At 34.0% G+C, this 57,671-nt stretch carries 44 protein-coding genes (1 of these 44 running past the window's edge); 2 read left to right on the top strand and 42 right to left on the bottom strand.

Translation table 11 applies throughout. From position 1 onward, the window contains the following. From BMZ74_RS02650 to BMZ74_RS02505, 30 genes are all read right to left on the bottom strand, one after another. On the bottom strand, positions 1 to 1,846 hold the 5' portion of the coding sequence (locus tag BMZ74_RS02650; protein ID WP_089859270.1) for an anti-phage-associated DUF1156 domain-containing protein. The gene continues 1,076 nt to the left of window position 1, outside the view; 1,846 of the gene's 2,922 nt are visible here — the first part of the coding sequence; the start codon lies at positions 1,844 to 1,846; the stop codon falls past the left edge of the window. A gap of 33 nt (positions 1,847 to 1,879) precedes the next feature. Beyond that, positions 1,880 to 2,416 carry a DUF3780 domain-containing protein gene (locus tag BMZ74_RS02645; protein ID WP_089859267.1) on the bottom strand — a complete coding sequence of 179 codons (537 nt, stop codon included), beginning with the start codon at positions 2,414 to 2,416 and terminating at the stop codon, positions 1,880 to 1,882. Positions 2,417 to 2,428: 12 nt separating this feature from the next. Beyond that, positions 2,429 to 5,521 (bottom strand): DUF499 domain-containing protein, encoded by a 3,093-nt coding sequence (locus BMZ74_RS02640; protein WP_089859264.1) that lies wholly within the window; start codon positions 5,519 to 5,521, stop codon positions 2,429 to 2,431. 260 nt (positions 5,522 to 5,781) lie between these two features. Further along, on the bottom strand, positions 5,782 to 6,084 hold the full coding sequence (locus BMZ74_RS02635) for a hypothetical protein (RefSeq protein WP_089859261.1): 303 nt from the start codon (positions 6,082 to 6,084) through the stop codon (positions 5,782 to 5,784). 127 nt (positions 6,085 to 6,211) lie between these two features. Next, a complete protein-coding gene (locus BMZ74_RS02630; RefSeq protein WP_089859258.1) occupies positions 6,212 to 6,490 on the bottom strand; it encodes a hypothetical protein in 279 nt (92 codons plus the stop codon). A 29-nt stretch (positions 6,491 to 6,519) separates the two neighbouring features. Next, the gene (locus BMZ74_RS02625; protein WP_089859255.1) at positions 6,520 to 7,305 is read right to left on the bottom strand and encodes a ParA family protein; all 786 of its coding nucleotides are present in this window, start codon (positions 7,303 to 7,305) and stop codon (positions 6,520 to 6,522) included. 340 nt (positions 7,306 to 7,645) lie between these two features. Beyond that, the gene (locus BMZ74_RS02620; protein ID WP_089859253.1) at positions 7,646 to 7,912 is read right to left on the bottom strand and encodes a hypothetical protein; all 267 of its coding nucleotides are present in this window, start codon (positions 7,910 to 7,912) and stop codon (positions 7,646 to 7,648) included. 42 nt (positions 7,913 to 7,954) lie between these two features. Further along, complete coding sequence (locus BMZ74_RS02615) at positions 7,955 to 8,380, bottom strand: hypothetical protein (RefSeq protein WP_089859250.1); 426 nt, start codon at positions 8,378 to 8,380, stop codon at positions 7,955 to 7,957. Between the two features lie 15 nt (positions 8,381 to 8,395). Further along, complete coding sequence (locus BMZ74_RS02610) at positions 8,396 to 8,971, bottom strand: DUF8042 domain-containing protein (protein ID WP_143070136.1); 576 nt, start codon at positions 8,969 to 8,971, stop codon at positions 8,396 to 8,398. Positions 8,972 to 9,059: 88 nt separating this feature from the next. Continuing rightward, positions 9,060 to 10,499, bottom strand: coding sequence for a flagellar filament capping protein FliD (fliD, locus tag BMZ74_RS02605; protein ID WP_089859244.1), 1,440 nt, complete (start codon positions 10,497 to 10,499; stop codon positions 9,060 to 9,062). A 16-nt stretch (positions 10,500 to 10,515) separates the two neighbouring features. Beyond that, the gene (locus tag BMZ74_RS02600) at positions 10,516 to 10,887 is read right to left on the bottom strand and encodes a flagellar protein FlaG (RefSeq protein ID WP_089859241.1); all 372 of its coding nucleotides are present in this window, start codon (positions 10,885 to 10,887) and stop codon (positions 10,516 to 10,518) included. A gap of 90 nt (positions 10,888 to 10,977) precedes the next feature. Next, positions 10,978 to 12,339, bottom strand: coding sequence for a flagellin N-terminal helical domain-containing protein (locus BMZ74_RS14745; protein WP_089859238.1), 1,362 nt, complete (start codon positions 12,337 to 12,339; stop codon positions 10,978 to 10,980). Positions 12,340 to 12,529: 190 nt separating this feature from the next. Continuing rightward, the gene (gene flgL / locus BMZ74_RS02590) at positions 12,530 to 13,423 is read right to left on the bottom strand and encodes a flagellar hook-associated protein FlgL (protein WP_089859235.1); all 894 of its coding nucleotides are present in this window, start codon (positions 13,421 to 13,423) and stop codon (positions 12,530 to 12,532) included. Between the two features lie 19 nt (positions 13,424 to 13,442). Next, complete coding sequence (gene flgK, locus BMZ74_RS02585; RefSeq protein WP_089859232.1) at positions 13,443 to 15,125, bottom strand: flagellar hook-associated protein FlgK; 1,683 nt, start codon at positions 15,123 to 15,125, stop codon at positions 13,443 to 13,445. A 13-nt stretch (positions 15,126 to 15,138) separates the two neighbouring features. Then, a complete protein-coding gene (locus tag BMZ74_RS02580) occupies positions 15,139 to 15,639 on the bottom strand; it encodes a flagellar protein FlgN (protein ID WP_089859230.1) in 501 nt (166 codons plus the stop codon). Positions 15,640 to 15,650: 11 nt separating this feature from the next. Further along, the gene (gene flgM, locus BMZ74_RS02575) at positions 15,651 to 15,920 is read right to left on the bottom strand and encodes a flagellar biosynthesis anti-sigma factor FlgM (protein ID WP_089859226.1); all 270 of its coding nucleotides are present in this window, start codon (positions 15,918 to 15,920) and stop codon (positions 15,651 to 15,653) included. A 173-nt stretch (positions 15,921 to 16,093) separates the two neighbouring features. Next, complete coding sequence (locus tag BMZ74_RS02570; RefSeq protein WP_245750794.1) at positions 16,094 to 17,806, bottom strand: methyl-accepting chemotaxis protein; 1,713 nt, start codon at positions 17,804 to 17,806, stop codon at positions 16,094 to 16,096. 363 nt (positions 17,807 to 18,169) lie between these two features. Next, positions 18,170 to 19,879 carry a methyl-accepting chemotaxis protein gene (locus BMZ74_RS02565; RefSeq protein ID WP_089859223.1) on the bottom strand — a complete coding sequence of 570 codons (1,710 nt, stop codon included), beginning with the start codon at positions 19,877 to 19,879 and terminating at the stop codon, positions 18,170 to 18,172. Between the two features lie 360 nt (positions 19,880 to 20,239). After that, positions 20,240 to 21,382, bottom strand: a complete 1,143-nt coding sequence (locus BMZ74_RS02560) for an iron-containing alcohol dehydrogenase (protein ID WP_089859220.1) — start codon at positions 21,380 to 21,382, stop codon at positions 20,240 to 20,242. A 252-nt stretch (positions 21,383 to 21,634) separates the two neighbouring features. Further along, entirely contained in the window at positions 21,635 to 22,579 is a 945-nt protein-coding gene (locus tag BMZ74_RS02555) for a chemotaxis protein (protein ID WP_089859216.1), read from the bottom strand. Positions 22,580 to 22,772: 193 nt separating this feature from the next. Continuing rightward, on the bottom strand, positions 22,773 to 23,144 hold the full coding sequence (locus tag BMZ74_RS02550) for a coiled-coil domain-containing protein (protein ID WP_089859212.1): 372 nt from the start codon (positions 23,142 to 23,144) through the stop codon (positions 22,773 to 22,775). Positions 23,145 to 23,316: 172 nt separating this feature from the next. Continuing rightward, the gene (locus tag BMZ74_RS02545; RefSeq protein ID WP_089859209.1) at positions 23,317 to 24,807 is read right to left on the bottom strand and encodes a glutamate synthase subunit beta; all 1,491 of its coding nucleotides are present in this window, start codon (positions 24,805 to 24,807) and stop codon (positions 23,317 to 23,319) included. A 19-nt stretch (positions 24,808 to 24,826) separates the two neighbouring features. Beyond that, entirely contained in the window at positions 24,827 to 29,440 is a 4,614-nt protein-coding gene (gene gltB / locus BMZ74_RS02540; RefSeq protein WP_089859206.1) for a glutamate synthase large subunit, read from the bottom strand. Positions 29,441 to 29,714: 274 nt separating this feature from the next. Next, positions 29,715 to 30,401 (bottom strand): GntR family transcriptional regulator, encoded by a 687-nt coding sequence (locus tag BMZ74_RS02535; RefSeq protein ID WP_089859202.1) that lies wholly within the window; start codon positions 30,399 to 30,401, stop codon positions 29,715 to 29,717. 67 nt (positions 30,402 to 30,468) lie between these two features. Next, complete coding sequence (locus BMZ74_RS02530; protein WP_089859472.1) at positions 30,469 to 32,025, bottom strand: UDP-glucose--hexose-1-phosphate uridylyltransferase; 1,557 nt, start codon at positions 32,023 to 32,025, stop codon at positions 30,469 to 30,471. Positions 32,026 to 32,156: 131 nt separating this feature from the next. Next, a complete protein-coding gene (locus BMZ74_RS02525; RefSeq protein WP_089859199.1) occupies positions 32,157 to 33,149 on the bottom strand; it encodes a Gfo/Idh/MocA family protein in 993 nt (330 codons plus the stop codon). 240 nt (positions 33,150 to 33,389) lie between these two features. Further along, positions 33,390 to 34,217, bottom strand: coding sequence for a carbohydrate ABC transporter permease (locus BMZ74_RS02520; protein ID WP_089859196.1), 828 nt, complete (start codon positions 34,215 to 34,217; stop codon positions 33,390 to 33,392). A gap of 3 nt (positions 34,218 to 34,220) precedes the next feature. Continuing rightward, positions 34,221 to 35,141 (bottom strand): carbohydrate ABC transporter permease, encoded by a 921-nt coding sequence (locus BMZ74_RS02515; RefSeq protein ID WP_089859189.1) that lies wholly within the window; start codon positions 35,139 to 35,141, stop codon positions 34,221 to 34,223. A 94-nt stretch (positions 35,142 to 35,235) separates the two neighbouring features. After that, entirely contained in the window at positions 35,236 to 36,492 is a 1,257-nt protein-coding gene (locus BMZ74_RS02510) for an ABC transporter substrate-binding protein (RefSeq protein ID WP_089859186.1), read from the bottom strand. 303 nt (positions 36,493 to 36,795) lie between these two features. Further along, positions 36,796 to 37,200 carry a flagellar protein gene (locus tag BMZ74_RS02505; protein ID WP_089859183.1) on the bottom strand — a complete coding sequence of 135 codons (405 nt, stop codon included), beginning with the start codon at positions 37,198 to 37,200 and terminating at the stop codon, positions 36,796 to 36,798. Positions 37,201 to 37,557: 357 nt separating this feature from the next. Between BMZ74_RS02505 and BMZ74_RS02500 the strand changes: the two genes are divergently transcribed. Beyond that, positions 37,558 to 38,580 (top strand): protein-glutamate methylesterase/protein-glutamine glutaminase, encoded by a 1,023-nt coding sequence (locus BMZ74_RS02500; RefSeq protein ID WP_089859180.1) that lies wholly within the window; start codon positions 37,558 to 37,560, stop codon positions 38,578 to 38,580. Between the two features lie 5 nt (positions 38,581 to 38,585). Beyond that, positions 38,586 to 39,371, top strand: a complete 786-nt coding sequence (locus tag BMZ74_RS02495; RefSeq protein ID WP_089859177.1) for a CheR family methyltransferase — start codon at positions 38,586 to 38,588, stop codon at positions 39,369 to 39,371. 149 nt (positions 39,372 to 39,520) lie between these two features. On the opposite strand, the gene BMZ74_RS02490 is transcribed toward BMZ74_RS02495, so the two are convergent. The 12 genes from BMZ74_RS02490 to BMZ74_RS02435 all read right to left on the bottom strand — a co-directional run bounded on the left by BMZ74_RS02490 (position 39,521) and on the right by BMZ74_RS02435 (position 57,311). Then, on the bottom strand, positions 39,521 to 42,013 hold the full coding sequence (locus BMZ74_RS02490) for a glycosyl hydrolase 2 galactose-binding domain-containing protein (protein ID WP_089859468.1): 2,493 nt from the start codon (positions 42,011 to 42,013) through the stop codon (positions 39,521 to 39,523). A 26-nt stretch (positions 42,014 to 42,039) separates the two neighbouring features. After that, complete coding sequence (locus BMZ74_RS02485) at positions 42,040 to 44,352, bottom strand: glycoside hydrolase family 3 C-terminal domain-containing protein (protein WP_089859174.1); 2,313 nt, start codon at positions 44,350 to 44,352, stop codon at positions 42,040 to 42,042. 41 nt (positions 44,353 to 44,393) lie between these two features. Then, complete coding sequence (locus BMZ74_RS02480; protein WP_089859170.1) at positions 44,394 to 45,233, bottom strand: carbohydrate ABC transporter permease; 840 nt, start codon at positions 45,231 to 45,233, stop codon at positions 44,394 to 44,396. A gap of 22 nt (positions 45,234 to 45,255) precedes the next feature. Then, positions 45,256 to 46,134 (bottom strand): carbohydrate ABC transporter permease, encoded by an 879-nt coding sequence (locus BMZ74_RS02475; RefSeq protein WP_218142040.1) that lies wholly within the window; start codon positions 46,132 to 46,134, stop codon positions 45,256 to 45,258. Between the two features lie 66 nt (positions 46,135 to 46,200). After that, complete coding sequence (locus BMZ74_RS02470) at positions 46,201 to 47,466, bottom strand: extracellular solute-binding protein (RefSeq protein ID WP_089859164.1); 1,266 nt, start codon at positions 47,464 to 47,466, stop codon at positions 46,201 to 46,203. Positions 47,467 to 47,611: 145 nt separating this feature from the next. Next, positions 47,612 to 48,655, bottom strand: a complete 1,044-nt coding sequence (locus BMZ74_RS02465) for a LacI family DNA-binding transcriptional regulator (RefSeq protein WP_177181344.1) — start codon at positions 48,653 to 48,655, stop codon at positions 47,612 to 47,614. A gap of 330 nt (positions 48,656 to 48,985) precedes the next feature. Next, a complete protein-coding gene (ilvD, locus tag BMZ74_RS02460) occupies positions 48,986 to 50,710 on the bottom strand; it encodes a dihydroxy-acid dehydratase (RefSeq protein WP_089859158.1) in 1,725 nt (574 codons plus the stop codon). Positions 50,711 to 50,728: 18 nt separating this feature from the next. Continuing rightward, positions 50,729 to 52,375, bottom strand: a complete 1,647-nt coding sequence (locus BMZ74_RS02455; protein ID WP_089859155.1) for an alpha-glucosidase — start codon at positions 52,373 to 52,375, stop codon at positions 50,729 to 50,731. Between the two features lie 10 nt (positions 52,376 to 52,385). Continuing rightward, positions 52,386 to 53,252 (bottom strand): carbohydrate ABC transporter permease, encoded by an 867-nt coding sequence (locus BMZ74_RS02450; protein ID WP_089859152.1) that lies wholly within the window; start codon positions 53,250 to 53,252, stop codon positions 52,386 to 52,388. Next, on the bottom strand, positions 53,249 to 54,259 hold the full coding sequence (locus tag BMZ74_RS02445) for a carbohydrate ABC transporter permease (protein ID WP_089859149.1): 1,011 nt from the start codon (positions 54,257 to 54,259) through the stop codon (positions 53,249 to 53,251). The genes BMZ74_RS02450 and BMZ74_RS02445 overlap by 4 nt, the downstream gene beginning before the upstream one ends. A gap of 67 nt (positions 54,260 to 54,326) precedes the next feature. Beyond that, positions 54,327 to 55,607 (bottom strand): ABC transporter substrate-binding protein, encoded by a 1,281-nt coding sequence (locus BMZ74_RS02440; protein ID WP_089859147.1) that lies wholly within the window; start codon positions 55,605 to 55,607, stop codon positions 54,327 to 54,329. A 78-nt stretch (positions 55,608 to 55,685) separates the two neighbouring features. Then, positions 55,686 to 57,311 carry an alpha-glucosidase gene (locus BMZ74_RS02435; protein WP_177181343.1) on the bottom strand — a complete coding sequence of 542 codons (1,626 nt, stop codon included), beginning with the start codon at positions 57,309 to 57,311 and terminating at the stop codon, positions 55,686 to 55,688. Between the last annotated feature and the right edge of the window lie 360 nt (positions 57,312 to 57,671).

The following is a 57,671-nucleotide window of genomic DNA, read 5'->3' as shown; positions in this document are numbered from 1 at the left end:
CAGGAAAAGTTTCTTCTAATAATGGTTTGTCCCAGGCAAGAAAAAACTCAGATAATTCGTGATAATTAACTGCATCCGCATAAGGTGGATCAGTAATCCAAATATCATTATTAACTTTTATGTTGCGTGCATCTTCTAAATCCACATTTATATTAGTTTGGATTAAATCATTATTAATATCAAAAAACCAAATATTTTCTAACTTTTTTAATCCTCGAGTTCCATAATTAAAAAAAGTATTTAAAGCTTGGTTATAAAACGTATGTTTAACATTTCTAGAGCCCGATAACCATTGACTTAATTTAGAGTTAAAATGTATAATTTTATTTAAACTAATAATACCAAAAGCTAATTCTTTTTTATTTTTAGATAGTTTTCTTATATTCATAGAAATTAAACCACTTATTAATAATTGCCTTGAATTAAATATATGATGCCAATAACTCCAACCGCGTTCATATGTTAATTGATTAGTATTCCAGCCTTTTTTTATTTTTTGGTTTGGAATAATGCCTTTTTCTTGCCATTTGCTAATCTTCTCGTTTAATAAGTTATTTACCTTTTTTTCATTATTAATATCTTTCTCAAAAGGCTCTCTATAATATCTATTTCCTTTATCATCTAAATATCTAATAGCATAAATTCTTTCATTATAAATGTCATCTTCTCTATTAACGAAATCAGTTTTATTCCATTTTCTTAAATCATTAGGTATATTATATCTATAGTCTCTTTTAACACCATCATCATTATCACCTCTAATTGCTGGTATTGGGGTCTTCATATTACAATTAGGACATACCAATTTATAATTTTCTATAGTTGCATCGTTATTAATAGAATTAAACTCTTTTTTAGAATAATTATTTATAATTTTGAAATTATATTTATTGCCATTTTTAATTAAATTTACACCAACCCTATTTTTCTTATCAATTTTTAAAGATGGTAATAATGGAACATGTTGACCACATTCTGGACAAACAACTTCATTACAATATAAATAGGCATCTGCCCTATGTCCTTTTTCATTATGTTCAATTCCCCATTCTTTAATTTGTTCATCAACTTTCTCATAAACTTTTTGTTGAAATTCTTTTAATTCATCAATTTTTTCATTAGTTGCTCCTGCTATATTTACTGAAGCCCATGTTAATAAAGCAGCAATTGGATTTAAATCAGATCCATAAGCTTCTGCTCCCATTCTAGCTGCTTCAAAAGGTATAGAACCGCCACCAGAAAAACAATCACCAACTTTAGGAATATGGCCAAATCTTTTTTTCCCTAATTCTTGTATTAATTCCTGCAGACTAGAAGCATTAGTTTCTAAATGATCATTAATAATTCCCCATTCACTTTCACTAGTCAATTCTACCTCTTCCGGTCTTCTGCAGTAGCTTAATTTATCATCATAAGACAATCTATCAAAAGCTATTCTCTGAAGTTCTTCTTTCATAGATTTCTTATTTTCCCTAGACATACCTTTAGGATATTTAGGCTTTTTTGCAGTTGAACCCTCTCGAAAATATTTTTCTCTTTCTTCTTCAGTAGTTAACTGCCATAATTTCTTTTTAGAAATATTTTTATGTTTTCTTAACCAAAGACCTTCTTCATCCATAGTCATAATTTTAAGGAATATTTTTCTATCTTTACTGTAATCATCAGAAACAGGCATTAATGTTCCTAATAAGGCTGCCCTAACCATAACCAGTGGCTTTCTGCCCCACCATTTTCCTAATCCAGTAAGTGTTTGACTTGCACCAGCTTTCCTTTCTTTGTAACTTTCTTTTGATATTCTTGATACAGGAAATTGTACTTCAATAAATGATTTATTGTAATCTAACAAAATAATCCTCCTCTGACATTTCTCAAATTTATCTTAAAATAATCGCTGTACAAAACTGCCTGCTAATTTATTATCTACAGGATTTTCTGTAAGTGCATATCTTAAAGCTATTCTCCAGCCGCGGTTGTCGCTGTAGTGACCTGTTGAAGCATTAGTCATGGTAAAAAGCCACCATCTTTCTTCAGGTGATAAACCTAACCAGTTTTTGATGGCTAAATCAATAACTCCAACCTCAGCATTTTCTATAGCCCACAGCAGCAGCATTAATTCTTTACCGTATAAACGTTCTAAAGGTACATAATAGCTGTCAAAATCTCCTGCTGAAAGACCTTCACCTTTTAAACGCCTATTAAATTCTTTTTTGATTACATTTTTAACTTTATTCCATTTGGTTTTACTTAAAATTACCTTTTTATCTTTATCATTTAAATCACTAACCTGCTCATCTTGATCCCAATTAAATCTCTCATATACTGTTATTTTCGCATTTCCAGTTGGTATTTCTATGAGGAAATGATGATTGGTTTCTTTCGGATTAAAACCAAATCCATAGGTTTTTACTTGACTCAAAAGATCATCTCCTTAATGTTGACTAAATCTATTTTTATACATTTCTAGGTTAAATTCATTTTTCTCAAGCCATCTTAAAAAATCTCTGCCGCTTTTAAATTTAATACCAGTTATGTTAGCAGTTAAATCATGTGGCTTTTCTCCAACAAAATTATCTTTAATATTTTTTAGTTGATCTTCTAACATATTCATATCATCTATTTCTACTTTATCTATCATGAAAGTCAAAGAAAAGTCAGCTTTACCTCGGCCGGTGATAATAAACTGTGCCTGCTTAAAGCTGGCATTGGTTTCATTTAAAAATTCAAGTTCCTCATATGTCGCTTTTGTTCCTTTTGGAGTTTGAGCTTCTGTTAATTTGACAGGCTTATCTTTATCAACTGTAACTTTTTTATTTGAAACTTTATACTGCAGCACCTCAGATGTTATATCATGTTCTTCATTTACTGCAACTGCCTGAATATATTTTGCATCTTCAGGTATAATAATTGGTTCTTGATAAACGCCTCCATTTTCTTTTGGAGAAGCACCATCTGTAGTATATCGGATTTCACAATTACTTGGTGTTGCCTGCAGTTTTAGGGCATCTTTCCCTTTAATTGTTAGCTCTTTATACTGCAGATTTATATCATTCTCCCATCTTACAGGATCCCCAGTTTCATTAACACCATCTGAATCAACTGCTAAAAAGTAATATACTAAATCAGTTGCTTCAAATGAGTTATAGTTTTCTACTTTTTTAGAAGCTTTAGTCGGCTCTTGACCTATCTCATAATAAACTTCATCTGCATTAACTGGAGTAATGCGCAGTGTAGAAATACCATTTTCACTTACAGTGCTCATTTTAGTAACATTAACATTAGTTTCTTTTTTGGGAGGAGTTTTATCAATATAGTTGCCGTCTTTAAACCAGATTTCTTTCTGCAGAGAATCTTCCTTTAGTTCCTCAAGAGCATCGGGTTTATGCCACAGCCACCTTGTTTCAGTAGCAGTTCTTTCAATTAATTCATTCCAGGTCATTCTATCTCTAGTGAAGATAATTTTATCAAATCTTTTCCGCAATTTCTTTGGCTCAATATCTTTAGTAAACTTCATTTCACTGATTAAAGTGTTTTTAATTTCTTTTTCAGCATTAAAGTTGTTTTGAGAGAACTTCATAATTAAATTAGTATTTTTTAATACATTATTTCTGGGATAATATAAAGTAGTAAAGGTTTCTCTTAAACTGGAATTAAGCCTGTTTCCGGTTTTATCTTTTAAATCCATAGCCTGCTGCATTTCACTGTCTCTGTCGCTGACATTATCGGCCTGCATTCTGTCAATTATATTATTTATTGCTCTAACTTTTTTCGCGGTTTCTAAAAGCTTATTCATAACATTTTTTTGACCAGTTAAAAACATAACTCTATTTTTATATTCAACTTCTTCAAAAAACTGCTTTAATTCACTTTTTAGACCATCACTACCCTCACTAGGTTCAGAAATTATTAAAGAAACTTTTTCTTTAGATAACTCAATCTCCTCAATTGAAGGGAAGACCATTAAGTTTTGATAGCAGTCATTATCATTAGGTTCAAACTCCTCTTCGAGTAAATCTTTAATATATAATTTAGCCTGACTTCGGCTTAGATTTTTTATTTCATCCTGCATTTCTGCAACTACATTTTTCGTCTGTCTAAAAAACAGTTTGTTATGGTGTTTATATAAATACCAGGCTTTTTCCTGTAATTCCTCAATACCGCTTCTGATTTTTGTGATATCTCTATTTGGAGCGACAAGATAAGTAAAGATCTCACTCACTGATAGACCCACTATTGCTTCAGTAGCTTTTGATAAGGAGGACATTAAGATCAGTTTTGAAACATCCTGAACATCTTGAGAATCAGTAGATTTGTCGATCCTCTCTGCAACAGAGTGGCCGTTATTGGCAATATCATGGCTTATGGCATTTGTAAACTCTGGTTTAATTGATTTAATTTCATTAGCCATTTCAGAATTGTTCAGATCAATATCATAAGGATTAATTAAATATAGATTATCAGCTTTGTCTGACTCTCTAAAAATACCTTTAAGCATCTTCTTAGTCAACCTGATAACACCACGAGTTTTTTGGAAACCCTGGTTTTCCTTAAATCTTTCGACTAAATCTTTAAAAGAAGGGTGGAAGGGATATGTATCTCTAACTGCTGAAGCAATTTCACTCGGAACTTCATCTGTATATCCCATTTCTACAGCTTCTTTAACGCTGTTCTTAAAACCATTAGCTACTTTGTTAATTTCAGCTTCTTCTGGTAAGCCTTCAAACATTCTAGTTTTTAAAATATCGTAAAGGTCATTGCTGTTGCTCGATACAGGTTCTAGATTTAAAGAAAAACGATTTATTTCTCCATCGAGTTCTTTAAACATACCCTGAATTATTTCTGATTCTTCCTCATATGTAGCTTCAAGATCAGATATAACTAAGCAGACATTAGATAATTCTTTTTTATTTATAGCATTTAATAAATTTGCTATTGCAGTTGTTTCAATATCTAATAGTGTACCCTGCCCATAAGTTCTAGTCTTAGCATTATTTAAATATGGCGGCAGCTCATCTAATAATATAAGAGTAGGTGTAGAACTTTCCAGGAGGTTAATCCAAGCAGTTTGTCCCGGCGCCTGAAGTGGAGAATAGTATTCACTAAACTGCTCTTTTTTGCCCAGCTGTTTTGCAATTTCTCCCCAGGTACCATAATTCATATCAGATTCTCTACCTGTAACAGATATTGTTCTAATCTCACCTTCTACATCATTATATTTACCGTCAAGAGTCTTTTTCCTTAAATCAGGATATTTAGCTAATAATCCCAAAGCAATCATGTTGTGGGTTTTACCGCCACCCATAGCCTGGGTTAGTTTAATAATACTGTTACCTGATCTGTTTCTAAATTTATTCATTGCAGTATCAAAAACTGTTTCCATGTTGTCGGTGATAAATGTTTCTTTAAAAAATCTTTCAGGATCAATGTTACCATTTTTTAAGTCTGAAAGATCCAAGACCTCATCTTTCATTGTTCTATCGAAGACACTTTCTCTAACTCTGACCGCTTCATTAAGTGTTCTCATTCTAAATTTGCTCCTCCTTTAAAAATCATCCTAAGATAATATTATAATTGCTCGTCTTCTTCATTGGTTATTTTTAACTATTTATTTCATTACCTACTCTAATAATCAAAAAGTTCTCTCAATAAATTTAAGTTTTACTTTTTAGATAAAAAATATATTCAATAATAAAATATCATACTGTTGCGACACCATAGTGTCAGAGGCTACTAAATTAATTTCTCCAATAATTCAAGTTTACTTTCATAATATTTTTATTAGTATCACTCAAAAACTTCCACTACAACTGACTCAGGCACCCACATATACTCAATTCCTTCATCATTAATTGGAAACTCAAAATAGTACCAGTTACCCCTTAAATCAGTTTTATATTGATCACTACCTTCTAGACCTTCCAACCACTGTTCTTCTGCTATAACTAGCTCATCTTCATCATTAACATTATCTTCTGGGAACCCTTCTCTTATAATTTTTAATTTATATTCTCCCTCTGGAAAATTGAATCCACTTTCCAGATAATTTTTAGCTTTATAATAATTACCCACTCTATAATTTAAACTCATAAATAACATCGTCCTTAGATCTTTTATTTTTAGTCTACCAATAATATAATTCTTGAAATATCTACTAAACCCTTTTTATTACTAAAAAAGACCTATGCCCTCATCAAAAAGGCATAGGTCATTAGTCTTATTCTAGATGTTTTGCAATGTAGTGCTTTATGGCTAGATTCACTAGCTGAGTGTAGCTCTCGATCACATTTTTATCTTTCAGCAGCTCCATCTTCTCTCGGAGTGATTTCTCAAGGTAAGTAGTTACTCTCACGTGTTTTTCCTCAAAACTTTTCTTTTCCCTTCGCTTTTTCAGTTTCTCCTTCAAATCTAGCTCTTTTTCCTCTTCTTTATCATTGTTTTTTAATTTCGACTTCTTTTTCAACTTTAGTTTATTTACCTTCACTTTTTTAGGCATCAGAACTCCCCCTAGAATTTTAGTCTTTTCTACTGCAGCCGCTGGATCATCTCTTCAATCACTCTTTCAAATTGACTCAATGTTCTGGCTCTCCAGGGCAACCCTCTCATTGTTTCTTGGTTGAATTGAGCATTGGGAATTGCTGTATCTACTCCGATGTATTCCTTAAAGAAGAGATCCGGGTAGGTTCTTTCGTACTCTGCAAGCATCCTTTCAGTCAGATTTCTTCTCAGATCCACTTTGTTAGCCACTATTCCCAGAACTTCTAGCTTAGTTTCTGGCTCCAGCTGCAGTTGTTTTATCTCCACCAGGAAACTGATCAGGTTCTTTAGTGAAAGCTGCTGAGCTTCTGCAATGATTAGCAACTCATCGCTGACAATGTAGCCAGCTCTAGAAAGTTCAGTCAGACTCGGTGGATGGTCCAAGAGAACAAAATCATAGGTCTCCTTCAGCTTCTTTACTATTTCTGCCAGAGTGTTGCTGACACCGGTCTGTATTTCATCTACTCTAGCTGACCCAGGTATGATTTTCTTGTCTCCTTTGCCGGGCAGCTCAGTTACTACATCTTCCAATGCTTTCTGACCGGTTAGCAGATCGAAAAGATTACTATCCTCATTCTGGCTCAGGTTGATGTCTGTCAGGTCAGTCTGTGAATCAAGGTCCAGCATTACTATTGAATATCCTGCATTGGCCAGTTCCTCAGCCATGACTGTGGTTAGAGTAGTTTTTCCAACTCCACCCTTCCTGTTAGAAATACTTATTACTTTTGGACCGAGCTTACTTTCAGTTTTATTTGTTATTATTTTTTTAGGCACTGCTTTTCCTCCTCTCCCTACGTAGACCGTCTACGTATACTGTTTACGTCTACGTTTACTTTATTATTTTGTTAGGAGAGAGAATTAGGTTGGTGGAGCGGATTGGAAAGTTAGGTGTTTGAACTGGAGAGTGATGTTTGGGTTGGATTTCTTAGGTGAATTGAGGATTGATCAAGAAAAGAATTTCAGAAGTAGGATTTTGTAGATAGGTGAGATTTTTTGTCCCCTAACGCTAACATTCAAGGCTTTCATGACATAGAAAACCCCATTCTCTCAGCAATTATACTGAAAAAATGGGGTTATCTTTATCTATCAAATATTATAAAATTTTATAATTAGCTTAACCTAAAACTTCACATTTCTTTACCTTAGTTTTAAGATAGTTAAAATACTCCTGCAGTTCTTTTTCCTCTTCAGCTGTTAGTTCTTCATCTCTTATTTTTACTGCTGTAGCTCTCATATTTCTCAGCTTCCACTCTATTTCAGTGAGTTTGCTCTTCCTTCTTTTCACTTCTGTTCTTTTATTTTTAGAAATTTTTAGTTTAGACTTTACTTCATCTTTCAATTTCTTTATTATCTTCAACAGCTCATGAGCTTTTATTTGCATTTTTATCATTCCTAATTATTCATACTTTAACTTCTAGTATGTCTAACCCTGCTCATCCAAAACATGTTCCTCTTTTTTATCTTCAGCATAGATAAAGCGATCTGAACCGGAGGCAGTCATCTTGACACTAACCTTACCGATCCCAAATTCTTCGTTAACCTGCTGCTGAATAGCAGCCTGAATCTCTGTTAAATTATATTCTCCCGGATCAATTTTTACAGCTCTATTGCGGTTATTATGGTTAATAAAAAAGATATTATTGCTGTTGTTGATTTTAATTGGTCTTTTAATCGAATCAGAAGCTGCAAAGTCTTCTAAGTCATAGGTGACTTTGGCTGGCTGCTGTGATTTGGTAAATCTGTCACCTTTTTCTGGTTGAGCTTCATTTTTTTCAGGATGGTTTAATTTCTGTACAAGGAGATTTTTGATTTGGGTTAGGACAGAGTTTGTTTTTTCTACAGCAGACATTTTTGGTCACCTCTTTTAGTATTCTTCTAATAATTCCTGATTAAAATCACTTAACTTATCAATATATTCTACCATTTCTACTTCTAATAGATCTCCCAGGTAATCATAGTTCTCATTCTGTAGAGATACCATAGCTCTATTTAGTGCCTGAGTAAAATCAGATAGTATCTTATTACTTTTATCCTTCAGTTCTTCATTATCTATCAAGGACATTATACCATTGATTACTTCCAGATACCACTGGATGCCCTCTAAAGTCTTATCCAGCAGATCAGAAGCATCTGCTTCTTTGCCATTTTTGAAAAGCTCAGCTGAGTTATTCAAAGCATTTTTTAATTTAGGTAGATAGTCTTCTGCTTCTTTAAGGGTTTCAGTTATTAGCTGTTCAACTTTTTTGCTTTCAAACTTTATCTTATCTATTCTTTCTAGATCAAGCTCATTTTCCTGAAAATATTCTAAAGAAACCTCAACTTCATCCAGATGGATTGTATCTACTATTTCATTTTCTAGCTTTGATTCTACCAATTTTAAAATATCGTTTTTATCTGTTACAGCTTCTGCTATTACATTTTCATTTATATAAATTTCCATAATATATTTTCCTTCCCGAAACAATTAGAGGAGATCAGTATCTATTTAGCTAACCAACCCCCTCAAAATTTACTAATTACTATCATATTTACATCATACTAGTTGCAGTAGATCCTCCCATACTCTGAAGTTGACTCATCATCCAGCTCTGCTGACTCTGCATTTCTGAAATAGCTTCTTCCATTGCAGAAAACTGATCAACATATCGCTGACGAGTCATTTCTACCTTTCGCTGTACATCTTCTATATCATCATTTAATCCATCTATCCGGGTATCATAGAAGTCAAGTCTTCTTGGTATCAAACCAGTATTGGACTGCATCAATTGATCAAGGTAGCTATCCATTCTAACAGCCATTCCTTCATAGCCATCAGAATCACTTTCGGCATTAAAGATAGACATTACCTCTTCTGGAGAATTTTCAAGAACTTCAGTAAACTTAGAACTATCAAAGCTCATTACTCCATCTCTATCGATTTCTATACCAACAGAAGTTAAAGTATTATAGTCTCCACTATCTTTTACTTTGGAAGTTACAAGTTCTCTTAAACGCATCTGTAAGCGCATAGCAGTACTATCACCTTGTAAAACAGCACTTTTTTCTGTTTCTTCATCATAGTCTGTCTTACCATCAAGAAAGCTCATTGCACTGTTATACTGATCTACAAATGCCTGAACTGCTTTGGTAGCTTTACCCGTATCTTTAGCTACAGAAACACTGGAAAAAGCAGTATCTGTTCCATCATTAGCAACAGCATCTGGATTGATATTAAAGGTAACACCTTCTACTGCTTCAGAAAAAGTATTATTAGAACTAGTTATACCTGTAATCCCATTAATATCTATTTCTGCATTAGAAGCTGTCTGAACTTCATTAGCTAATACTTCATTTGAGTCAACATCTAATTCAATAATACCTAAACCTTTTAAAACACCATTAGAATCAACAATACTATCATTTACAACCAATTCATTTTCGGTACCAGTATCATTAGTTTCTAATACCAGATGGTTATCGACTATAGAAGCTTTAACACCTGCATCAGCATCATTAATATTATTACTGATATCTCTCAGAGTATCATTTTCACTAATGGTAATTTCAGTTCCATTAATCTGAATATTATTTTCAGCAGCAATCCCAGTAAAACCTGTAAGATCTTTAATAGCAGTCTCAGAATCATCTAGTTTGCTTCCTGCAAGACGCTGAGCTTTAGCAGTACTTTTAACTGTAACAGAGTAAGTAGCCTCATCAGAACTATTACTTGCAGTTGCTGTAACTACATCTTCATTACTGCTATTAGCAGTTCTAGAATTGTAAGTTGCAGAAAGTTTTAAGTCAGTAATCCTATTCTCTAACTTATCAAGTCTGCTATTAACGTCTCTCCAGGCACCTTTAGTCTGCTCCAGTTCTGATATTTCTTGCTGGTAATTATATATTGGACGCTGCTCTAACTGAACCAACTGCTTTATTATTGAATCCGTATCCATACCGGTGGCTAAACCACCAAGACTTAAATCACTCATTTATAACACCTTCTTTCTAAACCGTCTCATTTATCAGGATTCCTACCATTTCATGAATTCTTGCTTGTAAATCAAGCATCTCTTCTGGTGGCAGTTCTTTAATTACTTCATCTGTATTTAAATCAACTACCTTAACCATCATCTTTTCTGTATCTTCATGAATCTGAAAGGAAAGCCCTTCTTTAACTTTATCTACTATTTCGTTTACATCTTTAACTGATTCTCTGACTTCATCTTCAAGGTCTTGTTCTGAATATTGCTGTTTTTCTCGAAGAGATTCAGGCTTGCGATCACTATTATTATTTCTATTAACTCTAGTGTTTTGATTATTGCTGTTGTTATTATGAATCTGACGGTTGGAAAGAGATTCAACACTATCTACTTTCATAATAGCTTCCACCCTTTCTTTAAAAAAAGCCAGCCGGAAAACCGGCCGGCTTAATTGTTAGTTTATATCTATATTATTCTCTTCAAGAAATTAACCGAGTAACTGTAGTACTCCCTGTGGTAACTGATTAGCCTGAGCCATCATAGCAGTACCAGCCTGACTTAAGATCTGAGATTTAGTAAAGCTCATCATCTCTTTAGCCATATCAACATCAGATATTCTGGATTCAGCAGCTGTTAAATTCTCTTCAGCAGTATTCAGATTATTGATTGTGTGATCTAATCTATTTTGTGCTGCACCTAGTTTAGAACGCTCTGCAGAAACATATTTTATTGCATCATCAAGTGTGTTTATTGCAGAAGATGCTCCACTTTGATCTGTAAGGTCTAAATTATCAATTTGAAGAGCTGAAGCAGACATATCGGAAACTGACATTTTAGTAGCCTGACCTGAATTAGCACCTATTTGAAATCTCGCAGCCTTTTCATCATCAAAATCAATTGTTGCATCTGCAGCTGCAGCTAATTCGGCATCAAATGAAAGTTTAAATCCACCAACATTTACTTCACCACTTGTATCATCTGTTACAGTTACAGTATTACCAACAGTGTCACCAGCTTGATCAGTAACTTCAAATGTTGCTGTCATTTGAGCATCAAATGTTACTTCATCTCCCTGAGCATAATTTGTTCCATCACCAGTATTATCAATTGTAACACCACCAACAGTCGCTGTGGCACCTGCTGATTGATTAATATTTCTAGCAAGTTCATTACCTTCTGCATCATAAAGAACCGCATCAAAAGCTGATGTGCCATCGGTAGCAGATTCAAGCTTAACTGTATTTTCGCCTAATTCAGCACTATTTGTTGCAGCAATACTAACTCCATCACTTGCTTTTCCAGTTACATTAGCAGTAGTCCTACTTACAGAAGTTGTTTCTATACCATAAGTTTGTGTGGTTAAGGAATTATCTACAGCTTCTGCTTCTGAAATATTAGTTGAACCTGCAGTAAGTGTAGACTCAAAAGATAAATCACCGTTTAATAAAGACTTTGTGTTAAATTCAGTAGTATTTGAAATACGATCAATTTCACTAGTTAATTGAGAAATTTCTTTTTGAATTTCAGCACGATCATCAGATGTATTAGTATCATTAGCAGCCTGAACTGATAATTCTCTCATTCGCTGTAGAATTGAATGAGTTTCTTTAAGAGCACCCTCAGCAGTCTGAATCATTGAGATACCATCCTGAGCGTTTCTCTGTGCCTGAGCAAGACCTCTTGTCTGTGCATTCATCTTTTCGCTAATTGCAAGACCAGCAGCATCGTCAGCAGCACCATTAATTCTTTTACCTGAGGACAATCTTTGTAAAGACTTTTGTAAGTTACCCTGTGTGTTTTTTAGCTGGTTGTATGAATTCAACGCAGCTACATTTGTGTTAATTCTCATTTTTTATTCCTCCTTGAAATTTTGTGTTGTTCCTGGCATCCTTGCCAGTTGTTCTAATTTGTTTTGGTTATATGAGCACCTCCGCAGCAACACTTCGGCCGATAGTGTTGCCAGCAACGGTGTTTTAGTAACCATTACAACTATGGTCATCTTTAAACCATAGTTATAAAAGCCACTAAAATTATGACTTTTATCTAATAAAGTCTACTAAAGACTGCTGCATAATTCTTGAGCCAGAGGCTAAGGAAGCCCTATAAACTGTTTCTTCCATTTTTAAATTAGTAATTACTTCTGCTAGATCAGCATCTTCATTTTTAGACTTTAAGCTTTTTATATGAATTTCATTCGCTTCTAATCTATCAATAACATTTCCAGTCCGCTGAAGTTTTCCACCAACTTCTGCTCTTAACTCAGCATATTTATTAATTGAATCATCCATTTCAGATAAGTTATTACCTATATCCTCACCTGAAATACTCTCATCTTCTAGTTGAGTATATATTTTATTAATGCTCTCTATTTCATCTTTAAAAACCTCATGCCCATTAAGATTAATATCCATCTCTACATTTTCATTTAATCTTCTGGCTACCTTACTTGTATCTCCATTATACTTCACATAATTATCAATGCCATTATCAACAACTTCAAAAGGTTTTGCATCTGTTTTTTGACCTGAAAAAATATAACTATCACCAAGTTTAGCATTAGAAATATCTATTAACTCATCTCTTAATTCTTTCATTTCTTTTGCCACCATTTTTCGATCACCAGAAGTCAAAGAATCATTAGCAGTTTTAATTGTTAATTCTCTTGCTCTTTGAATTACTTCAGTTCCACTTTTCAGAGCGCTCTCTGTAGTATTTAACCAGTTTTCAGTCTGACCAACATTGCGCTGAAACTGCTCGTTCCGGTTTAACTGTGATTTGTAATTCATGCTATCTGAAACTTTAATTGGAGCATCAGATGGCATCTGGAAAACTTTGCCTGAACTGAGCTGTTCATTTAAATCGTTAAGATCTCCCATATTAGTTTCGAGATGATCCAGCATATTTCTGATCATCATTGAATTAGTAACTCGCATTGCATTCACTCCTATCGGCTTAGACTATAGTCATTAGTGTTTCTAATAATTGATCTGTTTTAGTAATATATTTAGCTGCTGCTGCATAAGACTGCTGATACTTAATCAAGTTAGCCATTTCTTCGTCCAGCGAAACACCAGAAACACTGCGGTCGAGAGTTTCTAACTGTTTTAAAACAACGTCTTGATTGTCCTGCATCTTTTGGGCCCGACTTGACTCTGCTCCAACTGAGGTAACAATTGTCCGGAAATAACTTTCAATTGATGTTCCTTCTATTATTTCACCTTTGTCAAAAAGATTAGCCAGCTGATTAGCATTAGCTCCACTACCATTATTGTACTCCAGGCTTACTTCAGAATCTCCTTCACCTTGAGCTGTAAGTTCAAACTCGGGACTGCTGTTATTAACTGTCAGGTCACCGTTAGCTCCAATAGTAAAGCCAACTTTATCGCCCAGTGCTACTGTAGCTGTAGTTGTATTACCAGTTTCAGGATTAGTAACTATTAAGTCATATTGACTGCCATTTGGCACAACATCGACTTCATAATTGCCATTTAGAGAATTACCGAGTGTATTTACTTTAACTACTGAGTCGGATTCACTACCATTTCCAGCCGCAATCTTATCGAGACCGGTTGCTACATCAGCAATTTCGTCAGTTAAAGCAAGTTGAGCAACTGCACTTTTAGTACTATTGGGATTAATATCTTTAAAGAACTTTGCCCCCTGATCACCGTTTAAATCATAACCTGCCTGATGCTGTTGATTAAATTCTTCCACCATTGTTGCAGCCATCTTATTAAGGCGTCCTTTATAAAAATCTAATTTTTCATCTCTCATTTCTAACCAGGCTGCCATTTTACCATTAGTAGGTTCAATTTCAGTTTTAGTTCGACTGTGAATAATACTGGCATTGAATTTACCAGGTTCACCCGGTACAACTTCAAGATCATAAGCATCTGAGCCATTAACCAGCTGTAAACCATTAGTCGAGACAATCAGATTACCCTGAGCATCTTCTCTCCCCTGGACATTAATTAATTGGTTCATTTCTTTATAAAGGGCATCGCGTTCATCCATTAAATCATTAGGATTTTGTCCACTTCCCTTAACCGATACTATCTGTTTATTTAAATTAGCTATTTTAGCTGATAGTTCATTAACATCTGTAACCGCATTAGTTAAATTATCATTAATACTTTCTTTATAATCAAGCAGTTGATTTTCCACACTCTGCATTGAATCTATTAAATTATAGGCATTTTCTCTGACCATGTTGCGGGCTGCACTATCAGAAGGATTATTACTTAAATCTTGCAGTGAATTCCAGAATTCATTAATTGCTGTATCTACTCCTGATTCAGAAGGTTCATTGAAGATATACTCAACTTTTTCCAAACCTCTCTGTAGTTCTTCCCAATAACCTGCCCCCTGATTTTCTTTAAAAATCTGAGCATTAATAAATTGATCTTTAACTCGCTCTATTTGAGAAATTTCAACACCAGTTCCCATCTGACCTGCTGAGTTACTATTGGTCAGAGCCGGGCTGGTATAGGGAGTAGAAGCTTTGTGAATCGCACGCTGTTTGTTATAACTTGTATTATTAGCATTGGCAATATTATGGCCTGTTACATCTAAGGATTTACGCTGTGTTTCCAGTGCCCGCAGGCCAATATTTAAACCACTAAAGATATTACTCATCTGATTCCCACCTTTATCCTTGTCTATTGATAATTCTTGGCTGTTCTTTTTTGTTTTTATCCTGCTGTGAATAGGTCGAATCTTGATCTTTAATTTTCTGCATAATAGTTTCAAAAGATAGTTTATTTAATTCTAATGCCTGTTTTAAAAGCAGTTCATTTTGATGATTCAGCTGCTGAAATTGATCTGTTAGTTCAACTAAATCTGCTCTTAAAGGCTCTAAGTCATTTTTCCAGTCAGCTGGCAGATGAGCAATTAACTCACTGTAGGAATCTTTACTCAGTTCCAGCTCAAACTCAGTTTTAATCAGTTCTATTTTAGCCTTGCGCTCTGCTTCGGCTGCTTCAATTTCTTTAATTACTTCTCGATCAGATTCAACTGTTTTCACTATCTGATTTAAGTCATTATCAATTAAAGCCTGTTTTTTAGTTTCAGCTATTGAAAACAATCTCTGATAAAGTTCTTTTTCCCGGGCCAGGATATTTAGTAAATCTTTTTTTAAAGCTCCATTCATTTACTTAACACCTACTTAAATTTTTTTAAAATCTTAGCTGAAATCTGCTGACTATCAACCTGATAACTACCATTTTTAAGTTCAGCTTTTAAATTAGCTATTTTTTCACTACCAGGCTCAGCAATATTTTTAAGTTCAGCTCTAGCAGTCATGATTATTTTTGCCCTGGCAGAGATTTTAGTACTATCATCTTTACTTTCACTCTGCTGTGCTGCCTGATGCTGCTGCATTTTTTTATAATATTGATCTATTTTTCCTGTTGGAATTCCATTAATCTTCATGGCTGCTCCCTCCTTAAAAAACTCACTTACTTTTACTTTCTGCTATTAATATCGGGAGAGCAGCCATTTTATTAAATCTTATTTAGAGTCATTTTGAGCTTTTAAGAACAGTTAGATCAAATTAAATCTATTTTTCTCTGCTTTTTAGCCTTTTTTGGCTTTTTTAATTTTATTTAAGAAACTTTAAACTGTTTAATTAAATCAGCCAGATCATTGGCAGTTCTAACTAGATCTTCAGCTGATTCTGCAATCATTTTAGTTGAACTAGACTGTTCTTCAGTTGCCGCTGCTACCCCTTCTGCATTCTGAGCAGCTTCCTGACTAACTAATGCTATCTCTTGTACTGCTTCCCCGGCTGTTTTGCTGCTCTCATCCATTCTCATACCCTGTTCCCCAATTTCGGTTGCAATCCGTTCTAATTCTTCGGAAGCAATCATTATCTGGGCAAAAATAGCAGCTGTTTGATTAATTTCTTCTACACTTGCAGCAACTTTTTCTTTATTAATATCCATTTTTTGAACTGTATTTTTAACATCTCGTTGAATAGAAACAATTAATTTTGCAATATCTTCAGTAGCACTGCTGGACTGTTCAGCTAATTCTCTAATTTCATCTGCTACTACACTAAATCCCCGTCCTGCTTCACCAGCTCGAGCTGCTTCGATAGCAGCATTTAAAGCTAATAGGTTAGTTTGAGCAGCAATATTATTAATCAAATTGATGATTTCTCCGATTTTTTCAGAAGATTGTCCTAATGAATCAATTACTTCTACAGTTAACTCTGTATTTTTACTTACTTCTTTAAAACTTTGTTCAGAATCAACCAGCGATTGATTACCGTTCATAATATTATCTAACACATTCTTAGACTGTGCGGTCATTTGATCAGTATTCTGACTTAAATGACTAATCTCTGCTGTCAGATTTTCCATTGTTGAAGCAGCTTCTTCTACCTGAGCTGACTGTTCTTCAGCCCCTGAAGCAATATGTTGAACTGCATTACCAACTTCATCAGCAGAAGCTGCTAATTCTTCTCCAGTAGCAGTTAAATCCTGACTGGAATTGCTTAATTCTTGCACACTTGCTTCAATATTAGTAATTATATTTTTTAGACTTGCTATCATATCTGCAAAAGCCTGGGCCAGCACACCAATCTCGTCTTCACGTTTTAAATATTTGGGGTTAACTTCAATCATTAAATTACCAGCAGCAATCTCACCTGCATAATCACTGAGAACATTAAGTGGCTGGGTCAATTTAAAAACAGTAATAAAAACAATTAACGCAAAAACTAAAGCTGCTAAAAGTGCAAAAATAGTTGTCATACCGGTAACACCTTTAACCATACTATCTACAAAAGCAAGTGAAGTCCCAACATACCAAATGCCAACTATATCTCCATCTGAATTGTGAAGCGGCATATAAGCTGTTTGGTATTGATTGCCAACTACATTTGCTTCTCCATAAAAGTTTTGGCCCTGATTTAAAACCTGCTCAGCTACCTGAGCAGAAACTTTAGTTCCGACTGCCCGTTGACCATCTTGCTGGACATTGGTAGCAACTCTGGTGTCTTCAGCAAAAATAGTTACTGTATTTCCCTGAGTCAGCTCACCAATTTGATCGGTAATTTCATAATTACCATTAATTAGAGTATTACCTTTATATAGTTTTTCCCCCTCCAGATGCCAGGCCCCGGGATATTCCAGATCAAGAATTCGATAACCTGTATTTAAATCAGATTCTGCTTTAATTAAAGCTGCTGATTTAGCTTCTTTAATAGCCGCATTTCTAATCTGAAATAAAATTAGCCCAATCATCAGTATCAGTCCAATTACTACAATAAGCAATATTCTGTATTTTATTGCCAGTTTGTTTAGTTTTAACATTTAGCTTCCTCCCCTAATTTTTTAGTTTATTACTAGATTAAATCTCCCCCATATTAAAACAAACAATTTCCCTCTACCTAATATAATTATCGTAATTTTTTTAATTAAATTAACTCTACTTGCCGGTCAAAATCATGTTTAACTTATCTTTAACTGTAAAATACTCTTTTTTACTACTATTTATAACTGAACTACATTTTTTGACAAAATATTGATAATTATCTTGCTAAAAAAACTGATTCCAATTGCAATTGGAATCAGTTAAATATAGTATCTATTAAAATTTTCAGGAAACACAGTTGGAGAATTTTTTAAACAGGTAAAGTTTAATTTATTTTAATTAAAAACTGTGTTTCCCAAAACTTAATTTAATTTAAACTGCCTGACTAAATCAGCTAAATTACCAGCAGTTTCAACAAGTGCTTCTGCAGATTCAGCAATTATTCTTGTGGAATGAGATTGTTCAATACTGGCTGCTGCTACACCTTCTGCATTATGAGCTGCTTCTTCACTTACAACTGCAATTTCTCCGACAGCAGAACGAGCAGTTTCACTATTTTGATTCATACTAATACTTTCTCTTTCAATCGCTGAAATCAGTTGGCTTAAACTATCAGCTGCTCTGGTAACATCAACAAAAACATCAGCAGTTCGATTTATTTCTGCCACACTATTGTCAACTTCAACTTCATTTTGATTCATTTTACTAACTGTATTCTTAACATCTTTTTGAATAGAAATAATTAAACGAGAGATATCTTCCGTTGCCTTAGCTGCCTGTTCAGCTAACGTTCTAATCTCATCAGCTACTACACTAAATCCCCGCCCAGCCTCCCCAGCCCGGGCTGCTTCTATTGCTGCATTTAAAGCCAGCAGATTAGTCTGAGAAGCAATGTCATTGATCAAATTTACTATCTGACCAATCTTTTCCGAAGACTGCCCAAGTGAATCTATCACTGCTGAGGTGGCACGGGTATTTTCACTTACCTGTTGAAAACTCTGCTTTGAATTTGTCAAGGCTTGATTACCGCTTTTGATGTTTTCCACTACATTCTGTGACTGTTTTCCCATCTCCTGCGAATTGGCAGATATTTTATCAATATCTTCAGCTAGAGTATCAATTAAAGAAGTAACCTCTTGCACTTGAGCTGACTGTTCTTCTGCCCCAGATGCAATATGCTGAATTGAATTACCTACCTCATCAGCCGAGGCTGATAATTCTTCACCAGTTGCTGTGAGATCCTGGCTGGAATTGCCAAGTTCTTCTACTGTAGTCGTTATTTCAGTAATTACAGTTCTTAATTTGATTAACATTTTCTGAAAAGCAGCTGCTAAAGTTCCAATTTCATCTTCTTTTTTTAGATAAGCTTCTGCAATCGTCAGATTTAAATTACCAGCTGCTATTTCTTCAGCATATTGACTCAAATCATTAAGTGGTCTGATTAGTCTAACTACAAAAAAGAGGAGGATAATGATTAAAATTATAGTTGCAATAAGAGAAAAAATTGCTGTATTAATTGTAATACCACTGATTAGTTGCTGAACAAAACCGAGCGAAGTAGCTACCGACCAAATACCAATTATTTCGCCATTAGAATTTCTAATTGGCTGATAAGCTGTCTGATAAAGCGCTCCTAGAATATCTGCCTCACCATTAAAAATCTCACCTGTTTTTAAAACTACCTCAGCTACATTCTGATCAACATTGGTACCTACAGCTCTTCTGCCATTTTCAATTACAGTTGTAGCTACTCTTTTTCGATCAGCAAAAATAGTTACAATATCACCTTTCGCAAGCTGCGAAATATTATCAACCAATTGGTTATTATCATTAATTAAAGTTTCTCCTTTATAGAGCTGACCATTTTCCAGATGCCATGCTCCTGGATATTTAAGATCAACTACCTGATAGCCAAAAGCTAAGTCAGCTGCTGCTTTGACTGCTGCTGTATTTTTAGCTTCTTCAACCGCAACTTCTCTAATTCTAAAAATAGTACCGGCAGTTAACAAAGTTATTCCCAATACTACAATCAATAAAATTTTGTACTTAATAGATAATCTACTTAATCTCATCTAAATTTCCCCCTTTATTTTAGGTAATTCTTAAATTCATCTCATCTAAAATGATCATCCCCAATTAACTCAGCTCAGCAATTTTAATCTTGACTATTTTACTTAAGTTTATATTTAATAATAACTATTATCGTTTATTATTAGCAAAAAGTAAATCAGCTGTTTTTAACAAATTTGACCTGCAGTCAGTTTTAAGCTGATTATCCTCTTTTTTCCTGCTCTTTTCGGCTATTTAAAATTATTTTACTAAAACTAATAATTTAATAAATAAAAAAACAGGACCCCTGCGGGATCCTGTTTATAATTATCTAGAATATTAATTATTTTATTATATCTATATTGGTAGTTAATTATAATTTTTTATAAACCATAATATGACTGTTGATATATTTTTTCTAAATCAGTAGCTTCTGGCTGCCGTGGGTTAGTTAAAGTACAGGGATCTGCCAGAGCATTTTTAGCCATTCTAACCAAAATAGCTTCAAAATCAGCATCTGTATAATCCAGCCAGTCAATTGCTTGAAAACTAGGCTTAATAGCTAATTTTTTATTTAATTCTCGAATAGCATCTGCTAAGTTGTCTATCCCTAAGAATTCTTCTATTTCTCGATATCTTTCTGGAGCAGTTGCAGCATTATATTCAATAACATAAGGTAATAGGATAGCATTTGCCAGCCCGTGGGTTACATGAAGTTCTCCACCAATTTTATGAGCTAAACTATGAATTATTCCCAGAGAAGCATTAGAAAATGCCATTCCTGCTAGAGTAGATGCATTATGCATTTCTTCTCTTGCTGTTAAATCTTTACCATCTGCATAAGCTTTGGGCAAATATTCAAATACAAGCTTAATTGCTTTTAAAGCTAAAGGATCTGTGTAGTCTGTTGCAGCAGTTGAAACATAGGCTTCTACAGCATGAGCTAAAACATCCATTCCGGTGTTAGCTGTAATATGAGCAGGCATTGTAGCCGGTATTTTAGGATCTACAATTGCAATATCAGGAATAATTTCAGGAGAAACTATTGGATATTTTATTTTTTTCTCTGTATCGGTAACTACTGAAAAAGCAGTAATTTCAGAAGCAGTACCGCTGGTAGAAGGGATAGCAACGAATTTAGCTTTTCGTCTTAATTTAGGCATTGAGCCAACTGCAATTATTTCATCAAATTTTAATTCTGGATATTCATAAAAAGCCCACATTATTTTAGCAGCATCTAATGCAGAGCCACCACCAATAGCAATAACCCAATCAGGTTTAAAATCTAACATAACTTTTTTGCCTCTTTCAATAGTCTTGACAGATGGATTAGGTTCAACACCATCAACTATCATTGTTTCAAGCTTAGCCTCTGCTAACAAAGCTTCTGCTTCTGCTAAAAAACCAAATTTTTTCATCGAACTACCACCAGTGACCAAAACAGCTCTTTCACCAGTCAAATTTTTTAATTCTTCCAGAGCACCTTCTCCATGATGAATTGTAGGGGGGACCATAAATGAATTCATTTTATTCAGCTCCTTTGTTTGCTTGATTTGCTTGTTTATTTATTTTTGTTAATTATTTCACAATTATCCTGAAGTAATTATACCACTTATTTAAATTTCCTACAATAGCAGTGCTTAAAGTTTAAATCTTAAAATTAGTCTGTAAATTGTGAACCTATTCACTATAAACTGTGTGGATAATATTTTAAGTTATTTAATAAATAACAATAAAAAAGCCCACTCAATGTGGGCTAAAAGTAAGAAAAATTTAGTTTAATAGTCGGCCAGTGGTGGTACTGCTTTAACAAGCTGATCAACCACTCCAACTAATTTATCAATTTCTGGTTTGGTTATTTGAGCATCTGCCCCAACGTCCTTACCCTTATGCAGTAGATCCTCGGTAATTAATGAGGAAAAGATAACTGTGGGCAGCTTGCGCAGATAACGATCTTCATGAATTTTTCTGATTAGTGTATGACCATCCATCATGGGCATTTCTATATCGGTTATTATTCCCTGAACATGATCTAAAATATCATCATCAGGATATTCGGCTTTAATTTCCTGTAAATGGTCAAATAATTTTTGACCATCACTAAAAATCATAAAATCTTGATAACCTGCTGCAACTAAAGTATCTTTAATCATATTTCTAGTAGTAGGAGAATCATCAGCTAAAGCAAGAGTTTTATCCAGTCGCCTAGCTTTTAAATCAGCTGAATCTTCTGGCTTAACATCTACTTTATTACCTAATTCTGGTTTTAAATCTTTTAGTATTTTTTCAAAGTTAAGAAAATTAATTAAATCTTTATCTTCAGCTTTGATAACACCATTAACCAGATCACCCATCATGTCATCAGGAGCTTGAATATCATCCCAGCCAATTCTACTAATTCCAACCACATTGTCAACTGCAAATAAAATTTTAGTATTATTAAATTCAGCTAAAATAGCCATAATAATTCCGTCATTTTCAATTAACTCAGCTTTTAAATAAGAGCTTAAGTTAACAATCATAATTACATCGCCTCTGATGTTGGTCATGCCTAAAATCACATCTGATTTATCAGGCATTTTCTTAATGTCTTCTTTTTTAATTCTTAGTATCTCTCTTACTTTTAAGACATTAATTGCATAGGAAGTATCATCAACAATAAATTTTAATATTTCTAACTCACCAGTCCCGCTTTCAAGTAAGATATTTTGTTTACCTCTCATGGTTAGCCCCCTTTTAACCCGCTGTTTAGTTATTATTTGTAATTATATAACATTTTAACTATTTTTAACAGCCCTTAAGCAAAAAAGATAATTAAAACAAGTATAAATATATTATATCATAGAATAAGCAAAAAACCACTACCCAACTTTTGACAATAGGTAGTGGCTTGTACTACTTGATAAAATAATTTCATCAACCAGCTTTAGACTCAGGTTTTTCTGTTTCAATAATAATCCGATGACGATGATGATAAAATTCATCAGCAAGCTTATCTTGTCTCTGTTTGCTACCTTCCAGCCTGGCAACTCGATTATCGAGTTGATCTAATTTTGCTCCATGAGCTTCTGAGTTAGCTAATAGTGACTTTAAGAGCTGAGTATTTTCAAATAACTGAGGTTTCATCGCAGCTACATCTGTTTTTAGCTCTGATACATCTGTTTTTAACTCTGTCACATCTGTTTTCAGCTCTGTGACATCTGTTTTCAGCTCTGCTACATCAGCTTTAATGCCTGAAATTTCTTCTCTAATTATCTGGCGAATAGCAACTAAAAGATCCTGATTCAAGTCTAAACACCACCTATCTCTTATTTGTTTCCAGAAACAGTGATTTTTGTTATTAATAGTAGTTAAATTTAAAATAGTTTAATTAGTAGATATATTTTTATTTCATTAGATTAATAATATCATAAAAAGTAATTCAAATAAAGAAAAAATAGTCAGATAATTACTTTATTATTTAAGTTAAATATTGATCTACTGCTGCTGCTGTTCGCCGGCCTTCATCAATTGCATTAACAACTAAACTCTGACCTCTCCGCATATCGCCGGCAGCAAAGACGCCTGTTAAGTTAGTTTTAAAGTCACCATAAGCAGCTTTAATATTAGAACGTTGGTCGCGCTCTAATCCAGCTGACTCAGCAAGCGCTGCTTCTGGGCCAAGAAACCCCATTGCAATTAAAATTAAATCAGCTGACCAAATTTTTTCACTGTCAGCAACTTCAACAGGCACAAAACGTCCATTTTCATCTTTATCCCAATTAATCTTAACTGTTCTAACAGCTGTAACAACTTTTTGCCCCTGTTCTGTTTTAGTTATGATTTCTTTAGTCATAATTAAAAACTGACGGGGATCCGCTCCAAAAAGTTCTATTGCTTCTTCCTGACCATAATCTACTTTTAAAATCTGGGGCCATTCTGGCCAGGGATTATCATCCTTTCTAGTCAAAGGGGCCTGGGGCATAATTTCAAATTGATTAACTGACTTACAACCCTGACGAATAGCAGTTGCTACACAATCTGTACCTGTATCACCACCACCAATAACAATTACATCTTTATCAGCAGCAGAAATATAATCAGCAGTTTTTTCTGCTTTATCAGGCTCTGTTTCTAATAAATGGCGGGTATTACGGGTTAAATAATCAACAGCAAAATAGACACCTTTCGCCTGACGACCTGGTACATCTAAATCACGTGCTTTAGTAGCTCCACCGGCCAGCACTACTGCATCAAATTCCGACTGCAGTTGTGTTAAGGCTAAATCAGTACCAATTTCAGTTCCAGTTTGAAACTCGACCCCTTCTGCTTCCATAATCTTTAATCTACGAGCCAGTACTTTTGTTTTATCTAATTTCATATTTGGAATTCCATAAACAAGCAGGCCCCCAATTCTATCCTGACGCTCATAAACTGTGATCTGATGGCCCAGTTTATTCAGCTGATCAGCTGCTGCCAGGCCTGCTGGCCCAGAACCCACTACGGCTACTTTTTTACCGCTTCTTACTGCTGGTGGTTCTGGCTTGATCCAGCCTTCAGCAAAGGCTTTTTCAATAATTTGATATTCATTTGCTTTAATAGTTACTGCAGGATCATTTAAACCTACAGTACAGGATCCTTCACAGGGGGCAGGACAAACTCTACCAGTAAACTCGGGAAAATTATTAGTCTTTAATAATCTCTGCACAGCTTCTTTCCATTTTCCTTTATAAATTAAGTCATTCCACTCTGGAATTAAATTATTAACAGGACATCCTGAAACCATTCCTCCTATTTGCAGACCACTATGGCAGAAAGGAATTCCACATTCCATACAGCGAGCTCCTTGCTTTTGAGCAGCTGCCTGGCTAAACTTCTGCTTAAATTCTTCCCAGTCTTTAACTCTTGCAGCGGGGGGTCTTTCTGCAGGTAGTTGACGTTGATACTCCATAAAACCGGTTGCTTTTCCCATCTTATCTCCTCCTCTATACTTAATTACCGCTAACCCGGGCTTTATCCTGGGTATTCTGTTCAAAAGCCTGCATCAAAGCATCGTCATAACTTAAACCCTGAGCTTCAAAGTCAGCTATCGCAGTGATCATTCTCTGGTAATCACGGGGCATAACTCGAATAAATTTATATTTTAACTGCTGCCAATCAGCCAGGATTTCTGCTGCTCGATCACTACCAGTATATTTCAAATGCTCATTGATCATTTTTTTAACAAGCAGTTCATCTTCAGTTTCACTTAAATAGTCAAGCTCTACCATAGTAGGATTTACTTTATCTTTAAAATTATCATCTTGATCAAAAACATATGCTGTTCCACCAGTCATTCCAGCAGCAAAGTTGCGACCAACTTTACCTAGTACTACAACTCGCCCACCTGTCATATATTCACAACCATGATCACCAACACCTTCTACAACAGCTTCTACTCCACTATTACGTACACAGAAACGTTCACCAGCAACTCCTTCAATATAGGCTTGACCAGCAGTAGCACCAAAAAATGCTACATTACCAACAATAATATTATCAGCTGCTTTAAACAAAGAATCAGTTGATTTTTCAACAATTATTCTGGCTCCCGAAAGTCCTTTACCTAGATAATCATTTGCGTCACCAATTAGTCTAAATGTCAAGCCGTGTGGTAAATAAGCAGCAAAACTCTGACCAGCAGATCCGCTAAAATTAAATCTAATAGTATCTTCTGGCAGACCAGCTGCCCCATATTTTTTACTAATCTCATTCCCCAAAATAGTTCCGACAACTCGATCTGTATTTCTAATTTCTAAATCGGCTTCTAACTCCAGCTTATTTTCAATTGCATTTTCAGCTAAAGTAATTAACTGCTGTAAATCAAGGCTTTTTTCAAGACCATGATCCTGTTTTTGCTGGCAGTAAATTGCCTTTTCTTTTGCCTGTTCTGGCTGATATAAAATAGCTTTATAGTCAAGTCCTTTTGTTTTCCAATGCTGAGTGGCAGTCTGTTTTAATTTATCAACTCGACCTACCAATTCATTTACTGTTCGAAAACCAAGTGCTGCCATTTCATGTCTAAAGTCTTCTGCCATAAAACGCATAAAATTAACCACATATTCCGGTTTACCTCGAAATTTTTTGCGTAATTCTGGATCCTGGGTTGCAACTCCAACCGGACAGGTATTTTTATTACAAACTCGCATCATTACACAGCCTAAAGCAACTAAAGGAGTAGTTGCAAAGCCATATTCTTCTGCTCCTAACATTGCTGCTACTGCAAGGTCTTTACCAGTCATGATCTTGCCATCTGTTTCTAAGGTTACTCGATCACGCAGTTTATTTAAAACTAAAGTTTGATGAGTTTCAGCTAAGCCTAATTCCCAGGGCAAACCAGCATGTCTGATACTAGTCCGGGGAGATGCTCCTGTTCCTCCATCATAGCCGCTAATTAAAATTACATCTGCTTTTCCTTTAGCAACTCCTGCAGCTACTGTACCAACACCAGCTTCGGCCACTAATTTGACATTTATTCTAGCTGCCCGGTTAGCACTTTTTAAATCATGAATCAACTGAGCCAGATCCTCAATTGAATAAATATCATGATGTGGTGGTGGTGAAATTAAGCCAACTCCGGGAGTTGTGCCTCTAGTTTCTGCAATCCAGGGATAAACTTTTTTGCCAGGCAGCTGGCCACCTTCGCCCGGCTTAGCTCCCTGGGCCATTTTAATCTGAATTTCTCTAGCATTACTTAAATAATGAGAATTAACACCAAAGCGACCTGATGCTACTTGTTTAATTGCACTATTACGAGAATCACCATTTTCATCTGGAGTAAAGCGAGCCGAATCTTCTCCCCCTTCACCAGTATTACTCTTGCCCCCGATCCTGTTCATTGCAATTGCAAGAGCTTCATGTGCTTCCTGACTAATTGAACCATAAGACATTGCTCCTGTTTTAAAACGCTTCATAATTGAGGCAGCTGATTCTACTTCAGCCAACGGAATTGCCCGGGGCAAATAGTCTGGCTCTAACATGCCGCGCAAAGTAAGTCTGCGCTCACTTTGATCATTTATTTTATCACGATATTCTCTAAATAAATCATAATTGTTTTCTCTGACTGCACGCTGCAGAAGGTAAATAGTTTCGGGATCATAAAGATGTTCTTCTCCATCTTTACGCCAGGCAAAGTTGCCTCCTGGATCAAGAGTATCCCGTTCAACTTTAACCCCGTGGAAGGCTTTATCATGGTTCAAAATTGCTTCCCAGGCTATTTCAGCTAGACCAATACCTTCAATACGAGAAGCAGTCCGACAAAAATATTTGTCAATAACAGCTGCTGAAATTCCAATTGCCTCAAATATTTGAGCTCCTCGATAACTCTGCACAGTTGAAATACCCATCTTGGCCATTACTTTAATGACACCTTTTACAGCCGCTTTAATGTAACTAGCCACTGCTTGTTCAGAACTCATTGTCAAATGACCTGTTTTAACCAGATCAGTTAAAGAAGCATAGGCTAAATAAGGATTAACTGCATCAAGTCCATAGCCAATTAATAAGGCAAAATGATGTACTTCACGTGGTTCAGCTGATTCTAAAACTAGACTTACTTTAGTTCTCAAACCCTTTTTAATTAAATAATGATGCAAACCACTTACTGCAAGCAAAGCTGGCACAGCAACCTGTTTCTGATTAACTCCCCGATCGGAAAGTACTAAAATATTAACTCCTGAATTAATTAATTCTTCTGCTCTGACAAAAAGCTGCTCTAATTTTTTTTCTAAAAATACTCCAGCTGCTTTACGATCTACTGCTTCAGATCTTTTAAAACAAAGCTTAAGTTCAGCTGTTTTAAAACCAGACTGATCAAGTTCCTTAATTAAAGCTAGTTCTTTGTTACTCAGCAGTGGGTGTTCTAATTCTAATTGCTGACAGCTCTTTTTTTCTGCTGCCAGAAGATTACCCTCAGAGCCAAGATAAGTATTAGCAGCTGTAATAATTTTTTCTCTAATTGAATCTATCGGAGGATTTGTTACCTGAGCAAAGCGCTGTTTAAAGTAATTATATAAAAGCTGCGGCTGATCGGAAAGTACTGCTAAAGAAGCATCATTACCCATAGAACCAATTGGATCTACTCCATTTTCGGCCATCGGGATTAAAATTTTATGCAAATCTTCATAAGTATAAGCAAAACTTTTCTGCAGCTGTACCAAATCATTAGCTGTTAGACTATCACAGTCAGCCAGTTCTCGGTCGCTCTCCAGCTCAGATAATTGAATCATTTCTTCTGCTAGCCACTCACCATAGGGCTCTGCATCAGCAATTTTTGTCTTCAATTCCTGATCATTAATTATTCTTCCTTTTTCTGTATCAAGTAAAAGCATCTTACCAGGTTCTAGCCGCTGTTTGCTCACTACCTGTTCTTCTGGTAAATCAAGCACGCCAACTTCAGATGAAAGAACTAGTAAGTCATCAGCAGTTATATAATAACGAGAAGGACGCAGACCATTTCTATCCAGAACAGCCCCAACTTTAGTTCCATCTGTAAAAGCCATTGCAGCCGGGCCATCCCAGGCCTCCATTAAAGTACTATGATAATGATAAAAATCCCGCTTTTTTTTGTCCATAGCAGGATCATGTTCCCAGGGTTCAGGAATCATCATCATCACTGCATGCGGTAAAGAACGACCATTTAAATACAAAAATTCTAATACATTATCAAAACGGGCAGAATCACTGCCAGTTTCATCAATTACAGGCAGCAGTTCAGCTAATTCATCTCCAAAAGGTTCACTAGCCAGGATCCCTTCGCGGGCCCGCATCCAATTTTGATTACCTAAAACAGTATTTATTTCTCCATTATGAATCAAATAACGATTAGGATGTGCTCTTTCCCAACTGGGAAAAGTATTAGTACTGAAACGAGAATGAACTAATGCAATTGCTGTTGCCATTTTTTTATTTTTTAAATCAGGAAAGAAGTTAGCCAGCTGTTCTGGAGTTAACATTCCTTTGTAAACAATTGTCCGGCTGGAAAGAGAAGCAAAATAAAGCTGTTCCTCAGCTGGTAAATCTTTAATAATTTTTTCAATTTGACGGCGAAGCAGATATAACTTTCTTTCAAAAGCTATTCCAGCCTTCGTTTGGGCAGCTTTTTTTATAAATAGCTGTTCAAACTGCGGCATTGTTTCTAGAGCAGTCTGACCAATTTCACTATAATCAATTGGAACTTCTCGCCAAGCTAAAAACTGCTGACCAGTTTTAGTTATTTGTTCTGCTATCAATTGTTTTACTTTTTCTCGCTGCTGTTTAGCCCGGGGTAAAAAAACCATCCCTACTCCATAATCTCCCTGAACAGGCAGTTTTACTTTTTGTTTTGCCAGCTGCTCTCGCAAGAAACTATCAGGAAGCTGTAATAATATACCAGCACCATCACCAGTATTTTCTTCACTACCACTCGCCCCCCTATGGCTTAAATTGACAAGAACTTCCAGGGCCTGATCAACTATCTGATGTGACTTTTTTCCTTTTATATGGCTGACAAAGCCCATGCCACAGGCATCATGTTCAAAATCAGGATTATATAATCCCTGCTTTTTAGGCATTCTTGTAAAAGTCATAGTATATCATTCCTTCTCTCTTAATTTTTTCGCTACTCTACTGCTTAATTAGATTTTAAATCATGTAAATTTTTAAAGGTGTACTATATAGTATAGATAGAAAATTCTAAACTGTAAATAGCTAAATCTTTTCTATCCTTGTATACAAGGATAATAAGTAGTTAAAAACCGCTGTCAGGCATTGACAGCGGTGAATTTAGACAAGTTTTTATCTAATCAATTTTTCATGATAATTTGATGTTAAATTGATGTTAGCAATCACAATATTTTTAATTTAACTTTGTTCTTTTTCAAAAACACTGCTAATACTATTCCAGGCTGCTTTTATATGATCTTCAGCACACCTGCGTGCCCGATCTGGATCACCACTAATAATTGCTTCACCTAGCTCCTGATGCTCTGCTAAAAATTCCTGCATACGTCCTGCCCGAGAAAAACTACTTCTCCTGAACCGAGTAGCCTGCTCAAATAAAGTATCTAGAAATTTTTCTAACCATTTATTATCAGAAGCCTCTTTAATTATACGGTGAAAGGCAACATCAACTCTAATACAGCCGCGGTGATCATTATGTTCAATACAGTCTTCTAGCTCAATTACATATTCCTGCAGCAGCTCTTTTTGCTTTTCATCAATATTTCTAGCAGCTAAATAAGCAGCGAGGCCTTCCAATTCAGCTCTTACCTGAAATATATCATCAATCTCTTTACTGGTTTCAATCCCGGCAATAAAAACTCCCTGCTGGGGAATAATATTAATTAATTCTTCCTGTTCTAACATTCGAAAAGCCTCTCTGACAGGAGTTCTACTTACACTCAGTTCTTCTGCAATTTCCATCTCAGTAATTTTTTCTCCAATCATTAATTCTCCTGTTAAGATCGCTTCCCTGAGTACCTTATAAACCTGTTTTCTTAATGGTTCATAACTATATGAATCAATTGCTGATAAATTAAATTTACTCATCCTCAACCACTTCCTTCTATGCTTAATTTTTCGGCTAATCAATCTAGGAAACTGAACTCAAATTAATTTAAAATTCCTTTTTTTCAATACCAAGGCTGGCCATAAATCTATCAAACCCCTGCTGTCCTACAGCATTATTTTTATATACCCCTGCATCCTCAAGTACCCGGCTAAATTTGTCCGCTACTTCTGCTTCCAGAACTTTCTCTGCTTTTTCACTACTCAATGAGGTACCATATTTATTTTTTAGTAATTTGATCCAGGCTAAATGTTTTTGCAGTTCTGCTCTGTTTTCTAAATCTGAAAATTCCAGCTTACCACTTAAATAATCACTAATTAAATTAAGCTCTGCTTTTAACCTGCCGGGTAAAATTGCTCTACCCATAACTTCAATTAAACCAATATTCTCTTTTTTAATATGGTGAAGTTCTCGATGCGGATGAAAAATTCCTTCTGGATATTCTTCATCTTTTCGATTATTTCTTAAAACAAGATCCAACTCGTAAAGATTATTTTTCTGGCGAGCAATTGGAGTAATTGTATTATGAGGTGTTTTTTGCTGATCCTGTTCAGAAAAAGCTAAAATATTAAGCTCCGGATCTGAATACTCACGCCAGGCTGTTAATACTTTTGCCGCTAGATTAATTATATCTTCTCGAACAGCTGCTTTAAGCCTAATAACTGATAAAGGCCACTTGAGGCGGCTAATTTCCAGGTCAGGAAAAGTTGGGTGAAGATAATAAGCTTCCTCTTCAGCTTCTTCCATTGGAAAAATGTGACGCCCACCTTGATAATGATCATGGCTTAAAATTGAGCCACCTACTAATGGTAAATCAGCATTAGAACCAATAAAATAATGGGGCAGCTTTTCTACAAAATCTAATAAAACAGCAAAGGTGTTTTTATTAATCCGCATTGGTATATGCTGCCGGTGAAAAACTATACAATGCTCATTATAATAAACATAGGGAGAATACTGTAAAAACCAATCTTCATTTTGCAGCTTAAGTGGAATGACTCGATGGTTTTGACGAGCTGGATGTTTAAAATTACCCGGATAGCCAACATTTTCAAGGCAGAGAAAACAGCTGGGATAATTGCTTTGAACCTGATTACGTGCTTTTTCTATTTCAGCTGGATCTTTTTCTGGTTTAGAAAGATTAATAGTTATTTCAATCTGACCATATTTATTTTCGGCAGTCCAATTAATATTCCTTGCAATTCTTGCTTGACGAATATAATTAGTGGCTTTCGCAAAATTATAATATTCTACAGTTGCTCTTTTTATTCCTTCAGTTTCAGCAGTTTGATAAAAATTACGACTAACTTCTGATTGCCGGGGAGTAAGAGCTCCCATAATCTTAGTATCCAGCAAGTCTTTTTCTGTAATTTGATCGCTTATTAAACCAACCTTAACTGCATAAGCAAGTAATTGATCTAATAAAGGCTGTGGATCAAGTGGACTACTAATATCCTCTGCTATTAGAGGTTCAGCTGGACTACTTTCTATAGCAAGTATTTCTCTGATCCGGTTACGTGCTGCTATTTTATCCCATTCTCCCAATAAACCTTTATTCTCACCATAAACAAGCAATTCTTCTATTACCTGATTAACATTTCCCATAACTTCCACAATCCAGTCCCCCCGCTTTTTTTATTATTTTATTTGATTTCACAAAAAAAATCCAGTCTTAATTTAAAAAAGCTCACAATTAGCTAACAATGATTAAATAAAAATCAGCTTTTTTTATAGCTTTAACTAAGTTTTACTATAATTTCTTCCCGGGCAGATTTCCGCATAGCATCCATTACTTCTAAATTAGGATAGGTTTCTGCTTCAATTGTAAGTGGTAATGGTGTATTGTTTAAAATAGCATCAGCAAAAGCTTCAATTTCTAGCTGATACTGGGGACCAGTTTCAACAGAAAGTTTTTCTTCCTGACCAGATTTATTAATTAAAAAATAGTTATCTTCCAACCAGGAAAAAAAGCCTGGTACCTTAATACTACCCTCGGATCCGATAACTTCTAAGTCCTGTTCTGGATAAGAATTAATGCTATAATAAAGATTGGCAAATCTACTCTGACTGAAGTAGAGAGTGGCACTACCTGATAAGTCAACTCCATTTTCAGCTTCTTCAAAGAAATTAGCAACCTGAAGTGGTTTCTCGCCAAATAAGTAACGGCTAATATTAACTGTATAACAACCAATATCATTTAAAGCTCCGCCATCTAATTTCCGACTCAGTCTAATATTATCTGTCTGATCACTAATATTAAAAGTAAAATTAGCTTTAATTTCCTTTAATTCTCCAATTACACCATCAGATATCATTTTTTTAAGCTGTTTAACAAACGGCTGAAAACGATACATAAATGCTTCCATTAAAAGAACATCATTTTCCTGGGCAGCAGCATACATCTCTTCAGCTTCAGTTATATTTTTACCAGAAAGCGGCTTTTCACATAAAATATGTTTGCCAGCTGCAGCCGCTTTAATTGCCCATTCTCGATGTAAATTATTTGGTAGTGGAATATAAATTGCATCTAAATCTTGATCAGCTAACAAATCAGCATAATTAGTATAGTATTTGGCAGCGGAAAACTCAGCAGCAAATGATTTTGCCTTAACCTGATCACGGCTTGCTACAGCATAAAGTTCTGAATTAGCAGCTGCTATAATAGCTGGAATCACTGCTTTTTTAGCTATATTAGCACAGCCAAGAATACCCCATTTTATCTTTTTCATTATTGCCAACTCCTATTTAAAATTATTATTAAAAATCACTCTGGCGACTTAGCTTTACCCTACTTTAATAAATAAACCATATTGATTAAAACAATTAATATTTTTAAAGCTTACTAAGTAATTATTTCGTTAAAAACTAAAAAATACCTCTTTAAAAATTATAAATAGCTAACTAATAGCAGATAAAACTAAAACCCAGTTCTCATTGAGAACTGGGTTTAAAAATTAATCTTTTAGTATCTAGCCTTTAACTGAGCCTGCCAGCATTCCTTTAATAAAATAACGACCAAAAATTATATAAACCAGTAAAGTTGGCAAAGCTGTAATAATTGCTCCACTCATTTGCACATTCCACTCTACTACCTGGCTACCAGCTAAATTAGTTAAAGCTACTGTAATTGGCTGACTCTGTGTATTAGTTAAAGTTACTGCAAAAAGAAATTCGTTCCAGATATTAGTAAACTGCCAGATAAATACAACTACAAAAGATGGAATAGAAATGGGGAAAAAAATATGACGATAAATATTAAAGATATTTGCTCCATCAACTTTAGCAGCTTCAGTCAGAGCCTCTGGAACATCTTGATAGTAGTTTCTAAACATCAAAGTAGTAATTGGCAATCCATAAACTACATGCACTAAAATTAATCCAGGAATAGAACCATAAAGATTAATCTGCTGCATAAATTGGACAAGGGGAAATAAAACACTTTGATATGGTATAAACATTCCAAATAAAATTAAAGCAAATAAGGTGTCAGAACCTTTAAATTTCCAATGTGATAAAACATAACCATTTAAAGAACCAAGCAGAGCAGAAAGTATAGTAGCTGGTATTACCAGATAAAAACTATTCATAATATTAGGCGCCAACTTTTTAAAAGCTTCTCTTAAACCAGAAAAAGAAAGAGCAGTTGGCAGCTGCCACATTGTATTAATTGAAACTTCGGAAAAACTTTTGAGACTGGTTGAGAGCAGTACATACATTGGCAGCAAGAAAAATAAAGCAAAAATGAGCAGTACTGCATATCTTATTATTTTTTCAGTGGTAGTTAGTTTTTCGTTCATCTGCTAATCCTCCTTAAAGCTGTTAATTAGATATGGTATAATTAATAAACCAACCATCATTAACAGTACGATAGCAATTGCTGAACCTGTAGAATAGCGATTTGATCTAAAAGTTGCTTCAAACATATATACAGCTGGTATATCTGTTACATTATTAGGTCCACTACCTGTCATAGCATAAATTAAAGCAAAAGCTTTGAGCGAAACATGAGCCAGTACAATAATGGCCGATAAAGTAATCGGTTTTTGAATAGGAAATAAAATTTTAGTAAAAATCTGCCACTTACTAGCTCCATCAATTCGAGCTGCTTCAACAAGCTGTTCGTCGATACCTCTCAGACCGGCCAGCCACATAGCCATTGTATAGCCGGAATACTGCCAGACAGCTGCTATAATAACTGCTACTAGAGCAACATTGAAATGCAGAAAACTAAAAGTACTGGTAAACCAGGACCACTGTAATTTTTCCAGACCAAGATGACTCAATAATAAATTAATTCCCCTTGGATCAGCTGGCAGCCTGCCAGGCGAAAAAATCCAACGCCAGACTGTACCAGTTACTACAAAAGAAATTGCCATTGGAAAAAGATAAAGATTCTGAAATATATAGCCACCCTTTGGCTTATTATTTAAAATTAATGATAGTAAAATTCCAATTGCCAGACAACCTACAATGAAAAAAATAGTAAAATACAAAGTGTTCCAGAGATCGGTCTGAAATCTTGCTTCAGTAAATAATTCATAATAATTATCCAGACCAACATACTCTCTGGCTTTTTTCATAAAACTAGCAAAAGTGTTCCAATCTAACATCGAAATTTGAACGCTTCTACTAATAAAACCATAAACAAAAATAGCTAGAGTAATGATTGATGGTGACAGAATGGCTAGTGAAGTAAGTGATTCTTTGTGTTTTCTTTTCATTATTGATCACTCCATAAAAATAAATCTTCCCCCCCTGAAACAGGAGGGGAGATAAATTAAACTTACTTAATAATAGTTTAAATAAGCAAACTAATTATTCAACATAATCAGCATGATTTTTTTGGAAGTTTTCAAAAGCTTGATCTACATCACCAGTGGTTATAAAAGCATTAATTGTATCATTTAAAGCAGTTATAAACCCTTCTGGAGCAGCAGATCCATGGGCAATTGATGGTGAAAGAGTGTCTTCAGCAAAGTCATTCATAGCAGAAGTTAAATAGGGATCATATTTACTTTTATCTGCATCAAGCCGAGCTGGAATTGATCCTTTAATTGGATTAAAGGTATCCTGACCTTCTACTGAAGCAATAGTCTTTAGCCACTTTTTAGCATTTTCAGGATCTGGCGCATCTTTCGGCAGACCAAAAGTATCAGTTACAACAATAAAAGTACCTGAAGTACCCGGAACAGGCATCCAGCCAAACTCCTGATCTGGAGTCCAACCTAATGTTTTTAAATAACCTTCGGCCCAATCTCCCATAATATTAAAAGCTGCTTCATCTTCTTGCACTAATTGAGTTGCATCCTGCCAGGTCAAAGCAGAATGATCTTGATTAACATACTGCATAATTTTATCAAAATCAACCAATGCAGCTCTAATTGCAGAATTATCAGCTGCTGTTTTACCATTCCAGAGACCATTATAGCCTTCAGGACCTAAGTGAGCAACAAGTAAAGTTTCAAAGATTTGAGTTGCTGGCCATTTATTAGTGTCACCTAAAGCAAGTGGTACTACACCAGCCTGATCAAGTTTTGCTAAAGCATCAATAAAACTTACCAAATCTGTTGGTGGCTCAACATTATTTTCAGCCAACAATTTTTTATTATAAAACATTGCATTAGAACGATGAACATTAACTGGAATAGAATAATATTCACCTTCATAAGAAGACATTTCTAAAATTTGTTGATTAAATTTATCTTTTACTCCCCATTCTTCCAGTAAATCTGTAATTGGCTCCATCATACCAGTTTCAACATAAGTATTAACTAGTTCTGCACCGCCATGAACCTGGAATGAGTCAGGTGGATTTCCACCTACCATTCTAGTTTTCAAAACAGCTTTAGCATTGGAACCAGCTCCCCCGGCTACAGTTGCATTAATAAATTCAACCTCAGGATAGTTCTGATTAAAAAGTTCAATCAGAGCATTCAGGCCCTCTTCTTCTCCTCCACCTGTCCACCAACTAAAAACTTCTACTTCTCCCTGGGCTAAAACTGAAAAATTGAAGACAAAAAGCAAAAACAAACTAATTAAAGTTATAATAAAAATATTCTTTTTAAGTAGCATTTAAATGTCCTCCTTATTTTTTAGACAGACTTTAAATAAATAGCTAAATTAAATTTACTATTATTGTCAGAATCACCTCCACTTTAGAAATTTTCAGTTTTTTTAATTTAAACTTGTCTGACCAGCTTATTCCTTGTCTCCTGATAATTTTGTAGATTTATTCTCAGATTAAGAGAATAGTTCTCAACTAAAATCTATTTTTATTATATCACAAAAAGAATTAATTAAAAGTCTATTTTGAAAATTTAAACTTTAATAACCAAAAAAAAGCCTGGCAAAAAAACAGGCCTTTTATAACTCTTATTATTTCCTGCGAAAGCGATCTTTTAAAAACATCTCTTGATTACCCTTAGCTTGTTCTTCCTGGTCAGACTGCTCATCATAGCTTAGTTCACTAATCATTTTATTACGACAGTCTTCACAAAAAACTCCAGATTGTATAGCTTTACCACAGTGTTTACACTTTAAAGTATAGTCTACTAGAAGTCCTTCTGCAGCCAGGCGATCTTCTCGCATAAATTTAATAATTAGTTCTCGCTCTACACCTGTCTCTTTTTCAACTTTCTTTATAGTTGAATTAGGGTTATCCCAGAGAAAATCTTTAACAATCTCAAATTTTTCTTCTTCTGCTTTCTGACAATCAGGACAAACTTTTGAGCCTGAAGAAGCAAATAATTTACCACACTCTTTACAATTAATTAGATTCATTTTAAATACAACTCCTCCTTGCAAATAGATATTTAAAACCAGAATTATTTAGCTTAGTTGTCTAAGCAGAATTAAACTGATATTATAGCAAGTTTATTTACACTTATATTATAACACAGTCTTAAGGAGGCTCCAAATCAAAATTATCTCTATTTTACAACTTTTACAACTAAATAATATAAATAAATAGTTTAAATTATATTTTTACTAGAAATTTAACACTTTTAAAAGGGTTTAATTACTTAACAAAGAATATATTATTTATAAGGATAAATTAAATTTAAGTTATAGTGACATCAATTTATTAATAATTTTAGTTGTTTCATACTTCGAAAGTTTAATTGGGAGGTAAATTTTATGATTAAAGTTATGATCTGTGATGACTCAGCTTTTATGAGAAAAATATTCTCGGATACTGTAGAAAAAGACCCCGAGTTAAAAGTCTCTATCACTGCTTACAATGGATTAGATGCACTAAATAAATTAAAAAAATATGAAGTCGATGTTTTAATGCTTGATATAGAGATGCCAAAATTGAATGGTTTAGAAACTCTGGAAAAAGTAAAAAGTAAATATCCTAATTTACCTGTAATTATGGTAAGTGCACTTGATAATAGTGAAACTGTTTTTAAAGCACTGGAATTAGGAGCTTTTGATTTTATTCCTAAGCCTTCTGGATCAATCTCATTAAACATTGATTCTATTAAGGAAGAATTAATAATGAAAATTAAAGCTTCACTGCAGAAAAATTCTGCGACAACTAGCACTTTATCTAGAAAACCTAAAACAAAGAAAAAATTCAAAAAAAGCAAAGATTTCCCAATAGTTGCCGTCGGCTCTTCCTCTGGAGGTCCAAGAGCTTTAAATAAATTGTTCGAATCGATTCCCAAAAATTCTCCTGCTGCTTTTGTAATTGTACAGCATATGCCACCAGGATTTACTAAAACTCTTGCTGCTAGATTAGATCGAGTTTCCGGGCTAAAAGTAAAGGAAGCAGAAGCTGGTGATCAAATAAAGCCTGGTCATGGTTTATTGGCACCAGGAGATTATCATTTAGAAATTAATGCCCAGGGAAAAGTTGAGTTAAATCAGAAAGATAGAATACACGGTGTTCGTCCCTGTGTTGATTATATGATGGAAAGTCTGGCCAAAAATTTTGCTGGTGAGCGCTTAATTGGAGTTATTTTAACTGGAATGGGTCATGACGGAGCTGAAGGAATGAGCGCTCTTGTTAAAAATGGTGCCTATGGAATCATCGAATCTAAGGAAACTGCTTTAGTTTATGGAATGCCTTCGGCCGCAGTTAAAGCCGGTGCCTATCATGAAATCAAACGAATTGAGGAAATTGGAGCTAGAATAACAGAAATTTTGGAGGGATAATTTATATGGGGATGAAATTTACTGAATTTAAAGATCAGGCTAAAAAAATCTTGAATATTGATCTAGATGGTTATAAACTGGATCGAGTGGAAAGAAGAACTAAAAGTTTAATGAGAAGATATCAAGTCAAAGATTATGAACAGTGTATTGAGTTGATTAAAAATGATGGTGAATTTAAAGATGCTTACTTAAATCATTTTACAATTAATACTTCTGAGTTTTTTCGCAATCCTGAAAACTTTGAATTCCTGCAGAGTGATGTCCTGCCAAAACTTTTTGAGCAAAAAAAGAAGATTAAAATCTGGAGTGCACCGTGTTCAAATGGTTCTGAACCTTATACTTTAGGAATCATTTTAAAAGAAATGGGAATAGATAATTCCCGGTTTGAAATTTATGCAACTGATCTTGATCACACAATTTTAGCAGAAGCAAAAAAAGCTCAATATAAGGAAAATTCATTAAAAAATGTTTCGGATTCATTATTAAAAAAATATTTCAGAGAAAGTGCTGATGAAAAAACTTTTGGGCTCAAACCAACTATTAAATCTCTGGTTAAGTTTGAACAAAAAGATTTAATTAATTCTCGCTTTTCTAATAATTGGGATTTAATTTTAAGCCGCAACTTTTTTATTTATCTAACTAAAGATATGAAAGACACTCTGATTAAAAAATTTACAGCTGCTCTTAATTCAGGTGGTTATTTCTTCCTGGGTAATACCGAGTATATTTTTTCACCTGAACAATATAATCTGCAGAAAATATTTCAATCATTTTATCTTTATGAAGAATAAATCAAATAAAAATTTTTAATAATAAATTTTAGCTAACAGCAAAACTGCTCTTACCTGGCCCGCAGCTGATTAATAAAAATCAGTCAGGCTAAACAAGAGCAGTTTTTTAGCTATTAAACAGGCTTAATTTTTAAAGCTTAAACTAGAGCTTAGTTTAAGCTGCTAACTTCCAACTTATCTAGTTTAACTTCTTTATTCTGCAGATGGCGGACTGTTACTTCCTTTGTTTCACCAGCTGTCAAATCAAAGAAATTATCTGAGAAAACAACTTCTTTTTGCGGAATTTCTAATTTAACAAAACGAATCTGGGTCTTTGCTTTAAGAATAATTTTTTGTTCTGCTGCTATTTGATATGATAAATCTGCTTCTGGTAATCGCAGGTCTTTATTGTCAACCAAATAATAAAGATTTGCTGGTACTCCTTGCTGTTGAGCAGATAATTTAACGACTACTTCTGCTGCTGTAACTCCAGCTGGCAGGATATCTGCTAAATTTAAACTAGTGATTAATTTACTGGCTGTAGGCGCAACTTCTATCTGCAAAGTTATCTGATAAAGTTCTTGCCCAGCAAAGTCAAATAGTTGAAACTGTAGTTGGTCTTGATAAGCTTCAGCTAAGTCATTAGTAACCCAAATCTCAAGTGGATTGCCCGGGTCATAATTGAGTGAAATTAAAATAGGCGCAAAAAATTTCTTGGCATAATAGTAACCAGCTTTTGGTAGTAAATAATAGTCAATTACAGACCAACTAGTCCCTGGCCAGGAATCATTTAACTGCCAGAATAAACTACCACTAGTCCGGGGACGGCGCCGACGATAATGTTCAATTCCATATTTTAATCCTTCTGCCTGAGTTAACATCGAATAATTGAGATATTCTACAATATTGTTTGGGCGACCGGTATAACCTTCCATCAACAAAATTCCTTTTTCGTGATGAACGTCTTTATTACGATAATTCATTTCAGTACTGCCCCAATAGTATTCTCCTGCTGGTATATTTTTGCTTAAAGTATACTTGTTAGCAGAAGCATGCATCCCAAACTCACTAACAAAATTAGCCTGATCTTTTTTGAAATTTTTAAAAGAAACTCCCTCTACACTAAAATCTTCTTTTACTTCTTCTCCAAATTTGCGTGGTTCAATTAAACCATGCCAGACCTGCCAATTATGCTGATCTCCTAAATTAGGATCATTATGGTCATTGCCACCATAAGGAGAACTAGGCCAGTAAAGCCGTCCAGGGTCAAGTTCTGCCAATAATTCAGGCATTAATTGATCATATATTTTTTCACCATAGAATCTATAATCTATTTCTCCCATTGTATATTTTTTTTCATGAATCCAGTGATTTTCATTATTTCCACACCAGATAGCAAGACAGGGATGGTTACGCAATCTCTTCACAACAAACTCAATTTCTCGGGCAACATTATCCATAAAATCTTTATTATAATCTGGATAAACTGCACAGGCAAACATAAAATCTTGCCAGACTAAAATTCCCTGTCGATTACATTCCTGATAAAAAATATCTTTTTCATAAATTCCCCCGCCCCAGACACGCAGCATATTCATACCAGCTTCAGCAGCCAACTTAACCAGGGAAACATAACGAGAATTATCTGCTGCAGCAAAAAAGTTATCAACTGGAATCCAGTTAGCTCCTTTGGCAAAAATAGGTATCCCATTTAAGATAAAAGTAAAAACATTCTCACCTGTTTGATTAACCATTTCAACCTCTAAAGTTCTAATTCCAAACTCACTTTGATAAGCATCAACTGCTATTCCAGCAGCCATAAGCTCTACTTCTAACTGATAGAGATTAGCTGGACCAAGATCATTGGTCCACCAGAGCTCAGGATCTTCAACTGTAAAAGTAACTGATTCTCTGGAAGCTGTAATTTCCTGTTTGAATTCAAGTTCTGTTGTTTGATTATTTAATTTAATAATTGCTGCAAGCTGTTCTGATTTATTAAAATTATCAATTTCTAAATCAATCTTAATCTGAGCAGTCTCTCTGCTCAACTCAACTGTCTGGGCCTGAACAGATTCTAGTTTAGCCTGCTTATATTTTTTCAATCTGACATCCTGCCAGATACCTGCAGTTACCAGACGGGGTCCCCAATCCCAGCCAAAATTCATCTGAGCTTTACGCGCCCATGGTCTTTCTTTACCATAATTACCCCACATATTAATATTATGCACAGTATGCTGACTAACAGGTTCAAATTTAACAGCTAGAGTATTTTCTCCCTGCTTAAGATCAGCAGTAATATCAAAACTATGTTCCATAAACATATTTGCTGTACTGCCAATTTTAAGTCCATTTAGATAAACAACAGCAAAAGTATCAAGCCCATCAAAAATAAGCTCAACCTTTTCATCAGCAGCTATTTTTTCTCTAAAGTTAAATTTTTTTCTGTACCACCAGACTCGATCTTCAATCCATTGACACTGCTGATCATTATGACCAACAAACGGATCAGGAATTAATTTATGCTTAATTAGGGTGCTGTGTACATCGCCTGGGACTAAAGCTGTCATCCAGAATCTATCCAGCATTTTAGGAGAAGCTAGTTCAGCTTCATTATCCTTTCCTATTTCAAAACCTTTTAGTTTCCAACCATCATTTAATAATATTGTTCTCACCTCTTAATTTTAACTAATCAATTTAATGTTTTATTTTTATTAATAAGTTTTTGGTAATGTCGATAAATTTTCTCTATTTCCGGAGCAGTAATTAGGTTTTCTGTTAGATAATCTAATCTAAATAAAGGACGTTCAGTTACATAACTATTAGCTTCTGACTGGATAAACTGCAGCTGCTCTTCATTTAAAATATCCTCTAAAGCCTGTTTGCCGAGAGGAGCAGCCAGCCAATCTACCACAGGATCTTCTTGATCTAATAAGTGAGCAACTGCTGAAGAGTTTAATTTCACCTGACCCTGTAGTCTCAAATCAGCAGCTGAACTGGCAATAATAATTTGATAAGTATCTGACTCAGCCAGCCATTTTTGCTGTTCAGGATTAAAATAGGCAAAATCACGATAATCTAAGTTAAATTTGATTATTTTACTTTCTCCAGCTGCCAATTCCACTTTAGTAAATGCTTTTAATTCTTTAACTGGACGATCAAAATAAGGATTTTGCTGACCTACATAAAGCTGCACAATTTCCTTACCTGAATACTGACCTGTATTCTGCAGTTTAAATTTTATAGTTAAACCATGCTCTGCTGAAGCTTGAACTGGCAGTTCAAGTCCACTATATTCAAAATCTGTATAAGAAAGACCATGCCCAAAAGAAAATAAAGGTTGAATTTTTTTCTTCTCATAATAGCGATAGCCAACATAAATATCTTCAGCATAATTAAGCTGACTATTAACACCAGGGAAATTAAGCTGAGCTGGATTATGGGCTTCCTGAACTGGAAAAGTTTCTGCCAATTTAGCAGAAGGATTAATTTTACCTAATAAAATATTAACAATCGCTTCTGCACCAGCCTGTCCTGGCAGCCAGGCTTCTATTACCGCTGGCACATCTGCTAACCAGGGTGTTAATTCTAAAGCTGCTCCATTATTTAAAACTACAATTGTCTGCTTCTGCACAGCTGCAACAGCTTTAATTAATTCTACTTGATCACTTTCCATAGCTAGACTCTGCCTATCAAAACCTTCTGATTCAACTTCTTCTGGGATCCCGGCAAAAATAATAGCTATCTCTGCCTGTTCAGCTGCCTTTACTGCTGCTTTTTTTAGCTGAGCAGCTGATCTTTGATCAGTTTGATCTGCTTGATAACCTAATTGAAAAAGCAATTCTGTTTGACTTTTAGCGGCAGCTTTTTCAAGTTCAGCCAGAGCAGTTGGTAGTTTACTAGGAGTTACTTGAGAACTACCAGCTCCTTGATACCTTGGTTTAACAGCCAATTGGCCAATTACTGCTGCTTGTTTTATTTCATTTAAATTAAGTGGAAGAAGTTTATTTTCATTTTTAAGCAGTACAATCGATTCTTCCGCTGCTTTTAAAGCTAGTTGATGGTTCTGTTCATACAGTTTTTCAGCTGCCGGATCTGCTGCCATATTTTCGGCCTCTTGACGTGCTAATTGTACTTTAACTAATAGAGTTAAGATTCTGCTAACAGCCTGATCCAGTTCATTCTGCTGAAGCTGACCTGACTGAACAGCAGTTAAAATTTTACTATCATTAACTGGCGATGGTCCTGGCATCTCTAAGTCAAGTCCAGCTGCCAGAGCAGCTACTCGATCATGAATTGCTCCCCAATCGGAAATTAAAGTCCCTTTAAAGCCCCATTCTTCTCGTAAAATCTCTTTTAAAAGATGTTTATTCTGAGTTGCCGGCTGACCATTAACCCGATTATAAGCTGCCATAACAGTCCAGGGAGCAGCAGTTTTAACGACTTTTTCAAAAGCAGCTAAATAAATTTCGCGTAAAGCGCGTTCACTTACCTGAGCATTTACCGAAAACCGTTTATATTCCTGATTATTACAGGCATAATGCTTTAATGAAGTTCCAATCCCAACAGACTGCACTCCTTTAACAAATTCAGCAGCTAAACTACCAGCTAATTCTGGATCTTCAGAAAAATATTCAAAATTACGTCCTCCTAAAGGAGATCGTTTTATATTAACACCTGGTCCCAATAGAATATCTACTCCCAAATGACGTGCTTCTTTTCCTAAAGCTGTTCCAACCTGATAAATCAGCTCTTTATTCCAGGAAGCTGCCAGAGCAGATGCAGTAGGAAAACAGGTTGATTTTTGCTCTGAAACCGCTCCAAAAGCATTTTCTTCTACCACATAACGCAGTCCATGCGGGCCATCGGACATTACAATCTCTGTTATCTCAAGGCGGTCAACTTCTTTAGTTAACCATTTTGTTGCCCCAGAGCATAAAGCTGCTTTTTCTTCTAAAGTTAGCTTAGCTAATAATTCAGCTATGTTTTTATCTTTACTAGACAAATCATTTCCTCCTCTAATATTTAATTACTATTTAATTATAATTATCCTTTAACAGCACCAGCGCTCATTCCTTTAACTAATTGATCTTCCATCAGCAGATAAATAGCTATAATTGGTACTAAAGCCATTGAAAGTCCTGCCATCTGCATTCCATAATCTGTACTAAATTGTCCGGAAAATAATGATAGGCTAAGTGGTAATGTCATCAACTTTTGATCATTAATTAAGACAAGAGCAAAAGAAAATTCATTCCAATTATAGACAAAATTTAAAATAGACACTGTAGCCAGAGCCGGCCTGGTCATTGGCAAAATAATTGACCAAAAAATTCTTAAATAGCCCGCTCCATCAACAATTGCTGCTTCTTCTACTGCCCGGGGTAGACTTTTCATAAAGCTACTTAAAATAAAAATTGTTAAGGGCAGATTAAAAGCAACATAAGGTAAAATTAATGATAACCTTGTATTAACTAACCCCAATTTGCGCATCATAATAAAAATAGGAACTAATGTTCCGTGAATCGGCACCAGCAAACCAAAAATAAAAAGACTATAAATTATTTTTTTACCAGTAAATTCAAAGCGCGAAATAAAATAAGCTGCTAGAGAGCCAAGTGCTACTGTAATTATAACGGCTAAACCAGAAACTATAAAGCTATTTAAAAAACTTCTCCCAAGTGAAACAGCATGCCAAGCTTTAAAATAGTTACTTAGCATTAAAGAACTCGGTAGGGAAAATGAGTTAATTGAAATTTGTTGTTCTGTTTTAAATGAATTCATAACCATCCAGAAAATAGGATATAAATTAATTAAAGCAAAAAAGACTAAAATAAAATAGCTTAAAAATTTTTTTAATTTATTTAAATTTAATTTGCTATTCATTATTACCTCCTTCTAAATCTACTTAATCTTCAAACCTGGCGAATAGCTGTCTTACTATAGTTACCAGCACAATTCCAAAAATAACAATAAAAATAGAAACTGCACTTCCATAGCCAAATTTCATTGCATTAAAACTATTATCATACATATGAATAGCCATTACTTCTGTAGCATGGGATGGTCCTCCATTTGTCATTACATAAATTAAAGCAAATGTTTTTAAACTCCCACTAATACAGAGAACAATAGCTGCCAATATTGTATCTTTAACTAAAGGCAGAGTTATATAGAGAGTTCTTTTCCAACCCTGAGCACCATCAATTTCAGCTGCTTCTAGTACATCATTAGGCACTGTCTGCAGTGCAGCTAGAAAAATAATAAAATAAAGCCCAACAAACTGCCAGATGATTACTGCAGCCACTGAAAACATTGCTATATCAGGATTGCTTAACCAGTTTTGAATAAATGAACCTAGTCCGACAAACTTAAGTAAATTATTTAAAAGACCAAAGTTATAATTAAAAACCATACTCCAGACTAATGAAATAATAACAGCTGAAATTACTACTGGCATAAAAATTATTGTTCTAAAAAAATGCTGCCCTTTTATTTTTTGGTTAACAAGTAAAGCAAGTAAAAATCCAATTGGTACCTGACCTAAGACTGAGGCAAATACTACAATTAAATTATTTTTTAAAGAACGCCAGAAAATACTATTCTTAAATAAATCTGCATAATTATTCAAACCAACAAATTTTGGAGCTGAAAATCCATTCCACTCAACCAGAGAATATCGAGCTGAAATAAGGATAGGTATAATTACAAAAGCCAGATATAATAATAAAGCTGGCAAAATCCCAAAATAAATCAGCTTTTTACGATGTTTATAGATATGATCCACAAATTTACCTCCTCTGTACATTATAAAGGAGGGATTGCTCCCCCCTTCTTTAATTTAACAAAACTATTATAAATTATCCTGCATTTGTTGTGCTAATTCTTCAGCTGTCATTTGACCAGCAGTTAAAGACTGCAGACCATTATTAATAATCTGAATTAAATCAAGTGGTAAAACAGCATCATAAACAGGAGCAATTTGATGTTCATTAACCAGATTAATTACTGATTGAAATTGTGGGGAAATATCATCTGGTAATGGTACTTGAGCAGGAACAAAAGAACCTGTTCTTAGTAAGTCAGTATATGTTTCTTCTGAATAGAAGAATTTTAAGAATTTAAAAGCAGCTGCCTGCTGTGCCTCAGAAAGACCAGCTCGAATTGAAAAAGCACTTCCAGTAACTCCTGAGAGTGCCTGAGGAGATTTAGCACCTACAATACTGGGAAAAGTTGCAATTCCAACATTCATATTCTGTTCTTTGGCATTTTCAATTACACCACCAATATCCCAGGCCCCCCCAAAGAAAATGGCTGCCCTTTTTTGATAAAAAGCCTGTCTCATTTCCATGTCATTTAAACTATTAGCATCTTTATTGAAGTAATCATTATCTGCTAGTTCCTTTATAATATTAAGAGCTTTAATAAATTCTGGATCAGTAAATTTCTTTTCTCCGGCCAAAACTTTATCCAGAAAATCAGCTCCAGCAACCCGATCAGCAATAGTAGAAAAATATACTGATTGCAAAACCCATTTAGCTTTATTACCAAGTGAAATCGGTACAATATCATTTTCTTTTAACTTATCAGCCATCTTTTTAAATTCTTGATAAGTTGCCGGCCATTTATCATAACCTGCTTCCTGCAGCATATCCTTATTATAAAAAGCAAAGTGAGTGTAGTTAACTTTTGCCGGAATTGCATAAACTTTATTATTAAATGTATATGCTTTTAATGTTTCCTTAGCAATTAAATCATCTGTCCAATAATTGATAATATCATCTAAAGGCATTAACATACCTGCTTCAACTAAAGGCTGCACTTCAGAACCAGGATAAGTTTGCATAATATCAGGAATTTGTCCTCCTGCTGCCTGGGTTCTTAGTTTAGTTCTATAGTTATCATTTGGAATAACTTGAATTTTTAATTTGATATTCGGATTATTTTTTTGAAATTCTTCAATTTTAGGCAGTAAAACTTCTTTTGCAAAAGCATCCTGCCCTGTCCAGGCATGCCACATTTTAAGTTCAACAGTATCTTCAGCTAAAACAGCTCCTGAGCAAACTACAATTAAAGCAAAAATCATCATAATAATAAAATTATTCTTAATATTATTCAATTAAACTCCTCCTTGTTAGTTTTAATTAATACTAAAGCCTACTATCTTATATCTAATATATCACCTCCATTAGAGAAAAGTTTAGTTGTTTAGCAAACTAAGCAACTGATTTTAATATTTCTTATCTGCTTATAAACTTATAATATTATAGATTTATAGGACCGGTTGAATTACGAATAATTAATTCAACTGGAATCACTATCTTACGTGTTTTTTGTTTAACCTCAGTTATTAATTCATATAATCGTTCCATAGCTGTTAAACCCATCTCTTTTTTAAAGATACGCACAGTTGTTAATGCTGGAGTTAAATGTCGACCTGTCTCTATGTCATCAAAGCCAACTACTGAAAAATCTTCCGGCACTGAATAACCTAATTTTTGAATTGCTTTAATTGTACCGATGGCCCGGGAATCATTTACTGCAAAAAATGCAGTAGGTTTTTCAATTGCTGCATCTTTTAACATCTCAGTTACAGTTTCATAAGCACTTTCTGTTCCATAAGATGAATCGCCAATTTTAATTAGATTATCATTTATTGGTAATGAATATTTATTTAATGCATTAAGATAGCCAGTATAACGTTCTTCAAAAGAAGTATTATCAAGTGGACCAGAAATAAAACTTATTTTGCGGTGACCAAGTTTAATTAAATGAGACATTATTTTTTTGGCCCCAGCAATATTATCATTTAATACACAGTCAATATTTTCCTGCCAGAAATGATTATCGATAACTACAACCGGCATACCTCTTTCTTTAATTTGACCGATTAATTTTTCATCGATTAAGTACCCAATAAATACCATACCAGCAATATCCTGATTATCAAACATTTCATTGATTATTTTACGATCGGTAAATTTATGACCAGTAATTGATTTAATAATCATTTCATAATCATGTTCTTTAATAAATGTTTCCAGACCTAGAGCAATTTGAGCATAAAAAGGATTACCAAATAAACCACCTTGTTTATCAAGGCGATTATTAAAAATAGTCGCTATATATTTAGAATTAGAGTTATGCTTACGGTTATACTTGCGATGATCATAACCCAACTGATTAGCAGTCATTAAAATTTTATCTCTGGTTGCTGCTGAAATATTTCCCTTATCATTAATGACCCGGGAGACTGTTGAAATAGAATATCCAGTTGCCGATGCTATATCACTGAGAGTAACTGCCATCATGACCCCTCCATTTTTGCAATTTTTTGCGCAAATTTTAAGCAAAAAATATTTTTAAAGAAAGTTATTATCTAATATTCAGAATTTAATCTGCTGACAAAACAACGTTCACTTTATAATATATGTAATATCACTGTTCACAAAAAAATTATAGCATATGATTTTTATTAAAGCAAGCAAATTTTCTTAATTTTTAAGCAAAATTGAATATTTTAATGCAAATTATTTCTTAATTTTCAATTAATTATTACAATATTACTTTTCCCTTGTTAAAAAAGAGACCAGTGATCACTGGTCTCTTTCTCTGCTAACTATCTTTAAAATTATAATTTATTCTAAACCAAGATAAGCACCCTGGGCAGCAGGAACAGCATGGCGAACATATAAGCCTAGTGTGCCACGATTAAACTTAGGTTTAGGCTGCTGCCAGTTAGCTTTTCTTGCTGCAAGTTCTGCATCAATTTCTGCAGCAGTTTTTTTCTGACCAGCAAACCCAATGATATTCAGGCGGCGAGCTGGTATATCAATTTCTATTAAATCATTTTCTTCTACCAATGCTATTGGTCCTCCATCAACAGCTTCAGGAGAAACATGTCCAATCGCTGGGCCACGAGTCGCTCCAGAATAACGGCCATCGGTAATTAGAGCAGTTGACGTATTGAGAACTGGATCAGAAGCAATTGCTTCACTAGTATAAAACATTTCTGGCATACCTGAACCTTTTGGTCCTTCATAGCGAATAATTACTGCATCACCCGAAACAATTTCGCCATTCAAAACTGCAGCTAAAGCTGCTTCTTCATTATCAAAAACACGTGCTTTCCCAATAAATTGATGCATAGCGGGATCTACTGCTGAATGCTTAATTACTGCACCTAAAGGAGCTAAATTACCTTTCAAAACAGCCAGTGAACCTGCTTTATTTAAAGGTTCTGCCGCTGGATAAATTATTTTTCTACGCTCCGGCAGCTCTGCTGGAGCTTCTGTTTGCATATATTTTAAATAAGAGAATTCTGCTAACTGAGCCAAATTTTCACCTAGAGTCTGACCTGTTACAGTTAGTTGATCTAAATAAAGATATTCTTTTAATTCTGTCAGTACAGCGGGAAGACCACCAGCATACCAGAAATAATGGGTAGGATACTGACCACTTGTTTTAATATTGGCAATAAATGGTATTTTGCGGTGAATTTCATCAAATTCAGCTAATTTAATTTCAATTCCTAATTCATGAGCAATTGCTGGCAAATGGAGTAAAGCGTTACTAGAACCTCCAATTGCTGCATGAACCATTATTGCATTTAAAAATGATTTTTTAGTTACTATTTGCTCTGGCTTAATTCCTTTTTTAACCAGCTTAATTAAATACTCACCAGCTGTAACGGCCATTTCGGCTAAAGCAGGACTTGTAGAAGGAATCAAAGCAGCGCCTGGGAGAGCAAGTCCAAGAGCTTCTGACATCAGCTGCATAGTTGAAGCTGTTCCCATAAACTGACAAGCTCCACAGCTAGGACAAGCACTATATTGATACTGCTTAAACTCTGCTTCTGTTATTTCGCCTCTCTCCAATTGGGCACTATAAGCACCAATCATCTCCAGAGTTAATCCATCTGGCCCGGGAGCCATTGCTCCTCCAGGAATATGAATTCCTGGTAAATTAAGTCTTAATAAAGCCATTAAATGAGCTGGTACGGACTTATCACAACTAGAAAGTAAAGCTACTCCATCATAAGGAGCAGCCATTGCCTGAATCTCTACCATGTTGGCAATCATTTCTCGTGAAGCAAGTGAATAATTCATTCCGTCATGGCCCTGAGCTATCCCGTCACAAATATCAGAAGTAGTCATTCGACTTCCCATTACACCTTTTTCTTCTAAACTTTTCTTTAATAAATCTACATATTTATTTAAATGAAAACTACCAGGATGCCCATTACCATAAGTACTAGCAATAACCAGCTGCATTTTATCTAAATCTTCTGCTTGCCAATCCATTCCCATTCTCAAAGCATCGATTTCTGGTCCCTGTTTTCTAATTCTTTGACTTCTAAGCAAAATAATCAACTCCTAATTTTACAGTTCATTTTTTAATTTATATAATCTAGCTTCATATGGTTGTAATTTTTTTTCATTATATTCATTATGGTTATTATAATTACAAAGTTCTAATTGAGTATAATTAAATTTTACCTTTTTTTCTTCCAAATCTATTATTTTATCAGTAAAATTAAGTATCACATAAAATTCTTTCTCCTGAAAAGTTTTTTTAAAATAATATAATTCTTTGTCTAATTTCAACAAATCTTTATAATCTCCATATATTAAACCCTTATTTTGTTTTCTATACTTAATAAGTTTTTTATAAAAATGATATACCGAATTTGAATCATCTAAATTGTTTTCAACATTTATTTTGTTATAATTTGGATTAATTTTAAGCCAAGGTTTTGTATCACTAAATCCTGCATATTTATTATTTGACCATTGCATAGGTGTTCGTGCATTATCTCTGCTAAGTTGCTTAATATTATTAAAAAAATCATCTACATTTTGGTTTTTATTTAATAAATCATAATATTTATTAATAGTTCTTATATCATTATATTCTTCAATCGAATTAAAATCTACATTGGTCATTCCAATTTCTTCTCCCTGATAAATATATGGTGTTCCAGGAAGTGTTAACAACATCATTGCAATTAATTTTGCTGATTCTTCTCGATATTGGTTATCATTAAAAAATTTTGAAATTGGACGAGGTTGATCATGATTAGCAAAATATTGACTTAACCATCCCCCTTTTTCTTGTACTTTATACCATTTAGACTGAATATCTTTAAATTTTATAAAGTTTTTGTCATTGAAATCATTTAAATCAACATGTTCAAAATGAAATATCATGTCTAACTCATCTCTACTGTTATTAACATATTTATGCCCATCTTTAGGAGTTACAAATGGAGTTTCCCCTACAGTCATAACATTATAATTATCAATCACTTCTTTTCTTAACTTATTTAAGATCTCATGACTTTTTGGTAAACTACTCCATTTTTCTGGACTATCTGGTCTTATACTATCAGGAAGTCCCCTCTCTTTTGCTATAAAATTAATAACATCCATTCTAAAACCATCAATTCCTTTAGCTAACCACCAATCTATCATCTTAAAAATATCATTTTTCACATTTTGATTTTCCCAGTTTAGATCAGGTTGTTTTTTTGAAAATAAATGTAAATAATATTGATCTCTAGATTCACAATATGTCCAGGCTGATCCACTAAATCTTGATTCCCAATTATTTGGTGGTTCACCATCAACAGGATCTCTCCAAATATAGTAATCGGAATATTTATTGTTTTTGTCTTTAGCCGATCTTTTAAACCATTGATGTTCATCAGATGTATGGTTAATTACTAAATCCATAATTAATTTCATATCTTTTTTATGTATTTGCTCAAGTAATTTATTAAAATCATCCATTGTACCAAATTCTTCCATAATACTATAGTAATCTGAAATATCATACCCGTTATCATCATTGGGCGACTTATAAATTGGGCTCAGCCAAATAACATCTATTCCTAGGTCTTTAAGATAATCTAATTTTTCTTTTATACCATTTAAGTCCCCAATTCCATCGCCATTACTATCATTAAAACTACGGGGATATATTTGATAAACTACAGCTTCTTTCCACCATTTTTTCTTTTTATTCATTTTGTCCTCCTTAACCTTTAACTGCACCAGCAGTTAGACCAGCAACTATTTTTTTCTGAAAAATAAAAACAAGCAATACAATCGGAATAGTTACTACTACAGCAGCAGCCATTATTTCTCCATATGGTATTTGGCGTGTAACTTCTCCTGAAAATAAAGCTATTGCAACAGGTATTGTTCTTGCTGCAGGATCAATAGAAGTAAATGTTAACGCAAATAAATATTCATTCCATGCCTGGATAAATGCTAATAACCCTGTAGTAACTAAAGCAGGAGCAGTTAAAGGTAATAAAATCATATAAAATGTTTGAAAAGGAGTTGCTCCATCTACTTGAGCTGACTGCATTAGTTCTTTTGGTAGTTCTCTAAAAAATGAAGTCATTACCCATGTTGTAAAAGGCAATGTAAATATCATATATGATAGAATCATACTTGGAATAGCATCAATATTCAATGTATTTATTACCGCATATAAACCAGATAATACTGTTATCTGTGGAAACATAGTCATAGCTAATATGGTATATAGAGTTATTTTTTTACCCTTGAATCGTAATTTTCCAAGAGCAAATGCTGCAAATGAACCAGATAATAAAGATAAAATAGTTGTACTTATAGATACAATTGTACTATTGAGCATTCCTCTCACAAATTGATCATTTTTAAAAATATTAATATAATTTTTAAATGTAAGATCAAATGAATTACTCTCAATATTTCGAGGAACAATTGTAGTTGGTGACATCTGTAATTGGGCCTCTGTTTTAAAAGATGAGTTAACTGCCCAATAAAAAGGAAATACCAAATAAACCACAATAGTTAATAAAACAACAATAAATAATGTATTTTGAATAATCTTATTTAGATTTTTAATCATTCGTCTTCTACCCCCAAAGTTTTCATATACATTACAGCAAAAATAAAAATTATTATAAAGATCACTACACTTATTGCTGAAGCTAAGCCCATAGCTCTATTACCAATTAATTGATAATAGTTATAACTAGACATTGAATATCTTTGCTGTCCAACTAAAACTTGAAATAGACCAAAGACTCTTAATGAAGCTAAAGTTCTAAATATTAAAGCTACCGCTAAGGAAGGTTTTAATAATGGTAAGGTTATAGAAAAAAATTGTTTTACCCTTCCAGCTCCATCTACCCGGGCGGCTTCATATAATTCATTTGGAACCAATTGTAAACCAGCTAAAATTAATAATGCCATAAATGGAGTTGTTTTCCATACATCAACCATAATTAAAGACGGAAGTTGCAAACCACTGTCAGTCAAAAAAGAGATCTGCCCATTTCCGATTCCTAATTTACTCAAAAACATATTTAAAAATCCAATTCTACTTGGAAATAGTATCCACTCCCATATTCTTGCTGATACAACAGTTATTACTGCCCAGGGTAATAACATTATTGCCCTCATAACTCCTCTTCCAATAAATTTACTATTAACTACTAAAGCAATTATAAACCCAAATAGTGTTTCCAGAAAAACAGCAAAAAAAGTAAAAATAATTGTATTTATAATTGCTTCGATAAAATTCGGATGAACAGATCCTATAATATATTGTTTGTTAAAAATTGAAAATGTTGTTAACTCTTTATATCTTTTTGGCTCTCTTGGAAGAACTTCGAATGCATATTTATCTTTTGGTAATTCTTTTATAGTTAAAGAAAATAAAGAAGTATAATTATCTAAACCAACAAATTCTGTTTCTTCAACTCCTGCAAATACTCGATTGGTAAAACTTGTATAAACTACCTGGCCCAAAGGATAAATCGCTATAATTACTAAAATTAATATTGTTGGGATTAACATTTTATAAGCTAAACTTTGTTCTTTTTTAAATAAATTATTACTAATTTGAGACATTTTAAACCTCCTATAATTAATCTTAGTTTTCCCTGGTACCAGGGAAAACTAAGATTATATTTATTAACTATTTAATTTCAAATCCTGTAATATCTTGGATTTCATACTGTAAATTTCCTAATGCTTCTCTTGCACCTTGTTCTCCAGTCAATACAGAATGTACTGATTGAAAGAAACTTGTGGATACTTCGTTATAGTTAGGAGCAGTTACAGTTGAAGGCCTTGGAACTGCATTCATAAAGACTCCATACAGATCTTCAAAAAATGGACTAGACTCTAATACTTCTTCGTCTTGATATAATGATTTGATTGTTGGATTATATGACTCTTCAATTGCACGATATTTTTGTGCTTCTTCTGATGCCATAAACATAGCCACATCAACTGCTGCCTCTTTGTTCTGACTATATTTACTTACTGCAAGCTGCCATCCCCCTAAAGTAGAAGCAGACATACCCGGTTCATCACCTGGAAGAGGAGCCACATCAAATTTACCTTTGATAACACTATCTTCAGAATTTCCTAAACTATATATATATGGCCAATTTCTTATAAATGCAGCATTACCATTTTGCCAAATATGTCTCGAACTTTCTTCTTGCAAACCAGTTACAGCAGGAGGACTAATCTTTCCAACCCATGAAGCTGCCCTGTCAATAGCCTTAATTGCCTGATCATTATAAATAGTAATTTCTTTATTACTATTTACAATTTGTCCGCCACCATGGGAAGCAACCCACTCTAGGGCATCACATGTTAAACCTTCATAAGCATTTCCTTGCCATAAATAACCCCAAAAATCTTGGTTGCCTTTAGATCTTTCTCCGGCCTGAATAGTTGCAGCCATTTCTTCTAATTGATCCCATGTTTCTGGAGGTCCATCGTAACCATATTCATTCAATAAATCAGTTCTATAGAATAATAATGCTCCATCTGTATACCAGGGCAATGCTATAAGCCGACCATCTAAAGTATTGTTTTCTATTATAGCTTCAAAGTGTTTGTCAACAATTTTTTTAGCACCATAATCATTAAAATCTATTAGGTGATCTGCTAATATTCCTGGCCAAACCACATCAATAGTATACACATCAACTTTAGAACTTTTTGCTTCAAAAAACTGTAAATATAGATCTAGCCTTTCTGTTGAAGAAGAAGGAGTTTCCACAATTTCGACGTTAATATCAGGATTCTTTTCCATATACATATTTGCAAGATCTTTTGCAGAGTCAACTGAATTGCCACCAACTGCTATAGTTACAGTTTTCCTATCCTGAGCTAGTAAAGGTAATGAAAATAATGAAATAATAAGTAGTGATAAAGCTAAAGTTTTAATTAATTTTTGCATTTTAATCCTCCTGTTTTAATTTTATATATTAATTAAGTAGTCTAAAAATAAATAGTTATCCCCCTATCCCCTCCTTTCTTAAATGCTTTTTATTAAAATTTTTGCTTCATAAGGGTAAAAATGATCAACTTTTTTATTTTTATAATTACTAAAAAGTAATTCGAATTTTTCATTCATACTTTCAGTTAATCTAACTTCAGAATTTGAAAAATTTAATATTATTTTCATTTTATTTGTCTTAGAATTCCTAATATATGTATAAATATTATTTTTAGAATTTATTTCTTTATATTCACCATAAATTAGGCAATCACTATATTCTTTTCTTAAATTAATTAATTTTTTATAAGTTTCAAATATAGAATTTTTACTTTTCTTATCTGATTCAACATTTATTTTTTTATAATTAGGATTAATTTTAAGCCAAGGTTTTGTATTACTGAAACCAGCATATTTTTCATTTGACCACTGCATAGGTGTACGTGCATTATCTCTACTATTTTTCTTTAATTTATTAAAAAATACATTTTTGTTTAATCCTCTATCAATTAATTCATAATACTTATTTACCATCTTTACATCATCATAGTCATCTATAGACTCAAAGTCGACATTTGTCATTCCAATCTCTTGACCTTGATATATAAATGGAGTACCTGGTAAAGTTAACAACATAACTGCTAAAAGTGAAGCCGACACTTGTCGATATTCTAAGTCACCATATTTCGATAAAGAACGTGGTTGATCATGGCTTTCTAAATATTGGACTATCCAGGCATTTTCAAATAATTTATTATACCAACTCTGTTGAATTTTTTTGAATTCATCAAGGTTACAACCATTAAAGTTAGGTAGTTTTAAGTGATCAAACTGAACTACCATATTAACTTCTTTATTTGCTTTGCATGTATATTTATAAGTGGTATTTAAGTCTGAATAACCAATTTCACCAACAGTCATAAGGTTATTAGGAGTAAATAATTCTTCATTAAATTCATTTAATAATTCATGAACCTTATTTCTATGAGTGTACTCTGGCGCTGAAAAAAGTTGACTCTCATCATCAAAATTATCAATATTTATATCTGAGAATTCTTGATCTTTACCAAGATGATGAATAGCATCCAATCTGAAACCAGAAACTCCTAATTTTAACCACCAGTTAATTATTTCTTTAAATTCATTTTTAATTTTTTTATTTTCCCAATTTAAATCAGGCTGTTCTTTAGCATATAAATGCAAATAATATTCTTCACGTTCTTCATCATATTCCCAAGCTGAACCAGAAAAAAATGATTTCCAATTGTTTGGTATTTCTTTTTTCCAAATATAATAATCATCTTTATTATTTTTCTTCTTTTTTGAATCTTGAAACCAACTGTGTTTATGAGATGTATGATTCATAACTAAATCTATAATTATTTTTAAATCTCTTTTTTGAGACTCTTTTATTAATTTTTTAAAGTCCTCTAAATTACCAAATTCTTTCATTATTTTTTTATAATCACTTATATCATAACCATTGTCATAATTTGGAGACATATTTATTGGAGTTAACCAAATAACATCTACACCTAAATCATTGATATAATCAATTTTTTCAATAATCCCCTTTAGATCTCCTATACCATCACCATTACTATCATTAAAACTGCGAGGATATATTTGATAAACTACAGCTTCTTTCCACCATTTTTTTTGCAAAATAATCCCCCTCGTATAATATACTTAGTGATATTGAAATATATCACCATTTAAATATAAACTTTCTTGTTTCCATTAATTTTAGATTTAGTCCCTGATATAATGATATTTAAAGATATCCAGGGTAGATTTTGATCCCCCTTGTGGCATGTAATTACATGACTACTTTAAAAGTCTGATCCCCTGAGACTGATATGAACTCCTAACACGTATGCTGTGTCCTATTTGTTTTCTGCTGCTTTAGCAGGCAGCTGCCTTTGTACTCAAAACTTACTGGTGAACACTAATGGCGAGGCTGTTGAACTCTCAGTTTTTCAGGGACTAAATCTGGTTATCTTTTTTAGACTCCCAAACCAAAGG

This window comes from Halanaerobium salsuginis, from assembly GCF_900114545.1.
GTDB classification, from domain to species: domain Bacteria; phylum Bacillota; class Halanaerobiia; order Halanaerobiales; family Halanaerobiaceae; genus Halanaerobium; species Halanaerobium salsuginis.
This window is presented reverse-complemented; position numbering and strand designations above follow the sequence as displayed.

Bases quoted from the DNA above. Each gene is read 5' to 3' on its own strand.
- BMZ74_RS02515 (WP_089859189.1), bottom strand. From the start codon at position 35,141: ATGAAAAGAAAACACAAAGAATCACTTACTTCACTAGCCATTCTGTCA.
- BMZ74_RS02445 (WP_089859149.1), bottom strand. From the start codon at position 54,259: ATGTCTCAAATTAGTAATAATTTATTTAAAAAAGAACAAAGTTTAGCT.
- BMZ74_RS02465 (WP_177181344.1), bottom strand. From the start codon at position 48,655: ATGGCAGTTACTCTCAGTGATATAGCATCGGCAACTGGATATTCTATT.
- BMZ74_RS02640 (WP_089859264.1), bottom strand. From the start codon at position 5,521: ATGAGAACACTTAATGAAGCGGTCAGAGTTAGAGAAAGTGTCTTCGAT.
- flgK (WP_089859232.1), bottom strand. From the start codon at position 15,125: ATGAGTAATATCTTTAGTGGTTTAAATATTGGCCTGCGGGCACTGGAA.
- BMZ74_RS02525 (WP_089859199.1), bottom strand. From the start codon at position 33,149: ATGAAAAAGATAAAATGGGGTATTCTTGGCTGTGCTAATATAGCTAAA.
- BMZ74_RS02615 (WP_089859250.1), bottom strand. From the start codon at position 8,380: ATGTCTGCTGTAGAAAAAACAAACTCTGTCCTAACCCAAATCAAAAAT.
- BMZ74_RS14745 (WP_089859238.1), bottom strand. From the start codon at position 12,339: ATGAGAATTAACACAAATGTAGCTGCGTTGAATTCATACAACCAGCTA.
- BMZ74_RS02520 (WP_089859196.1), bottom strand. From the start codon at position 34,217: ATGAACGAAAAACTAACTACCACTGAAAAAATAATAAGATATGCAGTA.
- BMZ74_RS02495 (WP_089859177.1), top strand. From the start codon at position 38,586: ATGGGGATGAAATTTACTGAATTTAAAGATCAGGCTAAAAAAATCTTG.
- BMZ74_RS02555 (WP_089859216.1), bottom strand. From the start codon at position 22,579: ATGAGAGGTAAACAAAATATCTTACTTGAAAGCGGGACTGGTGAGTTA.
- BMZ74_RS02560 (WP_089859220.1), bottom strand. From the start codon at position 21,382: ATGAATTCATTTATGGTCCCCCCTACAATTCATCATGGAGAAGGTGCT.
- BMZ74_RS02440 (WP_089859147.1), bottom strand. From the start codon at position 55,607: ATGCAAAAATTAATTAAAACTTTAGCTTTATCACTACTTATTATTTCA.
- gltB (WP_089859206.1), bottom strand. From the start codon at position 29,440: ATGACTTTTACAAGAATGCCTAAAAAGCAGGGATTATATAATCCTGAT.
- BMZ74_RS02610 (WP_143070136.1), bottom strand. From the start codon at position 8,971: ATGGAAATTTATATAAATGAAAATGTAATAGCAGAAGCTGTAACAGAT.
- BMZ74_RS02530 (WP_089859472.1), bottom strand. From the start codon at position 32,025: ATGGGAAATGTTAATCAGGTAATAGAAGAATTGCTTGTTTATGGTGAG.
- BMZ74_RS02510 (WP_089859186.1), bottom strand. From the start codon at position 36,492: ATGCTACTTAAAAAGAATATTTTTATTATAACTTTAATTAGTTTGTTT.
- BMZ74_RS02545 (WP_089859209.1), bottom strand. From the start codon at position 24,807: ATGGGAAAAGCAACCGGTTTTATGGAGTATCAACGTCAACTACCTGCA.
- flgL (WP_089859235.1), bottom strand. From the start codon at position 13,423: ATGCGAGTTACTAATTCAATGATGATCAGAAATATGCTGGATCATCTC.
- flgM (WP_089859226.1), bottom strand. From the start codon at position 15,920: ATGAAGATTAATGGAATTCCAACAGGAAAAATAGATCAATATTATAAA.
- BMZ74_RS02620 (WP_089859253.1), bottom strand. From the start codon at position 7,912: ATGCAAATAAAAGCTCATGAGCTGTTGAAGATAATAAAGAAATTGAAA.
- BMZ74_RS02500 (WP_089859180.1), top strand. From the start codon at position 37,558: ATGATTAAAGTTATGATCTGTGATGACTCAGCTTTTATGAGAAAAATA.
- BMZ74_RS02630 (WP_089859258.1), bottom strand. From the start codon at position 6,490: ATGCCTAAAAAAGTGAAGGTAAATAAACTAAAGTTGAAAAAGAAGTCG.
- BMZ74_RS02580 (WP_089859230.1), bottom strand. From the start codon at position 15,639: ATGAATGGAGCTTTAAAAAAAGATTTACTAAATATCCTGGCCCGGGAA.
- BMZ74_RS02600 (WP_089859241.1), bottom strand. From the start codon at position 10,887: ATGAAAGTAGATAGTGTTGAATCTCTTTCCAACCGTCAGATTCATAAT.
- BMZ74_RS02450 (WP_089859152.1), bottom strand. From the start codon at position 53,252: ATGATTAAAAATCTAAATAAGATTATTCAAAATACATTATTTATTGTT.
- BMZ74_RS02455 (WP_089859155.1), bottom strand. From the start codon at position 52,375: ATGAATAAAAAGAAAAAATGGTGGAAAGAAGCTGTAGTTTATCAAATA.
- BMZ74_RS02565 (WP_089859223.1), bottom strand. From the start codon at position 19,879: ATGAGATTAAGTAGATTATCTATTAAGTACAAAATTTTATTGATTGTA.
- fliD (WP_089859244.1), bottom strand. From the start codon at position 10,499: ATGAGTGATTTAAGTCTTGGTGGTTTAGCCACCGGTATGGATACGGAT.
- BMZ74_RS02535 (WP_089859202.1), bottom strand. From the start codon at position 30,401: ATGAGTAAATTTAATTTATCAGCAATTGATTCATATAGTTATGAACCA.
- BMZ74_RS02635 (WP_089859261.1), bottom strand. From the start codon at position 6,084: ATGAGTTTAAATTATAGAGTGGGTAATTATTATAAAGCTAAAAATTAT.
- BMZ74_RS02505 (WP_089859183.1), bottom strand. From the start codon at position 37,200: ATGAATCTAATTAATTGTAAAGAGTGTGGTAAATTATTTGCTTCTTCA.
- BMZ74_RS02570 (WP_245750794.1), bottom strand. From the start codon at position 17,806: ATGTTAAAACTAAACAAACTGGCAATAAAATACAGAATATTGCTTATT.
- BMZ74_RS02480 (WP_089859170.1), bottom strand. From the start codon at position 45,233: ATGAATAGCAAATTAAATTTAAATAAATTAAAAAAATTTTTAAGCTAT.